At 70.2% G+C, this 57671-nt stretch carries 46 protein-coding genes and 1 pseudogene (1 of these 47 only partly in view); 21 read left to right on the top strand and 26 right to left on the bottom strand.

Annotation, left to right across the window (positions count from 1 at the left end; translation table 11 throughout):
• Nucleotides 1-233 precede the first annotated feature (233 nt).
• The 5 genes from ABGB10_RS25065 to ABGB10_RS25045 all read left to right on the top strand — a co-directional run bounded on the left by ABGB10_RS25065 (nucleotide 234) and on the right by ABGB10_RS25045 (nucleotide 5978).
• Entirely contained in the window at nucleotides 234-1835 is a 1602-nt protein-coding gene (locus ABGB10_RS25065) for an ABC transporter substrate-binding protein (protein WP_347663395.1), read from the top strand.
• Between the two features lie 197 nt (nucleotides 1836-2032).
• Nucleotides 2033-2971 (top strand): ABC transporter permease, encoded by a 939-nt coding sequence (locus ABGB10_RS25060; RefSeq protein WP_347663394.1) that lies wholly within the window; start codon nucleotides 2033-2035, stop codon nucleotides 2969-2971.
• Nucleotides 2964-3920, top strand: coding sequence for an ABC transporter permease (locus tag ABGB10_RS25055; RefSeq protein ID WP_347663393.1), 957 nt, complete (start codon nucleotides 2964-2966; stop codon nucleotides 3918-3920). Before ABGB10_RS25060 ends, ABGB10_RS25055 begins: the two co-directional genes overlap by 8 nt.
• Before the next feature lie 5 nt (nucleotides 3921-3925).
• Nucleotides 3926-4966 carry an ABC transporter ATP-binding protein gene (locus tag ABGB10_RS25050; protein WP_347663392.1) on the top strand — a complete coding sequence of 347 codons (1041 nt, stop codon included), beginning with the start codon at nucleotides 3926-3928 and terminating at the stop codon, nucleotides 4964-4966.
• A complete protein-coding gene (locus tag ABGB10_RS25045) occupies nucleotides 4947-5978 on the top strand; it encodes a dipeptide ABC transporter ATP-binding protein (protein WP_347663391.1) in 1032 nt (343 codons plus the stop codon). Before ABGB10_RS25050 ends, ABGB10_RS25045 begins: the two co-directional genes overlap by 20 nt.
• Nucleotides 5979-6134: 156 nt before the next feature.
• Here the strand turns inward: ABGB10_RS25045 and purH are convergent, their stop codons facing one another.
• Both purH and purN read right to left on the bottom strand, forming a co-directional pair.
• Nucleotides 6135-7706 carry a bifunctional phosphoribosylaminoimidazolecarboxamide formyltransferase/IMP cyclohydrolase gene (purH, locus tag ABGB10_RS25040; RefSeq protein WP_347663389.1) on the bottom strand — a complete coding sequence of 524 codons (1572 nt, stop codon included), beginning with the start codon at nucleotides 7704-7706 and terminating at the stop codon, nucleotides 6135-6137.
• Complete coding sequence (purN, locus tag ABGB10_RS25035; RefSeq protein WP_347663388.1) at nucleotides 7703-8323, bottom strand: phosphoribosylglycinamide formyltransferase; 621 nt, start codon at nucleotides 8321-8323, stop codon at nucleotides 7703-7705. The genes purH and purN overlap by 4 nt, the downstream gene beginning before the upstream one ends.
• 272 nt (nucleotides 8324-8595) lie before the next feature.
• Here purN and ABGB10_RS25030 point away from each other — a divergent pair, with 272 nt between their 5' ends.
• The gene (locus tag ABGB10_RS25030; protein ID WP_347663387.1) at nucleotides 8596-9096 is read left to right on the top strand and encodes a DUF4190 domain-containing protein; all 501 of its coding nucleotides are present in this window, start codon (nucleotides 8596-8598) and stop codon (nucleotides 9094-9096) included.
• Between the two features lie 12 nt (nucleotides 9097-9108).
• Here the strand turns inward: ABGB10_RS25030 and ABGB10_RS25025 are convergent, their stop codons facing one another.
• Nucleotides 9109-10431: a DUF6350 family protein gene (locus ABGB10_RS25025; RefSeq protein WP_347663386.1), complete on the bottom strand. Its 1323-nt coding sequence runs from the start codon at nucleotides 10429-10431 to the stop codon at nucleotides 9109-9111.
• A gap of 457 nt (nucleotides 10432-10888) precedes the next feature.
• On the opposite strand from ABGB10_RS25025, the gene ABGB10_RS25020 reads away from it, so the two are divergent.
• Nucleotides 10889-11155 carry a DUF4190 domain-containing protein gene (locus ABGB10_RS25020; protein ID WP_347663385.1) on the top strand — a complete coding sequence of 89 codons (267 nt, stop codon included), beginning with the start codon at nucleotides 10889-10891 and terminating at the stop codon, nucleotides 11153-11155.
• Between the two features lie 74 nt (nucleotides 11156-11229).
• Here ABGB10_RS25020 and sucD read toward each other — a convergent pair whose 3' ends face one another.
• The 3 genes from sucD to ABGB10_RS25005 all read right to left on the bottom strand — a co-directional run bounded on the left by sucD (nucleotide 11230) and on the right by ABGB10_RS25005 (nucleotide 14133).
• Entirely contained in the window at nucleotides 11230-12117 is an 888-nt protein-coding gene (gene sucD / locus ABGB10_RS25015; protein ID WP_278141625.1) for a succinate--CoA ligase subunit alpha, read from the bottom strand.
• A gap of 2 nt (nucleotides 12118-12119) precedes the next feature.
• Complete coding sequence (gene sucC / locus ABGB10_RS25010) at nucleotides 12120-13298, bottom strand: ADP-forming succinate--CoA ligase subunit beta (protein WP_145778988.1); 1179 nt, start codon at nucleotides 13296-13298, stop codon at nucleotides 12120-12122.
• 430 nt (nucleotides 13299-13728) lie between these two features.
• On the bottom strand, nucleotides 13729-14133 hold the full coding sequence (locus ABGB10_RS25005) for a cobalamin B12-binding domain-containing protein (protein ID WP_088987674.1): 405 nt from the start codon (nucleotides 14131-14133) through the stop codon (nucleotides 13729-13731).
• 477 nt (nucleotides 14134-14610) lie between these two features.
• On the opposite strand from ABGB10_RS25005, the gene ABGB10_RS25000 reads away from it, so the two are divergent.
• The gene (locus ABGB10_RS25000) at nucleotides 14611-15318 is read left to right on the top strand and encodes a M23 family metallopeptidase (RefSeq protein WP_347663384.1); all 708 of its coding nucleotides are present in this window, start codon (nucleotides 14611-14613) and stop codon (nucleotides 15316-15318) included.
• Between the two features lie 273 nt (nucleotides 15319-15591).
• Nucleotides 15592-16362, top strand: a complete 771-nt coding sequence (locus ABGB10_RS24995) for a M23 family metallopeptidase (RefSeq protein ID WP_347663383.1) — start codon at nucleotides 15592-15594, stop codon at nucleotides 16360-16362.
• A gap of 53 nt (nucleotides 16363-16415) precedes the next feature.
• Here ABGB10_RS24995 and ABGB10_RS24990 read toward each other — a convergent pair whose 3' ends face one another.
• Nucleotides 16416-16877 (bottom strand): tetratricopeptide repeat protein, encoded by a 462-nt coding sequence (locus ABGB10_RS24990; RefSeq protein ID WP_347663382.1) that lies wholly within the window; start codon nucleotides 16875-16877, stop codon nucleotides 16416-16418.
• Between the two features lie 197 nt (nucleotides 16878-17074).
• Nucleotides 17075-19480 (bottom strand): DNA helicase PcrA, encoded by a 2406-nt coding sequence (gene pcrA / locus ABGB10_RS24985; RefSeq protein WP_347663381.1) that lies wholly within the window; start codon nucleotides 19478-19480, stop codon nucleotides 17075-17077.
• Between the two features lie 326 nt (nucleotides 19481-19806).
• Between pcrA and ABGB10_RS24980 the strand changes: the two genes are divergently transcribed.
• The gene (locus ABGB10_RS24980; RefSeq protein ID WP_347663380.1) at nucleotides 19807-20202 is read left to right on the top strand and encodes a chorismate mutase; all 396 of its coding nucleotides are present in this window, start codon (nucleotides 19807-19809) and stop codon (nucleotides 20200-20202) included.
• A 175-nt stretch (nucleotides 20203-20377) separates the two neighbouring features.
• On the opposite strand, the gene ABGB10_RS24975 is transcribed toward ABGB10_RS24980, so the two are convergent.
• The 7 genes from ABGB10_RS24975 to ABGB10_RS24945 all read right to left on the bottom strand — a co-directional run bounded on the left by ABGB10_RS24975 (nucleotide 20378) and on the right by ABGB10_RS24945 (nucleotide 28661).
• Nucleotides 20378-21391, bottom strand: a complete 1014-nt coding sequence (locus ABGB10_RS24975) for a dipeptide ABC transporter ATP-binding protein (RefSeq protein ID WP_347663379.1) — start codon at nucleotides 21389-21391, stop codon at nucleotides 20378-20380.
• On the bottom strand, nucleotides 21384-22412 hold the full coding sequence (locus tag ABGB10_RS24970; protein WP_347663441.1) for an ABC transporter ATP-binding protein: 1029 nt from the start codon (nucleotides 22410-22412) through the stop codon (nucleotides 21384-21386). Before ABGB10_RS24970 ends, ABGB10_RS24975 begins: the two co-directional genes overlap by 8 nt.
• Nucleotides 22413-22438: 26 nt before the next feature.
• Complete coding sequence (locus tag ABGB10_RS24965) at nucleotides 22439-23407, bottom strand: ABC transporter permease (RefSeq protein ID WP_347663378.1); 969 nt, start codon at nucleotides 23405-23407, stop codon at nucleotides 22439-22441.
• Nucleotides 23400-24326: an ABC transporter permease gene (locus ABGB10_RS24960; protein ID WP_347663377.1), complete on the bottom strand. Its 927-nt coding sequence runs from the start codon at nucleotides 24324-24326 to the stop codon at nucleotides 23400-23402. The genes ABGB10_RS24965 and ABGB10_RS24960 overlap by 8 nt, the downstream gene beginning before the upstream one ends.
• Nucleotides 24327-24474: 148 nt before the next feature.
• Nucleotides 24475-26115 (bottom strand): ABC transporter substrate-binding protein, encoded by a 1641-nt coding sequence (locus ABGB10_RS24955; protein WP_347663376.1) that lies wholly within the window; start codon nucleotides 26113-26115, stop codon nucleotides 24475-24477.
• 582 nt (nucleotides 26116-26697) lie between these two features.
• Complete coding sequence (locus tag ABGB10_RS24950) at nucleotides 26698-27384, bottom strand: response regulator transcription factor (protein WP_204946004.1); 687 nt, start codon at nucleotides 27382-27384, stop codon at nucleotides 26698-26700.
• Nucleotides 27385-27386: 2 nt separating this feature from the next.
• Nucleotides 27387-28661, bottom strand: coding sequence for a PspC domain-containing protein (locus ABGB10_RS24945; RefSeq protein ID WP_347663440.1), 1275 nt, complete (start codon nucleotides 28659-28661; stop codon nucleotides 27387-27389).
• 156 nt (nucleotides 28662-28817) lie between these two features.
• Between ABGB10_RS24945 and ABGB10_RS24940 the strand changes: the two genes are divergently transcribed.
• From ABGB10_RS24940 to ABGB10_RS24930, 3 genes and pseudogenes are all read left to right on the top strand, one after another.
• Nucleotides 28818-30626, top strand: coding sequence for a PspC domain-containing protein (locus ABGB10_RS24940; protein ID WP_347663374.1), 1809 nt, complete (start codon nucleotides 28818-28820; stop codon nucleotides 30624-30626).
• Nucleotides 30623-30805: pseudogene (locus tag ABGB10_RS24935) on the top strand (hypothetical protein); the annotation flags it as partial. The gene ABGB10_RS24940 and the pseudogene ABGB10_RS24935, both read left to right, overlap by 4 nt.
• A 625-nt stretch (nucleotides 30806-31430) precedes the next feature.
• Nucleotides 31431-32684 carry a phosphatidylserine decarboxylase gene (locus tag ABGB10_RS24930; RefSeq protein WP_347663373.1) on the top strand — a complete coding sequence of 418 codons (1254 nt, stop codon included), beginning with the start codon at nucleotides 31431-31433 and terminating at the stop codon, nucleotides 32682-32684.
• 61 nt (nucleotides 32685-32745) lie between these two features.
• Here ABGB10_RS24930 and ABGB10_RS24925 read toward each other — a convergent pair whose 3' ends face one another.
• The 3 genes from ABGB10_RS24925 to ABGB10_RS24915 all read right to left on the bottom strand — a co-directional run bounded on the left by ABGB10_RS24925 (nucleotide 32746) and on the right by ABGB10_RS24915 (nucleotide 36120).
• Nucleotides 32746-33684: a CDP-alcohol phosphatidyltransferase family protein gene (locus ABGB10_RS24925; protein ID WP_347663372.1), complete on the bottom strand. Its 939-nt coding sequence runs from the start codon at nucleotides 33682-33684 to the stop codon at nucleotides 32746-32748.
• 348 nt (nucleotides 33685-34032) lie between these two features.
• On the bottom strand, nucleotides 34033-34932 hold the full coding sequence (locus ABGB10_RS24920) for an NUDIX domain-containing protein (RefSeq protein ID WP_347663371.1): 900 nt from the start codon (nucleotides 34930-34932) through the stop codon (nucleotides 34033-34035).
• Between the two features lie 237 nt (nucleotides 34933-35169).
• Nucleotides 35170-36120, bottom strand: coding sequence for an NUDIX domain-containing protein (locus ABGB10_RS24915; protein ID WP_347663370.1), 951 nt, complete (start codon nucleotides 36118-36120; stop codon nucleotides 35170-35172).
• A gap of 143 nt (nucleotides 36121-36263) precedes the next feature.
• Between ABGB10_RS24915 and ABGB10_RS24910 the strand changes: the two genes are divergently transcribed.
• Nucleotides 36264-36632, top strand: coding sequence for a PspC domain-containing protein (locus ABGB10_RS24910; RefSeq protein ID WP_347663369.1), 369 nt, complete (start codon nucleotides 36264-36266; stop codon nucleotides 36630-36632).
• A 7-nt stretch (nucleotides 36633-36639) separates the two neighbouring features.
• On the opposite strand, the gene guaA is transcribed toward ABGB10_RS24910, so the two are convergent.
• Nucleotides 36640-38196 carry a glutamine-hydrolyzing GMP synthase gene (guaA, locus tag ABGB10_RS24905; RefSeq protein ID WP_347663368.1) on the bottom strand — a complete coding sequence of 519 codons (1557 nt, stop codon included), beginning with the start codon at nucleotides 38194-38196 and terminating at the stop codon, nucleotides 36640-36642.
• A 126-nt stretch (nucleotides 38197-38322) separates the two neighbouring features.
• On the opposite strand from guaA, the gene ABGB10_RS24900 reads away from it, so the two are divergent.
• Both ABGB10_RS24900 and ABGB10_RS24895 read left to right on the top strand, forming a co-directional pair.
• On the top strand, nucleotides 38323-38601 hold the full coding sequence (locus tag ABGB10_RS24900) for a hypothetical protein (RefSeq protein WP_347663367.1): 279 nt from the start codon (nucleotides 38323-38325) through the stop codon (nucleotides 38599-38601).
• Between the two features lie 4 nt (nucleotides 38602-38605).
• Nucleotides 38606-43189 carry a caspase family protein gene (locus tag ABGB10_RS24895; RefSeq protein WP_347663366.1) on the top strand — a complete coding sequence of 1528 codons (4584 nt, stop codon included), beginning with the start codon at nucleotides 38606-38608 and terminating at the stop codon, nucleotides 43187-43189.
• Between the two features lie 7 nt (nucleotides 43190-43196).
• Here the strand turns inward: ABGB10_RS24895 and ABGB10_RS24890 are convergent, their stop codons facing one another.
• Nucleotides 43197-44894, bottom strand: a complete 1698-nt coding sequence (locus ABGB10_RS24890; RefSeq protein ID WP_347663365.1) for a GMC family oxidoreductase — start codon at nucleotides 44892-44894, stop codon at nucleotides 43197-43199.
• Nucleotides 44895-45039: 145 nt separating this feature from the next.
• On the opposite strand from ABGB10_RS24890, the gene ABGB10_RS24885 reads away from it, so the two are divergent.
• Nucleotides 45040-46158, top strand: a complete 1119-nt coding sequence (locus ABGB10_RS24885) for an LCP family protein (protein ID WP_347663364.1) — start codon at nucleotides 45040-45042, stop codon at nucleotides 46156-46158.
• 8 nt (nucleotides 46159-46166) lie between these two features.
• Here the strand turns inward: ABGB10_RS24885 and ABGB10_RS24880 are convergent, their stop codons facing one another.
• Both ABGB10_RS24880 and ABGB10_RS24875 read right to left on the bottom strand, forming a co-directional pair.
• Nucleotides 46167-47624, bottom strand: coding sequence for a M1 family metallopeptidase (locus ABGB10_RS24880; RefSeq protein ID WP_347663363.1), 1458 nt, complete (start codon nucleotides 47622-47624; stop codon nucleotides 46167-46169).
• 104 nt (nucleotides 47625-47728) lie between these two features.
• The gene (locus tag ABGB10_RS24875) at nucleotides 47729-49108 is read right to left on the bottom strand and encodes a M1 family metallopeptidase (protein WP_347663439.1); all 1380 of its coding nucleotides are present in this window, start codon (nucleotides 49106-49108) and stop codon (nucleotides 47729-47731) included.
• Between the two features lie 230 nt (nucleotides 49109-49338).
• Between ABGB10_RS24875 and ABGB10_RS24870 the strand changes: the two genes are divergently transcribed.
• Nucleotides 49339-50454 carry a sugar phosphate isomerase/epimerase gene (locus ABGB10_RS24870; RefSeq protein WP_347663362.1) on the top strand — a complete coding sequence of 372 codons (1116 nt, stop codon included), beginning with the start codon at nucleotides 49339-49341 and terminating at the stop codon, nucleotides 50452-50454.
• Between the two features lie 63 nt (nucleotides 50455-50517).
• On the opposite strand, the gene ABGB10_RS24865 is transcribed toward ABGB10_RS24870, so the two are convergent.
• Together ABGB10_RS24865 and guaB are read right to left on the bottom strand one after the other, a co-directional pair.
• On the bottom strand, nucleotides 50518-51636 hold the full coding sequence (locus tag ABGB10_RS24865) for a GuaB3 family IMP dehydrogenase-related protein (protein ID WP_269682365.1): 1119 nt from the start codon (nucleotides 51634-51636) through the stop codon (nucleotides 50518-50520).
• A gap of 30 nt (nucleotides 51637-51666) precedes the next feature.
• Nucleotides 51667-53229 carry an IMP dehydrogenase gene (gene guaB / locus ABGB10_RS24860; protein ID WP_347663361.1) on the bottom strand — a complete coding sequence of 521 codons (1563 nt, stop codon included), beginning with the start codon at nucleotides 53227-53229 and terminating at the stop codon, nucleotides 51667-51669.
• 186 nt (nucleotides 53230-53415) lie between these two features.
• Here guaB and ABGB10_RS24855 point away from each other — a divergent pair, with 186 nt between their 5' ends.
• Nucleotides 53416-53835, top strand: coding sequence for a DUF5319 domain-containing protein (locus tag ABGB10_RS24855; RefSeq protein ID WP_347663360.1), 420 nt, complete (start codon nucleotides 53416-53418; stop codon nucleotides 53833-53835).
• Between the two features lie 13 nt (nucleotides 53836-53848).
• Here ABGB10_RS24855 and ABGB10_RS24850 read toward each other — a convergent pair whose 3' ends face one another.
• Nucleotides 53849-54667 carry a response regulator transcription factor gene (locus tag ABGB10_RS24850; RefSeq protein ID WP_347663359.1) on the bottom strand — a complete coding sequence of 273 codons (819 nt, stop codon included), beginning with the start codon at nucleotides 54665-54667 and terminating at the stop codon, nucleotides 53849-53851.
• Between the two features lie 253 nt (nucleotides 54668-54920).
• Between ABGB10_RS24850 and ABGB10_RS24845 the strand changes: the two genes are divergently transcribed.
• Both ABGB10_RS24845 and ABGB10_RS24840 read left to right on the top strand, forming a co-directional pair.
• Entirely contained in the window at nucleotides 54921-55304 is a 384-nt protein-coding gene (locus tag ABGB10_RS24845; protein WP_347663358.1) for a WhiB family transcriptional regulator, read from the top strand.
• 780 nt (nucleotides 55305-56084) lie between these two features.
• Entirely contained in the window at nucleotides 56085-56669 is a 585-nt protein-coding gene (locus ABGB10_RS24840) for a hypothetical protein (protein ID WP_347663357.1), read from the top strand.
• 360 nt (nucleotides 56670-57029) lie between these two features.
• Here the strand turns inward: ABGB10_RS24840 and ABGB10_RS24835 are convergent, their stop codons facing one another.
• A protein-coding gene (locus ABGB10_RS24835; RefSeq protein ID WP_347663356.1) for a molybdopterin-dependent oxidoreductase crosses the window boundary here: on the bottom strand, nucleotides 57030-57671 show its end. It continues 1062 nt past the right edge of the window; only the last 642 of its 1704 coding nucleotides appear in the window; the start codon falls outside the window, past its right edge — the gene reads right to left on this strand; it ends in the stop codon at nucleotides 57030-57032.

The following is a 57671-nucleotide window of genomic DNA, read 5'->3' as shown; positions in this document are numbered from 1 at the left end:
AACGGCCGTAACAGAGCCCGAAAACAACAACGTATTCGCAGGCAGATGACGTTTCGCACGATTTGGGGTAGCAGACCGACAGCCGGTCGACAAGGAGCTCGACTCCAGACCGTTACCCACCCGCAACCGCGTCGTTGTCGAAGCCTCGCCGCCGACCTACCGTTACCGCTTGTTGCGCAGCGTAAACCCAGCGTCGGGCCTGACTGCGCAGCGTGAGGAGATGAGGAGGCTCAATGCGAGTTCGTAGACTCGCCGCCTGGACCGCCCTCCCGCTCGCGGTGACGCTGGGCCTCGCGGCCTGCGGCAGCGGCGGAGACGGTGGATCCGGCGGCAGCGACAGTTCGGCGGTCAGCATCCAGATCGGCGAACCGAAGCACCTGGTTCCCACCAACACCACCGAGACGTCGGGCGCGCAGGTGCTCACCGGCCTGTTCAGCCCGCTCGTCGACTACGACGCCCAGAACAAGCCGTACGAGGTCGCCGCACAGTCGATCACCTCGTCCGACAACAAGGTCTGGACGATCAAGCTCAAGGACGGCTTCACCTTCCACAACGGTGAGAAGGTCACGTCCGAGGACTACATCAACGCGTGGAACTACGGCGCGTACGCCCCCAACGGTCAGGACAGCAACTACTTCTTCGAGAAGATCGCTGGCTACGCCGACCTGCAGGGCAAGGCGCCGAAGGCCAAGGAGATGTCCGGCCTGAAGAAGGTCGACGACCTCACCTTCACCGCGACGCTGTCCGAGCCGTACATCGACTTCCGGACGACGCTGGGTTACACCGCGTTCTACCCGATGCCGGACGCCGCGTTCTCGGCTCCGGGCGTGCTCAAGGACTCCTACGAGCAGGCCCCGATCGGGCAGGGCCCCTTCAAGATGAAGGGCACCTGGCAGCACGACAGCAAGATCGAGGTCGAGCGTTACGACGCCTTCCCGGGCGAGAAGCCCAAGGTGAAGAACGTCGAGTTCCGGATCTACCAGCAGCTCACCGCAGCCTACGCGGACGTCCTGGCGGACAACCTGGACGTGCTGCCCACGATCCCGACCGAGAGCCTGAGCACCGCGCCGAGCGACCTGGGCGACCGGTACCAGACCAGCCCGATGTCGTCGTTCCAGTTCCTGGCGTTCCCGACGTTCGACAAGGACTACAGCAACCCGGACGTCCGTAAGGCCATCTCGATGGCGATCGACCGTGACGAGATCACCAAGTCGGTCTTCAAGGGCTCGCAGACGTCGGCGCGTTCGTTCGTCTCGCCGGTCCTGCCGGGCTACCGGGAGAACACCGCTGGCAAGGCCGGCGAGTTCAACCCGACCGAGGCCAAGAAGCTCTACCAGGCCGCCGGTGGCCCGTCGAAGATCGTCATCTCGTACAACGGCGATGGCGGGCACAAGGACTGGGTCGATGCCACTGTCAACCAGCTCAAGGCCAACCTGGGCGTGGACGCGGTCGGCTCGGCCGAGCCGAAGTTCGCCGACCTGCTGACCAAGGTCGAGAAGAAGACGCCGGTGGGTGCGTTCCGGATGGGTTGGGTCATGGACTACCCGACCATGGAGGACTACCTCGGCCCGCTGTACACCACGAACGGCTCGTCGAACTACTACGGCTACAGCAACCCGGAGTTCGACAAGCTGGTCAAGGAGGGTTCCGCCGCCAAGACGCAGGACGAGGCGATCGCCAAGTACCAGCAGGCGGAGGACATCCTGGCCAAGGACATGCCGGTGATCCCGCTCCGCTTCGGCGAGAACGTGTTCGGTCACTCGTCCAAGGTCAAGAACGTGGAGATGGACCTGTTCCAGCGGGTCAACCTCGTCAAGATCGAAGCAGCCAGCTGAGCTGAGCATGGTGTGGGCCACCCGGGCGACGAAGCCCGGGTGGCCCGGACCGCATCACCGGGGCCGGGCCGCAGCAGCGGACCCGGCGTCGGTGGTGCCGGCTCCCCCGGGCCGGACGGCACGTCTCGGATATTTCGGGTACGACCAGAGATGCCGTCCTGCGACCCTTTCGCACATTTCCGGAGAGACTGCTAAGCATGTTCCGCTACATCCTGCGGCGCCTACTGCAGATGGTCCTGGCCTTCTTCGGGACCACCCTGATCGTCTACGCGCTGACATTCGCCGGACAGGGCGACCCGATCCAGGCGCTCGCCGGCGAACGGCCGGTGACGCCAGCCCAACGGGCCTACCTGACCGAGAAGTACAACCTGGATCAGACGGGCGTCGGCGGCTTCTTCTACCGCTACTTCGACTACGTGAAGGACCTGCTCCAGGGCAACCTCGGCGAGTCGCTCACCGGTCGGAGCATCGGCGACATCCTCCAGCAGGCCTGGCCGGTCACCGTACGGCTCGCGCTCATCGCGCTCGCCGTGGCGATCATCTTCGGAGTCAGCGCCGGAGTGATCGCCGGTATCCGCCGAGCCAGCATCTTCGACAACTCGACCCTGGTGCTGACCCTGCTGGTGCTGGGCATCCCGACCATCGTGCTGGCGCCGCTGGCCCAGTACTTCCTGGGCGTCAAGTGGCAGCTCTTCCCGCCCACCGCCGGCGCCGACCCGACGTTCTACGCGCTCCTGCTGCCGGGCATCGTGCTCGGCTCGCTGTCGCTGGCCACCGCGTTGCGGCTCACCCGCGCCTCGGTGGCGGAGAACCTGCGTGCGGACTACGTCCGGACCGCCCGGTCGAAGGGCCTGGTCAAGCGCCGAATCGTCATCGTCCACGTACTGCGCAACTCGCTCATCCCGGTCATCACCTTCCTCGGTGTGGAGCTGGGCAACCTGATGAGCGGCGCGATCATCACCGAGGGCGTCTTCAACATCCCCGGCGTGGGCTTCAACCTCTTCCGCGGCATCCGCACCGAGGACGGCCCGCTGGTGGTGGGCATCGTCAGTGTGCTCGTCGTGGTCTACCTGGTCTCGAACCTGGTGGTGGACGTCCTGTACGCCGTACTCGACCCGAGGATCCGCTATGAGTGACTTCGAAACGGTGGCGGCCAGCGAGAACCAGGCCGCACGACGTGGCCCCTCAGGCGAGCCGGGCACACCCAACCAGGTCGGTGCCACGAACAAGCCCCGCAGCCTGGCCGGAGACGCCTGGCGCGACCTGCGCCGCAACCCGATCTTCTGGATCTCGCTGGCGCTGGTGGTCACCTTCACCCTGATGGCGCTGCTCCCCGGTGTGTTCACCGCCAACAACCCGAACGACTGCCTGCTGTCCCGGCAGCACGCCGGGCCGTCCGGCGGGGCCATCTTCGGGTACGACTTCCAGGGGTGCGACACGTACTCCCGGGCGGTCTACGGCACCCGGGCCTCGCTGCTGGTCGGCGCGCTCGCCGCGCTCGGCACCGGGATCATCGCCCTGGTGATCGGCATGCTGGCCGGGTACTTCGGCCGGTGGGTCGACGCGGTGCTCTCCCGGGTGATCGACGTGGTGCTCGGCATTCCGCTGCTGCTGGCCGCGATCGTGCTGCTCAAGCGGGTGTCCAGCGACAGCCAGTGGGCGCGGATCGGTGCGGTCGTCTTCGTGCTGGCCCTCCTCGGCTGGACCACCGCCGCCCGGGTGGTCCGCTCCTCGGTGATCACCGCCAAGGAGCAGGACTACGTCGCGGCGGCGCGGATGCTCGGCGCTGGCAACAGCCGGATCATGTGGCGGCACATCCTGCCGAACTCGCTGGCCCCGGTCATCGTCGTGCTGACCATCGCGCTCGGCTCGTTCATCGCGGCCGAGGCGACGCTCTCCTTCCTGGGCATCGGCCTGAAGGCGCCGACCATCTCGTGGGGTCAGGACATCGACACCGGCCGCATCCACATGCGCGAGGCGGCCACGCCGCTGATCGTCCCGTCGGCGTTCCTCGCGCTGACCGTGCTGGCGTTCATCATGCTCGGCGACGCGATCCGTGACGCCTTCGACCCGAAGCTGCGGTGAATCTGATGACCCACTCCACCGTTCAACCCACACCCGCCTCCGCCACGCCCGAGGGCGGCCACCTGCTGGAGTTGCGGGACCTGCACGTCGAGTTCCGCACCAACGAGGGTGTGGCCCGGGTGATCAACGGCGTGTCGTACCACCTGGACGCCGGCGAGACACTTGCCGTGCTCGGCGAGTCCGGCTCGGGCAAGTCGGTCACCGCCCAGGCGATCATGGGCATCCTGGACACCCCGCCCGCGTTCGTCCGCTCCGGCCAGATCCTCTACCAGGGTCAGGACCTGCTCACCCGCTCCGAGGAGCAGCGTCGGCAGGTACGCGGCAAGGAGATCGCGATGATCTTCCAGGACGCGCTCTCCGCCCTGAACCCGGTGTTCCCGGTCGGCTGGCAGATCGGTGAGACGCTGCGCCAGCGCGCCGGCATGTCCCGGGCCGACGCCCGGCGGCGCGCCATCGAGTTGATGGACCTGGTCAAGATCCCAGGTGCCGCGAAGCGCATCGGCGACTACCCGCACCAGTTCTCCGGTGGCATGCGGCAGCGCGTCATGATCGCCATGGCGCTGGCGCTGGACCCGAAGGTGTTGATCGCCGACGAGCCCACCACGGCCCTCGACGTGACCGTCCAGGCCCAGATCATGGACCTGCTGGCCGACCTGCGCCGCGACCTCAACATGGCGATGATCCTGATCACCCACGACCTGGGAGTGGTCGCCGGTGTCGCGGACCGGATCGCCGTCATGTACGCCGGTCGGATCGTCGAGCACGCCGACGTCCGCTCGCTCTACAAGGCGCCCGCCCACCCGTACACCAAGGGTTTGTTGGAGTCGATCCCGCGCCTGGACGTGCGTGGCGAGGAGCTGTCCACGATCAAGGGGTTGCCGCCGAACCTGATGCGCATCCCGTCCGGCTGCCCGTTCCACCCCCGGTGCCCGTACGTCCAGCAGGTCTGCGTGGACGTCGTACCGCACGACCTGGTCCTCGGCGACGGCCGGACCAGCGCTTGCCACTTCGCGCAGGAGGTCCGTGATGACAGCGTCGCCCGCTAACCCCACCAAGGTCCGCGGCGAGGCCATCCTCTCCGTCGACAACCTGGTGAAGCACTTCCCGATCACCCAGGGCGTTCTGTTCCAGCGGCAGGTCGGCGCGGTCAAGGCCGTCGACGGGGTGAGCTTCGAGTTGCGTCGGGGCGAGACGCTCGGTGTCGTCGGCGAGTCCGGCTGCGGCAAGTCCACCCTCGCCCGGCTGCTGATGCGGCTGGAGACCCCCACCTCGGGCAGCGCCACCCTGGAGGGCCGGGACCTGTTCAAAGCATCCGGTGGCGAGCTGCGCCGGGTGCGCCGCAACATGCAGATGGTGATGCAGGACCCGTACACCTCGCTCAACCCGCGGATGACCGTCGGCGACATCATCGGCGAGCCATTCGAGATCCACCCGGATGCCGCGCCCAAGGGCAGCAAGCAGCGGCGTGTTCAGGAACTGTTGGACCTGGTCGGGCTCAACCCGGAACACATCAACCGGTACCCGCACCAGTTCTCCGGCGGTCAGCGTCAGCGCATCGGCATCGCCCGGGCGCTCGCGCTCCGGCCCGACGTGATCGTCTGCGACGAGCCGGTGTCGGCGCTGGACGTCTCCATCCAGGCCCAGGTGATCAACCTGCTCAAGCAGTTGCAGGACGAGCTGGGGCTGTCGTACATCTTCATCGCCCACGACCTGTCCGTGGTGCGGCACATCGCCGACCGGGTCGCGGTGATGTACCTCGGTCGGATCGTGGAGATCGGCACCGAGGACGAGATCTACGAGCGGGCCACCCACCCGTACACCCAGGCTCTGCTCTCCGCGGTGCCGGTGCCCGACCCGGAGGCCCGCGACCAGCGCACCATGATCCGGCTGGTCGGCGACGTGCCCAGCCCGGCCGACCCGCCGAGCGGGTGCCACTTCCGGACCCGCTGCTGGAAGGCCCAGGACATCTGCGCCGTCGAGGATCCCGCAACGGTGCCGAGGGCTGCGGACCCCCACCCGTCCGCCTGCCACTTCGCCGAACTCCGCCCAACCCCCTAACCGCCGTCCCGCCTCACGCGTCGATCATGGAGTTGTGGTGGCCGATTTATTGGCCGGCACCCCTTTTGAGGGGCACCACAACTCCATGATCGACGCGGACGTTGGGGCTGCGGGCTGCGGGCTGCGGGCTGCGGGCTGCGGGCTGCGGGCTGCGGGTCAGTGGAAGAAGTGGCGGGTTCCCGTTAGGTACATCGTCACGTTGGCCTTCTTCGCCGCTTCGATGACCTCTTCGTCACGGATCGAGCCACCGGGCTGCACGATGGCGCGGACGCCTGCGTCGATGAGGATCTGCGGGCCGTCGGCGAACGGGAAGAACGCGTCCGAGGCAGCGACCGAGCCCCGGGCCCGGTCGGCACCGGCCCGGCTCACCGCGAGCTGCGCCGAGTCCACCCGGTTGACCTGACCCATGCCCACCCCGACGGTGGCGCCGTCCTTGGCGAGCAGGATCGCGTTGCTCTTCACCGCGCGGACCGCCCGCCACGCGAACGCGAGGTCCCGCAGCAGCTCCTCGTCGGCAGCCTCGCCGGTCGCCAACTGCCAGTTGGCCGGGTCGTCGCCGGGAGCGTTCACCCGGTCGGCGACCTGGGCCAGCACGCCGCCGGTCACCGGCCGCAACTCCACCAGCGCCGGCGTCCAGGCCGGTGCCCGCAGCAGCCGGATGTTCTTCTTGCCCTGCAACACCTCGACCGCGCCCTCGTCGAAGCCGGGGGCGACCACCACCTCGGTGAAGATGTCCGCGACCTGCCGGGCCAGCTCGACCGAGACCGACCGGTTGACCGCGATGACGCCGCCGTACGCCGACACCGGGTCGCAGGCGTGCGCCCGGCGGTGCGCCTCGGCGACGTCCACGCCCACCGCGATGCCGCACGGGTTGGCGTGCTTGATGATCGCCACCGCCGGCTGGTCGGCGAAGTCGTTCGCGGCCCGCCAGGCGGCGTCCGCGTCGACGTAGTTGTTGTACGACATCTCCTTGCCGTGCAACTGCTCGGCCTGGGCCAACCCCGCCGGGGCGTCCGGGTCGGTGTAGAGCGCCGCCGGCTGGTGCGGGTTCTCCCCGTACCGCAGCGCCGTCGACTTGCGCAGCGCCAGCCCGGCGAACGCCGGCCAGGAGTCGTCGGCCGGGGCCAGCTCCTGGGCGCACCACTGGGCCACCGCGACGTCGTACTCGGCGATGTCGGCGAACGCCCGGGCAGCCAGCGCGCGGCGCTGGGCCAGGGTGAAGCCTCCCTCGGCGAGCGCGCCGATCAGCGCCGGGTAACCGGCCGGATCGGTGAGCACGGCGACCGAGGCGTGGTTCTTGGCGGCGGCGCGCACCATGGCCGGGCCGCCGATGTCGATCTGCTCCACACACTCCTCGACTCCGGCGCCGGAGGCGACGGTCGCCTGGAACGGGTAGAGGTTGGAGACCAGCAGGTCGAACGCCGCCACCCCCAGCTCGTCGAGCTGGGTGACGTGCGTGTCCTTACGCAGGTCGGCCAGGAGACCGGCGTGCACCTTCGGGTGCAGGGTCTTCACCCGGCCGTCGAGCACCTCGGGGAACCCGGTCACCGTCTCCACCGCCGTCACCGGCACACCGGCGGCGGCGATGGTGCCCGCCGTGCTGCCGGTGGACACGATCTCCACACCGGCGGCGTGCAGGGCCCGGGCCAGCTCGGCCAGCCCGGTCTTGTCGTAGACGCTGACCAGCGCCCGCCTGATCGGGCGGCGCCCGTCCTGAGTGGGACTCACGGAACCGTGACCTTCCTTCCGGTGATGGTCCAACCTTCGCGGACCAGACGGCCGACCTGCTCGACGAGCTGGCGCCGCTCGGCTTCCTTGATGCGCTCGGTGAGCGTGTCCACGTCGTCGTCGTCGAGCACCGGCACCGCGACCTGCGCGACGATCGGCCCGGTGTCCATGCCGGCGTCGACGAAGAAGAGGGTGGCCCCGGTGAGCTTCACGCCGTAGGCGAGCGCGTCCCGCGGGCCGTGGATGCCGGGAAACGCCGGCAGCAGGGTGTTGTGGGTGTTCAGGTAGCGGTCGCCGAAGGCAGCGAGGAAGTGCGGCCCGACCAGCTTGAGGAAACCGGCGGAGATGACCAGGTCGGGTTGGTGCTTCGCGACGTGCGCGGTGAGCGCCCGGTCCCAGTCCTCCCGCGTGTCGTGGTCACGGACCCGCTCGACGAAGGTCGGCACCCCCGCCGCCTCGGCCCGGTCCAGGCCCACGATGCCGTCGCGGTCCGCGCCGACCGCGACGACCTGTGCGCCGTACGCGGGGTCGACCGCGGCATCCAGCAGCGACTGGAGGTTGCTCCCGGAGCCGGAGACGAGGACGACGATGCGGGCGACAGGCGCGGGCTCGGTCACCGGGCCACCCTATCGGGCAGGTCAGCACGCCCTTCGGCTGGGCGGCACGCCGATCTTCGACAGCGACGACGTGCATCGACCCGGTACGCTGCCGCTCGCTCGGGCCGAACGTCGCGGGCCCACGCCCCGCACTGATCGGTCAACGGCAACCGTCGATCAACAGCACCGTGGCGATGTCGTCGTGATCCTGCGCTGTGCATTCCGAGGACTGACAGCGATCATGGGTGGAAACAACAGCAGTAACTGACGGAACCAGTTCAAGGAGCTTGTGAATGCAACCCGGTAACCCCGGCCAGGACCCGTACGGCCAGCAGCCCAACGACCCGACCGCGCCCCAGCCGCCGCAGAACCCGTACGGCCAGCCGCCGGCCGCCCCGTACGGTCAGCAGCCGACCTCCGGTCAGCCGTACGGCCAGCAGCAGCCGTACCAGGACCCGTACGGCCAGCAGCAGCCGCAGTACGGCGGCGGTCCGACGTACCCGAACGCCGGCTACCCGCAGGGTCAGGGGCAGAACAACACCCTCGGCCTGGTGGCGCTGATCCTCGGTATCGCGTCGATCCCGCTGGCCTGCTGCCCCCTCCTGGGCATCCCGGTCGGCATCGGAGGCGCGGTGACCGGCTACCTGGGCCGGCAGAAGGCGGCACAGGGGCAGGCGAGCAACGCCGGTCAGGCCAAGGCCGGCCTGATCTGTGGTGCGGTCGGCGTCGCGCTCGGCATCATCTCGGTCATCCTGAGCGTCGCGCTGAACATCGGCCTGCCGAACCAGTCCTGACGAAACCAGCAGCTACGGGGCGTTCCGGATTCCGTCCGGGGCGCCCCGAGCTCGTCCAGAGCCGGAGAGCGCTCGGGTGGCTGCGGCGCCGAGCAGTGCGCCGACCCCGATGACGACGGCCGCCACCGCACCTACCTGCCAGCCCACCGGCCCGACCTGCGCCAGCCGACCGGCGCCCAACGGCCCGCCGGAAACAGCGGCGACCAGCCCGAGCAGCACACCGGCCACCGGCCCGGCCAGCGCCGCCGGCGCCAGCACCTCGGCCCAGCGCTGCGGGGCCCGCTCCGGCCCGGCCAGTCGGGCCACCCGGCGGGCGAGCAGACAGCCGCCGACCATCCCGGCCAGCACCGGCACCGCGAGCAACAGGGCGCCGAAGCCGTCCACCGGGCCGCGCGGCAGGCCGGCGAGCAAGGGTACGGCTGGCAACGCGCCGACCGACACCTCGCTGGTGCGAACCGCGGTGTCGGTGCCGACCGCGAAGCCTGGCCCGAGCAGATAGCTGGCGGACCAGATCGCCGCGTTCGGCGCGTACGCGACGCTGACCAGGGTGATCCCGGCCTGACCGGCGACCCCCGTCCGGTACGCCCCGATCATGTCCGCCGCGTCGCCGCCTCCGGTGGCCACCGCCAGGCCCGCCGCACCGGCACCCGCGCCGAGCAGGACCAGCCCCGCCACCAGGCCGGTGCGAACGCCGTCCCGGACCGGGCCCGGCATCCTTGCGACGAGCACCCGGGTCACGGCGGTGATCCGGATGGCGCCGACCAGCGCGGCGAGTGTGCCGACCACCGCGAACGTGGCACCCGCCCGGATCGGGGACGCATTCGGTCCACCCGCGCCGACCAGCACTGCCGCGAGCGCGCCGAACAGCGCGTACGCGATGCCGACAGCGCCCGCGGCGAGCAGTGCGCGGCGCGGCGAGCGGGTGTCCCGTGCGCCGATCGCGCGGCTGACGTGCACGCCGGCCCGGCTGAGCCGCCAGAGGGCGAGCACGGTCAACGCCAGCGGGGCGAGCCCGAGCGGACCGGAGTCGGTGTGCAGTGGCACCCCGTGGCCGAGCAACCAACCGGCCAGCGCCGTGCGCAGGGTGCTGGCCAGGGTGGCCGAGTCGGTGCCGAGCTGGACCAGACCGAGCACGACGGCGACCGGCAGGTAGGAGGTGAGGGCGGCCCAGCCGGCCGCCACCCCGGCGGCGACGGGCAACGGCGCACGTCCGCGTGGCGACCTGCCCGCGCGGGGGGCGGGCACCCGCCGGGCCGGCGTGGCACGGTCGACCGACCGGTCGCCGGCGCGCACACCGCCGGGACGGCTGGGACGGTCAGGGGTGACGGGGGACATCCGCTCTACTCTGGCACGTCGCGCGGGCGGCGGCAGTCCGTTAACCCCTCCTGGGGCGCGTTTCATAAGGGCGGTCGGGTGGAGGCGGAGTCCGGGCGGCGATCCGGCAAGACGCCCCACGCCCACGCCCACGCCCACGCCCACGCCCACGCCCACGCCCACGCCCAAGATCCGAACAACTTCCCCGATGTTGCTGCCTCCGGCACGCGGGAGACACCAACATCCCCGATGTTGCGCGGATCTTGGCGACGAGCACTCGGCGCGGACGGCCGGGCCGGTGTCCCGCGCCCACTGCCGAAGCGCGCCCTGAGGGCGGCGAGTTCACCGAACCGACGTCCAGGTCACCCGGTCCGGTCTAGCCTCGGCCCAGAGGGGGCTCCAGTCGCCGCCACCCGGGTCGGGCCGGTCGGTCGCGGGTCCGGGTCGGCACGCCGCCCACGACCGCCCGGAGGAAGCCGTGACGACCGCATACCCGCCACCCCCTCCCCCACCGGCCCGGGGACGGGACCGGACGACGCTGTGGGGCGTGCTGGGCATCGTCCTGGGCCTGATCTGCTGCGGCATCCTCGGCATCATCTTCGGCTATCTGTCCATCCGCGACGCCCGGCGTTACGGGCAGTCGTCGGTGCTCGGATACCTCGCCATCGTGTTCGGCGTGATCAACATCATCGGTGGCTCGATCCTGCGACTCACCGGCAACTACCCGTTCTGGAACAACGACTGACAAGCGGAGCGCGCACGCACGCCGAAGGGGGTCGACCGGTTCCGGTCGACCCCCTTCGGTGTTGCCCTTCCGGCTCAGCTGCCGGACATGATCTCCCGCATCAGCTTCGCGGTCTCGGTCGGCGTCTTGCCGACCTTGACGCCGACAGCCTCCAGGGCCGCCTGCTTCGCCTCGGCGGTGCCGGCCGAACCGGAGATGATCGCCCCGGCGTGACCCATGGTCTTGCCGGGCGGAGCGGTGAAGCCGGCGATGTAGCCGACCACCGGCTTGGTGACGTTGGCCTTGATGAACTCGGCTGCCCGCTCCTCGGCGTCGCCACCGATCTCACCGATCATCACGATGGCGTCGGTCTCCGGGTCGGCCTCGAACGCCGCCAGGGCGTCGATGTGGGTGGTCCCGATGATCGGGTCACCACCAATGCCGACGCAGGTGGAGAAGCCGATGTCACGCAGCTCGTACATCATCTGGTAGGTCAGCGTGCCGCTCTTGCTGACCAGGCCGATCCGGCCGGAGCCGGTGATGTCGGCCGGGATGATGCCGGCGTTGGACGCGCCGGGCGAGGCGATGCCCGGGCAGTTCGGCCCGATGATCCGGGTCCGCTCGCCCTGCGACACGTTGTACGCCCAGAACGCCGCGGTGTCGTGCACCGGCACGCCCTCGGTGATCACCACAGCCAGCGGGATCGCGGCGTCGATCGCCTCGACCACGGCGGCCTTGGTGAACTGCGGCGGCACGAAGATGACCGTGACGTCGGCCCCGGTCTCGGCCATCGCGTCCGCGACGGAGGCGAAGACCGGCAGCTCGGTGCCGTCGAAGTCGACCTTCTGACCCGCCTTGCGCGGGTTGACACCGCCGACCACGTTGGTGCCGGCGGCGAGCATCCGACGGGTGTGCTTGGAACCCTCGGAACCGGTCATCCCCTGGACGATGACCTTCGAGTCCTTGGTCAGCCAGATAGCCATGATCAGACCCCCGCAGCTGCCAGCTCGGCGGCCCGCTCGGCCGCACCGTCCATGGTGTCCACCCGCTGCACGAGCGGGTTGTTCGCGCTGTCCAGGATCGCCCGGCCAGCCTCCGCGTTGTTGCCGTCCAGACGGACGACGAGCGGCTTGCTGACCTGCTCGCCGCGCTGCTCCAGCAGGGCCAGCGCCTGGATGATGCCGTTCGCCACCTCGTCGCAGGCGGTGATGCCGCCGAAGACGTTGACGAAGACGCTCTTCACGGCCGGGTCGGAGAGCACGATCTCCAGCCCGTTCGCCATCACCGCGGCGCTCGCGCCGCCGCCGATGTCGAGGAAGTTGGCCGGCTTGACGTTGCCGTGCCGCTCACCGGCGTACGCGACCACGTCGAGGGTCGACATGACCAGACCCGCACCGTTGCCGATGATGCCCACCTCGCCGTCGAGCTTGACGTAGTTGAGGTCCTTGGCCTTGGCGGCCTGCTCCAGCGGGTCCACCGCGGCCTGGTCGACGAGCGCCTCGTGGTCCGGGTGCCGGAACGCGGCGTTCTCGTCAAGGCTGATCTTGGCGTCGAGGAGCAGCATCCGGCCGTCGCCGTTCTTGGCGAGCGGGTTGACCTCGACCAGGGTGGCGTCCTCGGCGACGAACGCCTGCCACAGGCCGACGGCGATCTCGACCACCTGGTCGGCGACCTCGGCCGGGAAGCCGGCGGCGGTCACGATCTCGCGGGCCTTGGCCTCGTCCACGCCCTTCACGGCGTCGATCGGGGCCTTCACGACCTTGTCGGGAGTCTCGGCGGCGACCTGCTCGATGTCCATGCCGCCGGCGACGCTGGCGATGCAGAGGAAGGTGCGGTTCGCCCGGTCGAGCAGGTACGAGAAGTAGTACTCCTCGGCCACGTCCGCGGTCACCGTGATCATGACCTTGTGGACGGTGTGACCCTTGATGTCCATGCCGAGGATGTCGGTGGCGCGGGCCACCGTCTCCTCGGCGCCCTCGGCCAGCTTGACGCCGCCGGCCTTACCTCGGCCGCCGACCTTCACCTGCGCCTTGACGACCACGCGACCGCCGAGGCGTTCGGCGATCGCACGGGCCTCTTCCGGGGTAGTGGCGACGCCGCCGGCCAGCACGGGCAAGCCGTGCCGCTCGAACAGGTCCCGCCCCTGGTACTCGTACAGGTCCACGTTTGCGCGTCCCGTCCCGTCTCCGCGGCGCGCCGTCGCGCCGCCACCAGCGTTCAGAAAACAGTTTGACGCCTGTCATCACTTGAAACAGGCCATTGGCCGCAGCCTAGCGAGGTCGGCACCACCGGCAACCGAGCGGGTGTGCGGTGTGCGGTAATGCACAACCGGGCATCCGGCGGGGCTGCTTTCCGCTCACGGCGCGGGCGTCATCCACCGTCCGGGCGATGTTGTCCGGCTTGCGTAACCCCGCCGTGGGGGCGTCGTTGAGTCAGGTGTCGGAGCGCTGAACAGCGCGATGACGGGAGACGGCCGATGCCCTGTCGGTCGAGGGGTGGCGGCGGGGCATCGTGCATAGAGGGGCCGGACGTGTGAGGGGTGCGTCCGGCCCCTCCCCCGTGCCCGAATCCGTTCGGCAGCAGATCGGTGCGCCTCAGGAAACCGGCTGCGCGACGTTCTCTCGGACCCACTCGACAATCGCCTGAGTGGTGGCGCCCGGCGTGAAGATCTTTGCGACGCCCAACTTCTCCAACTCGGGAATGTCGCCGTTCGGAATGATGCCGCCGCCGAACACGACGATGTCGCGGGCGTCCCGCTCACCGAGCAGTTCCAGCACCCGCCGGAAGAGCGTCATGTGCGCGCCGGAGAGGACGGACAGGCCGACCGCGTCGGCGTCCTCCTGGATCGCGGTCTCCACGATCTGCTCGGGGGTCTGGTGCAGGCCGGTGTAGACGACCTCCATCCCGGCATCCCGCAGGGCTCGCGCGACGACCTTCGCGCCCCGGTCGTGGCCGTCCAGACCGGGCTTGGCGACGACGACCCGAATACGAGAGCTCATCAGCGCACACCTTTCACCGGCTTCACGGGCCTTCACCTGAACGAACGGTAACCCGGCGGACCCGGCCCGGGAAATCCGGGCCGGAAAGCCGGCTCGGCCGTCGGCCAGCCTGCGCAGCCACCGCCGTACAGGCCCACAGCCCGGAGCGGATCACCGAGGCGGTCCGGCACTGCGGCAGCGGCGGTCCGGCACCGCCGCAGTCAAGTCGGACGAGTCCGCCGGATCGGTCACGCTCGGCGACGAACGGGCAGCATCAAGGGCACCGTTTGGCGTCGCGATGCGTGACAATAATGGACGCAAACGGACAGAACGACACGCCAATTTGGCGCTCTAGCTTGTGACTCGCCTGGTGGTTGGCTAACGTGTCCACGGTTGTCATCAGGTCCATGGACGGGTGACGACGCGGTCAGCGGACGTTCACTGGAGCTTCACGAACGCCCACGGGCCGCCTCGGAACCCCGACAACGGAGGGTGTGCGTGCGCCAGCGCCTGTCGTCTGAGCCCGATCGATATCGCGGTCGTCGCCGTGTGCCCACCCCACCGCGCAGCCGTTACGCCGCTGTCGTCACCACCGCGTTCGTGGGGGCCGGCATCGTCGCCCTCGGCGCGAGCGCCCTGCCGGACGCCAAGGACGTCAGCCCGACGGTGCTCGACGAGCTCAAGCAGGCGTCGGTCACCAGCCAGGACGCCGCGGCCCGTGCGGACAACGCCGACCGGGCCTCCCGGGACAGCCGCACCAAGGACAGCGCCGAGCCCGAGGTCTGGCTACTGCCGCTGCAGGGCTACGACTTCAACTCCCCCTACGGGGTGCGCTGGGGCAAGCTGCACACCGGCGTGGACCTGGTCGCGGCCGAGGGCACTCCGTACGTGGCGATCCACGACGGGTTGGTCACCAAGGCCGGCTGGTTCGGCGGGTACGGCAACGCCGTCATCGTGCAGCACGCCGACGGCAGTGAGGCCATCTACGGTCACTCCTCCGCGGTGAGCGTGAAGGAAGGCCAGCAGATCAAGGCCGGCGACCAGCTCGGCCTGGTGGGCCAGACCGGTCACGCCTACGGCACCCACCTGCACCTGGAGATCCATGTCAAGGGCGCGCCGGTCGACCCGGTCCCCTACCTCCAGGAGCGCGGAGTGGACATCAAGCTGCAAGTCGAGGCAATTTACAGCGAGGTAGCCGCGTCCTGACGCTGCGTACCGACCGATGACCGCCCTGATCTTTTGATCTGGGCGGTTTTTCGTTGCACGTGTCCGGTGAATGTGTGCCGAGTCACCACCGCGACTGTGACCGGCGACACTCCGCCACATGATCACTTTTCCGGATGCAGCACCCCAGACCGGGTCATACGTGGGCAGTCATCACGTTGTCCATCGCCGGTGATCCGGTCCCCGCGCCTGCCCCAACTCGGCCCGACACCAGTATTTCGAGGTCAAGTGCCCCCTCGACTGTGAAGGTCCGCCGTGCAGGAAGACAGCCCCGTCCAGAACGAGACCACCCCGGACACCGCCCAGACCGAGCGACCGCAGCGCGCCCGCCGGCGGAACCGCCTCATCGTGCTCGGCGCCGCCGCCCTGGTGGCCCTCGGCCTCGGTGGCATCGCCGTCGCCACCACCGGCAGCGACCGCCCGGCACCTGCCGCCGTCTCCCTCGACGCCCAGGCCCGGGACGAGGCCGCGAGCCGGGCCGACCGCTCGGTCCGCGAGTCGAGCACCCCGGTCGCCCCCTCGGTCAGCCCGACGGCCAGCCCGTCGGCGGTCAGCGCCAGCCCGACACCCGCGAAGGCGGCCGCCGCGAAGGCCAAGCCGAAGCCGAAGAAGACCACCAAGCCCACCCCTGCCTGGGTCGACCCGATGCCGGGCGCTGCCGTCACCTCCTGCTTCGGGCAGCGCTGGGGCACCCTGCACGCCGGCATCGACCTGGCGCTGCCCTCCGGCACGCCGATCCACGCCGCAGCCGCCGGCACCGTGACGCAGGCTGGTGACGCCTCCGACGGGTACGGCAACTCCGTCTTCATCGACCACGGCAACGGCTACCTGACCCACTACGCCCACCAGAGCCGGATCGCGGTCACCGTCGGGCAGGCGGTCAAGGCCGGCCAGGTCATCGGCTACGAGGGTGCCACCGGCGACGCCACCGGCCCGCACCTGCACTTCGAGGTGCACCAGGGCATGTGGAACCAGATCGACCCGGCCCCGTTCATGCGGACACGCGGCGTGGACCTGGGCTGCTGAGGCAACGTGCAGCAACGCCGCGCGCTGCCGTGGTGACCGCCTCGACAGCGCGCCTACTCGGCGGTCAACTGCTGTTTCAGCCGATCCAGGCCGCTCTTGATCAGCTGCGCGTACTCGTCATCGCCAAGCGCGCTGATCCCCGCCTCCGCACGCTGGAGGCATTCGCGAGCACGGCCGAGGTCGCCCAGCTTTCGGTAGCACTCAGCCAGGTTGAGGTGCAATGACGGATACAGACCGGATACCGACATCGGCACCCCAGCCTGGGCAACCCGGTCGTCGGTGAGCAGGTCGGCCGCTGCCAACGCTCGCTGATCCCAGATCAACTCCTGCTGGACGTCGTCCTGTACGTCGGCCATCGAGTGCGCGAGGACGCAAACATGCAACGGATCGCCTCGCTCCCCACCGATCTCATCCCAGATCCGCGCAAACAAGTCACGGGCTGCCTGACGCTGGCCTTGATGGTGATGCAACTGCACGCCGTCGTTGATGCGGGCGAGCGTTGTATCGACAATCATCGGCGCTCCTGAAGGTTGATCTCCCAACGGTGGCTTGGATCGTACTTACCTCAGCATCTCCGTGTGTCGAGGAGAAGATCGAGCCGATCTTGCAGTTTCTGTCGCCAACATGGGCGGGATGCCCCTTATGTCGGGATAAAAAATGCAAGATCGCGGAGCAGGGCAGTCCGGGCCCGCGCGGCTTCGACGCGACGGGGTCAGAGCTTGTCGACCGGGGCGTGCCGGAGCACCAGCCACATGGTCTGGTCGCCGAAGTCGATCTGCGCACGGGCACCCGGGCCGTGCCCCTCGACGGCGAGCACCCGCCCCAGCCCGTACCGCTGGTGGTTGACCCGGTCTCCGGCCGCCACCTTCGGCCCCTGCGGCAACTCGCTGGCCGTGGTCAGCCGGCTGGCGTCCACGCCGAGCCGCTGGGCCAGTTGGGCCGCCTTCGGCGTGCCGCCGGTGAAGGTGCCACGGCCGCCGGGCGCGCGGTCGGCACGACCGCCAACGCCGCCGCCCCCGCCAGCCCACGAGGTGTACGACCCCTCGGTGCGCTCCCAGTGCACCAACTCCGTCGGCAGCTCCTCCAGGAACCGCGACGGCGGGTTGTAGGACGGCTGCCCCCAGGCCGAGCGGGTCACCGCCCGGGAGAGGTAGAGCCGCTGTCGGGCACGGGTGATGCCGACGTACGCCAGCCGGCGCTCCTCCTCCAACTCGCGGGTGTCGCCCAGCGAGCGCAGGTGCGGGAAGACGCCGTCCTCCAGGCCGGTCAGGAAGACCACCGGGAATTCCAGCCCCTTGGCGGTGTGCAACGTCATCAGGGTGACCACGCCCTGGTGGTCGGGGTCGTCGGAGGGGATCTGGTCGGCGTCGGCAACCAGCGCCACCTGCTCCAGGAAACCGGCCAGGGTGGCCCGTTCCCCCTCCTCACCCAGCGCCTCGATCCGCTCGGTGTACTCCCGGGCGACGCTGACCAGTTCCTGGAGGTTGTCCACCCGACCGGCGTCCTGCGGGTCCAGGCTCTCCTCCAGCTCGGTGAGGTAGCCCGAGCGGGTCAACAGAGCCTCCAGCACCTCCTCCGGGGTGCCGGTCTCGGCCAACTCGCGTGCGCCGTCGAGCAACGCGACGAAGTCGCCGATGCCGTTGGCCGCCCGGGTGGAGATGCCCGGCGCCTCCCGGGCCCGCCGCAGCGCCGCGCCGAACGAGATCCGGTCGCGGCTGGAGAGCGCCTCGACGCACGCCTCGGCGCGGTCGCCGATCCCCCGGCGGGGGGTGTTGAGCACCCGCCGCAGGCTCACCGTGTCGTCGTCGTTGACCACCGAACGCAGGTACGCCAGCGCGTCGCGGACCTCCTTGCGCTCGTAGAAGCGCACCCCACCGACGACCTTGTAGGGAAGGCCGACGCGGATGAACACCTCTTCGAAGACGCGGGACTGGGCGTTGGTGCGGTAGAAGACCGCGACGTCGCCGGGGCGGGTCTCGTCGGCGTCGACCAGCCGGTCGATCTCCCGGGCCACCCAGTCGGCCTCGGCGTGCTCGGTGTCGGCCACGTAACCGACGATCTGCTCGCCGGCGCCGGACTCGCTCCACAGCCGCTTGGGTTTGCGGGAGGTGTTGCGGTCGATCACCGCGTTGGCCGCGTTGAGGATGGTCTGGGTGGAGCGGTAGTTCTGCTCCAACAGGATCGTCCGCGCGTCGGTGAAGTCCCTTTCGAACTCCAGGATGTTGCGGATCGTCGCACCCCGGAACGCGTAGATCGACTGGTCGGCGTCGCCGACCACGCACAGCTCGGCCGGCGCCAGCCCGTCGGTGCCGGAGACCAACTCCTTGATCAGGACGTACTGGGCGTGGTTGGTGTCCTGGTATTCGTCCACCAGCACGTGCCGGAACCGCCGGCGGTAGCTCTCCGCGACGTGCGGGTGGGACTGGAGCAGGTGCACGGTGGTCATGATCAGGTCGTCGAAGTCCAGTGCGTGCGCCTCGCGCAGCCGACGCTGGTAGAGCGTGTACGCCTCCGCGAGGGCCCGCTCGTTGGGCCCGGTGGCCCGTGCGGCGAACTGCTCCGGGTCGACGAGCTCGTTCTTGAGGTTGGAGACCTGAGCGGCCAGCCCTCGGGCCGGGTAACGCTTCGGGTCGAGATCAAGCTCGCGGGTTACCAACTGCATCAGACGGCGGGAGTCGTCCGCGTCGTAGATCGAGAACGTCGACTTGAGGCCGGCGTGCTCGTGCTCGGCGCGCAGGATCCGGACGCACGCGGAGTGGAACGTCGACACCCACATCAGGCGGGCCCGGGGGCCCACCAACGCGGCGACCCGCTCCTTCATCTCGCCGGCCGCCTTGTTGGTGAAGGTGATCGCGATGATCTCGCCGGGGTGGACGTCCCGTGCGGCGAGCAGGTAGGCGATCCGGTGCGTGAGCACCCGGGTCTTGCCGGACCCGGCGCCGGCCACGATCAGCAGCGGCGAGCCGGCGTGACTGACCGCGTCGCGCTGTGGCCCGTTCAGGCCGTCGAGCAGCTGCTGCGGATCGAGGCGGACGGCGGCGTGCCGGGGCCGGTCCGGGCGGGCCGGCGCGGACTCCGGCGCAGGCGGGGACGCGGGGATGTCGAAGAGAGGATGCATCGCCGGACAAGTCTATGCCGCCCCCCGGACACTGCGCCTCCGGCGCTCAGCAGCTCGTGCCCGACCGCGTGCTGCCAGCACACAGCGCGCCCAGGTCGAAGAAAGATCCCCGGTGCACCGCCGAATGCTTGCGCGCCCACCGCCGACGTGGGCATACTCGACGGCGTGATCGCTGCGCGCTACTACTTTTACTACGGCACCGGGAGTCCGGCTGCCGTAGGTCGCGCCTGATCGAATCAGACCTACGAAAGCCCCGGGCTCCTGGAGTCCGGGGCTTTTCCGTCCCGGGTTCCGGGCACCGGGCACCACCGTGCGAGAGGTACCCGATGATGACAGACGTGATGGAGCAGAGCGGCGGCCCGATTCGGCCGGAGGCTGGGCAGCCTGCGGTCAACGGGCGCGAGTCGGCGGCACCCGTGTCGCCGACGGCGGAGAACGCTGAGCAGGCCGAGGCACAGACCGGCACCGAAGAGCCGTCCGCCGCCGCGCGAATCGTGCAGATCAGGGAACGGATCGACGAGATCGACCACGCGCTGATCGCACTCTGGCAGGAGCGTGCAGCGTTGTCCCAGGAGGTCGGGGTCACCCGGATGGCATCTGGCGGGACCCGCCTGGTGCTGTCCCGGGAACGGGAGATCCTGGAGCGGTTCCGGATCGCCCTTGGCGCGGACGGCACCCAGTTGGCCCTGCTGCTGCTCCGCGCGGGCCGCGGGCCGCTGTAGCCCGCTCCGACCCGCGGTGGGTCACCCGGCCCGCTGACACCTCGCGCTGCGCCATGCGGTGCCCACCCGAGGCGTAGGCCCATCCGGCCCGCCCGGTCGCTGACACCTCCGGGTCACCGGACAGACGAAACCGCCTGCCGTCGTCCTGGAGACGTCGGCAGGCGGTTTCGGTGACTCACACCTCGTGGGTGGCGACGATCTCGCGCTTCTCCGCGAAGTGGCAGGCGCTCGGGTGGTCCGAGTCCCGTCGGATCTCCAGCAGCGGGACCTGCTCGGCGCAGACGTCCTGTGCCTTCCAGCAGCGGGTCCGGAACCGGCAGCCCGAGGGCGGGCTGATCGGCGACGGCACGTCACCCGTGAGCCGGATGATCGTCTTGTTGTGCCGCTGGGTCGGGTCCGGCACCGGCACCGCGGAGAGCAGAGCCTGGGTGTACGGGTGGGTCGGCCGCTCGTAGATCTCGTCCTCGGTGCCGATCTCCACGATCTTGCCGAGGTACATCACCGCAACCCGGTCCGAGAGGTGGCGGACCACCGACAGGTCGTGCGCGATGAAGACGTACGACAGCCCGAACTCGCCCTGGAGCTGCTCCAGCAGGTTCATCACCTGAGCCTGGATGGAGACGTCCAGCGCCGACACCGGCTCGTCGCAGACGATGATCTCGGGCCGGAGCGCGAGCGCCCGGGCGATGCCGATGCGCTGACGCTGACCGCCGGAGAACTGGTGCGGGTACCGGTTGATGTGCTCCGGGTTGAGCCCGACCAGATCGAGCAGTTCGCGGACCTTGGCCCGGCGGCTGCCCTTCGGCGCCACCTCCGGGTGGATCTCGAACGGCTCACCCAGCAGGTCACCGACGGTCATCCGCGGGTTCAGCGAGGTGTACGGGTCCTGCATGACCAGCTGGATCTGCCGGCGGAGGCGACGCAGCGCCCCACCGGACAGCTTCGAGATGTCCTGGCCCTTGTAGACCACGCTGCCGGCGGTCGGCTTCTCCAGGTTCATCAGGACCCGGGCGAGGGTCGACTTGCCACAGCCGGACTCGCCGACCACACCGAGCGTCTCACCGGCGCGCAGACCGAACGAGACCCCGTCGACCGCCTTGACCTGACCGACGGTCTTCTTGAACACCACGCCCTGGGTGACGGGGTAGTGCTTGACCAGGTCATGGACCTCGAGGATGTTCTCAGACACGGTTCACCAGCTCCTCGGCGAAGTGGCAGGCGCTGGCCCGGGCGGGGCCGACCTGCAGCAGCGGCGGGACCTTCTCCCGGCACACCGGCTGAGCCATCGGGCACCGCGGGTTGAACGGGCAGCCCGGCGGAATGTTCATCAGGTTCGGCGGGAGGCCCTTGATCGTCCGGAGCTGCTGCCCCTTCTCGTCCAGGCGCGGGATCGAGTCGATCAGACCCATGGTGTACGGGTGCGCCGGCTTGGCGTACAGCTCGTACACGTCCGCTTCCTCGACGATCCGGCCCGCGTACATAACCGCGATCCGGTCCGCGACGTCGGCGACCACGCCAAGGTCGTGGGTGATCAGGATCATGCCCATCTGCCGCTCACGCTGAAGCTCGGCCAGCAGGTCCATGATCTGGGCCTGCACGGTCACGTCGAGGGCGGTGGTCGGCTCGTCCGCGATCAGCACCTCCGGGTCGAGCGCCAGCGACATCGCGATCATCGCGCGCTGCCGCATACCGCCGGAGAACTGGTGCGGGTAGTTGTTGAACCGACCCTTGGCGTTCGGGATCTTGACCTGGTCGAGCATGTCGATCGCGCGCTTCTTGGCCTCCGCGCGACTCATGCCGCGCCGGACCCGGAACTGCTCGGCGATCTGGAACCCGACGGTGAAGACGGGGTTCAGCGCGGAGAGCGCATCCTGGAAGATCATCGCGATGCCCTCACCGCGGATGCGGCGGCGCTCCTCGTCGGACATGCGGAGCATGTCCTTGCCGTGGAAGCGGACCTGCCCACCGGTGACGAAGCCGGGCGGCGTGTCCAGGATGCCCATGATGGTCTGCGCGGTGACGCTCTTACCGGAGCCGGACTCGCCGAGCACGGCGAGGGTCTCCCCCGCGTCGACGTGGTACGTGACCCCGTTGATGACCTTTGCGACGCCGTCCCGGGTGCGGAACTCCACCCGCAGGTCGTCGACCTCGAGCAGGCGGCCGGAGGGACGCCCGGACCCGCCGGGTCCCGGCGCTGACTGCTCGGACACGAGAATGTCGGACAACTGGATCTCCCCTAGCGGAGTTTCGGATCGAGGGCCTCGCGGACCGACTCACCGAGCATCACGAAGCTCAGCACTGCGGTGACGAGGAACGCGGCGGGGAAGAACACCAGCCCCGGCGCGACCCGGATGAACTGCTGCCCGTCGCTGATCATGATGCCCCAGGACACCACTGGCGACTTGAGACCGACGCCCAGGAACGACAGGGTGGCCTCGGCGCCGATGAACGAGCCGACCATGATCGTGCCGTAGACCAGCAGCGGGGCCAGGCAGTTCGGCAGCAGGTGCTTGAGGATGATCCGGCCGGTGCCGGCACCCAGCGCGCGGGCCGCCACGATGTAGTCGGCCTCCTTGGTGGCGAGCACCGAGGAACGCATCAGTCGCATCACGACCGGCCAGCTCAGCACGATCAGCGACGCGGTCACCAGGCCCATGATCTTGTTCTTGCTGTTGCCGGCGCCCGAGCCGTTGAAGGTGGTCAGGATGACGATCGCGCCGAGCACGAAGGGCAGACCGAAGAAGACGTCGGCGATCCGGCTGAGCAGTGCGTCCACCCAGCCGCCGCGGTAACCGGCGATGATGCCCATGGTTCCGCCGATGAGCAGGGTGCCCAGCACGGAGAGCACGGCGACCTGGATGGACGCGCGCGCGCCGTAGATGACCCGGGCGTAGACGTCGCGGCCCTGCACGTCGTAGCCGAACCAGCCATTGGCGGACGGCTTGTCGAGGCTGCGGGACAGCGAGCCGTTGACGGCGTCGCCCGGGGCGAACAGCGCCGGGAAGGCCGCCATCAGCAGGAAGATCACGATCAGCGTGGCCGAGATCCAGAACAGCGGCTTGCGTCGCAGGTCCCGCCAGGCATCGCCGAGCAGGCCGCGCGGCTTCTCGTTGCTCTGCGGCTGGCCCGCGGTGGCGGGGGCGGCAGAGTCGGTGGGGTGTCCGCCAGGGGTACTGACGATCGATGCGGTACTCGGGTCACTCATAACGGATCCTCGGGTCCAGGGCGGCGTAGAGCAGGTCAACCAGCAGGTTCATCACGAGATAGACCAGCACCAGGACGACCACGATTCCTACCACCGTGGCGCTTTCCTTGGTGATGATCGCCCGGAAGACCTGGCGGCCGATTCCGTTGATGCCGAAGATTCCCTCGGTGACGATCGCGCCACCCATCAGGGCGCCGAGGTCGGTGCCGAGCAGGGTCACCACCGGGATGAGCGAGTTGCGCAGCAGGTGCACCCCGACCACCCGACGCATCGGCAGGCCCTTGGCGATGGCGGTGCGCACGTAGTCCGCGCGACGGTTCTCCGCGATGCTCGTTCGTGCCACCCGGGCGATGTACGCCACCGACGCGCTGCCGAGCACGAAGCCGGGCACGATCAGCTCGGACCACCGCATCTCGGAGGAGACGGTCGGCTTGATGATGCCCCACTGCACACCCAGCAGCCACTGCAGCACGAAGCCGACCACGAAGACCGGCAGTGCGATCAGGAAGAGGGTGGAGACCAGGACCAGGTTGTCCAGGAAGCCGTTGCGCCGCAGACCGCTCAGCACGCCGGCGCCGAGACCGATCACGGCCTCGATGGCGAGCGCCACCACGGCCAGCTTCAGGGTGTTCGGGTACGAAGTCATGATGATGTCGCTGATCTCGCGCTGCGAGAACGTCTGACCGAAGTCGCCCTGGAGCAGGTTCTTCATGTAGTTGGCGTACTGCACGAAGACGTTCTGGTCGAGGTGGTACTTCTCGGTCATGAAGGCGATGTACTGGTCCGGGCAGCGACGCTCACCGCACTTGCCGGCGAACGGATCGCCCGGAACGGCCCAGACGAGGGCGTAGATCAGGAACGTCGTACCGATGAAGACCGGCACGAGTTGGAGCAGCCGTCTCAACAGATAACGGCCCATGGGGTGGTCCTCCAGACAGGGGGCGCGTCGGACGGCCGACACGGTGGTGACAACGTGCGAGTGGAGTGTTGTAACACCCACTCGCGGAACGGCCCCGGGTCGGGCTCACCGGATGTGGCGAGCCCGACCCGGGGTCAGACCGTTCGGATCAGAGCTCGACCGAGGTGATGTCGATCTCGCCGACGTTGTTCAGCTCGAGCTTCTTGATCTTCTCCGAGTGGCCGGACTGCTGGCCGTAGAAGTAGACCGGGATGCTCGGGACGTCCTGGTCGATCTTCTCGACGGCCTTGGCGAACGCCTCGTGCGAGGCCTCCAGGCTCGGCGCGGCACTGGCCTGCTTGGCCAGCGCGTCGACCTCGGGGTTGCTGTACAGACCGTCGTTGGAGGAACCGCCGGTGACGAAGAGCGGGTTGACCCAGTTCTCCACGTCCGGGTAGTCCTGCTGCCAGGCAGCACGGTACGGGCCGGCCATCTTGTAGGCGTTGATGTTCTGGCGGAAGACCGCGAAGGTCGGCACGCCCTCGGCCCGCGCGTTGATGTTGAGGTTGGTCTTGATCTGCTGCGCGACGGCGTCCATCCAGTCCTTGTGGGCGGAGTCCGCGTTGTAGTAGAAGACCATCTCACCACTGAAGCCACCGGCCTCGGCGAGCAGCGTCTTGGCCGTCTCCGGGTCGAACTTGCAGGCGGTGCAGTTGCCCGGCTTGGCGCCCGGGGTCAGCGGGTTCGCCCAGCTGTCGGCCGGCTTGCGGGTGCCGAAGAAGATCTTGTCCGAGATCTCCTGCCGGTTGACGGCGAGCGACACGGCACGACGGAGCTTCACGTTCTGGAAGCGCTTGTCGTACATCGGGAACGCGATGAACGCGGTCGACGGCGTGACGGTGTTGCGGCCCCGGTCACCGAGGTCGGTCTTCCACTTGTCACCGGCGAGCGCCGAGGTGGGGACAACCTCCATGAAGTCGAGGTTGTTCGCCAGCAGGTCGGCGTAGGCGGCGTTGTCGTCCTGGTACAGCTTGACGTCGACGTCCTTGACCTTCATCTTGTCGCGAAGGTTGTAGTCGTCGAAGCGCGTCAGCTTGATGAGGGAGTTGTCCTCCCACGACACGAACTTCACCGGGCCGTTGGCGATCGGCTTGCGGCCGAACTCTTCCGGCTTCATGGTGAAGAAGACGTCCGGCAGCGGCATGAAGGCGCTGTAGCCGAGCTTGGTCGGGAAGACCGCGGTCGGGGCGGCCAGCGTGACCTCGAAGGTCTGCTCGTCGATGACCTTCAGGCCGGACATCTTGTCCGCCGTCGGCGCCGGGGCCTTCTTCGGGCCGTCCGGGCCGTCCGGGTCGGACGTGTAGGTCTTGTCGAAGCCCTCGATGTCCGCGAAGAAGCTGCCGTTCTGCGCGCCGTTCGGCGAGTAGGCGGCCCAGTTCCAGGCGTCGACGAAGTTCTTCGCCTTCACCTCGGTACCGTCGTGGAACTTGGTACCGGCCTTGATCTTGATCGTGAAGACCTTGGAGTCCGTGGTGTTGATGGACTCCGCCAGCGCGTTACGCGGGGCCCCACCGTCGTTCGGGTACTCGACCAGGCCGGTCCACAGCCAGTCGACGATCTTGCCGCCGCCGGTCTCCGTGGTGTTCGACGGGACCAGCGGGTTCTCCGGCTGGACGCCGTGGACAACGATCGAGCCGTCCTTGCTGGCGGCAGCGTCGCCGTCGCCGTCACCGCTCGAGCAACCGCTCGCGACAAGCGCGGCAGCCGCGCTGAGCGCGATCGCGCTCGTCGCCCGCTTCGAGACTCTCATTCCGAGGGGCCTCCTCTTTCTAACCAGGTTCCGTCGTGGGTTTCACGCACGTTTGGGGGTGACACCGCCCGACCACCCCGGGGCGCGGGTCGCCGGGACCACAGGGAAGTTGGGGACACCCCTGATGTTCCGATCCGCCGGGCTCCCCCACCAACGAGGCTTGACACGACGCAGTCGACACAGCCACGGGCCGCCGAGATCGGCGGAATCGTGGTAGTGGGGCGTACGGAGTGCCACACACCGATGGTGAGGTGCTGCCACTGTGACACCCACTGGCCTCTTCCGTGAAGGTGCCGTTATCAAGCCGTTAGTTGCCCGCCACGTTGCCGATACTTGAAAAATGATCATAAAACGGTCGGCTCAGGCAGCATTGACCAGGAAATACGTTGCGCCACCCGCGCACGGGCTCTCGGCCCGCGCGTACGCCTCGGGCCCACCCGTGTCCGATCGGACGTCGTTCACCACCCACATTTCGACCCGTCCGGACTAGGTCGACTTCGGCTGCACGGGCACGATCACCGACTGGGTGGATGAGTGCGCCGAGATCGTTTGTCTGATCCTCGGCCCTCGGGCGAGGCCCGGTCAGACGAGGCGGCGATCCGCCGCCCAACGGGACAGCTCGTAGCGGTTGGACATCTGCAGCTTGCGGAGCACGTTCGACACGTGCGTCTCCACCGTCTTGATGGAGATGAACAGCTCCTTGGCGATCTCCTTGTACGCGTACCCCCGGGCCAGCAGCCGCAGCACCTCGCGCTCACGGTTGGTCAGCTGGTCCAGCTCGGGGTCGGCCACCGGGGCATCCGGTCGGGCCGCGAAGGCATCCAGCACGAAGCCGGCCAGCCGTGGACTGAACACCGCGTCCCCGTCGGCCACCCGGCGGATCGCCGCGGCCAGCTCGTCCGGGGAGATGGTCTTGGTCACGTAACCCCGGGCGCCGGCACGGATCAACCCGATCACGTCCTCCGCCGCGTCGGAGACGCTCAACGCGAGGAACTTGACCTGCGGGTGGGTACGCCGCATCGCCTCCAGCACCGCGCGCCCGCCACCGTCGGGCATGTGCACGTCGAGCAGCACCACGTCCGGTCCGACGGCGGCGATCCGGGTGACCGCCTCGGCCACCGTGCTCGCCTCGCCCACCACCTCGACGTGGGCGCCCAACTCGGCGCGCACCCCGGCTCGGAACATGGCGTGGTCGTCCACCAGGAACACCCGCAGCCGCTCGGGGCGGGCATCCGCCTGGTCGAGGTGCTCGGTCGACTGCTCGGCCATGGTCATCTGTTCCTCTCCGCTGCGGACGAGTCCCGGGAGATCGGCAGGATCAACCGAACCTCGGTCCCCTCCCCCGGACCGGACCGGATTTCGGCCCGTCCGCCGTGCCGCTTCATCCGCCCGATGATCGAGCCGCGTACGCCGTGCCGGTGGTCCTCCACGGTATCCGGATCGAAGCCCTTCCCCCGGTCCCGGACGAACACGCTGACCTGATCGGGCTCCACCTCCGCGTAGAGGGACACCGTCTGCACGCCAGCGTGGCGGGCCGCGTTCACCAGCGCCTCCCGCGCGGCCGCGACCAGCGCGCCGACCTTCTCGTCGGTCTCCCGGTCGCCGACCACCACCGCCTCCACCGTGATCGCGAAGGTGTCCTCGACCTCGGCGGCGGCCTGCTCCAGCGCGGCGGCGAAGCGCTCGCTCGGCGACGCGGTGGGTTTGTAGAGCCAGTTGCGCAGGGAACGCTCCTGGTACGCGTACCCCCGGGCCAGCCGCTGCACCATCTTGACGTCGCTGGCGTTGCGCTGGATCAGCGCCAGCGTGTGCAACACCTGGTCGTGCACCATCGCGGCCAACTCGGCTCGCTCCTGCTCACGGATGCGGCCCTCGCGCTCCGAGCGGAGCTGACTGTACGTCCGCCAGAGCACCGGCGCGGCGACCACGCCTACCCCGGCCAACCCGACCAGCGCGAAGATCACGCCATTGATCACCGCGTCGAAGTTCTGCGCCGGCGAGTAGACCGCCGCGACGCCGATGATGCCGACCGCGACCAGCACTCCCCCGCCGATGAACCGGAGCACGAAGGCCCGCCGGTCGCTCTCCTCGACGACCGCGCCGAGCCAGGGCACCGGCATCGTCTCGCCCCACTGCCGCCGCCGCTCTGGCGCGGACTGGTGCCAGATGACCCCGGCGCCGACCGCGATGATGGCCACCAGCCAGCCGGCGGTGCCCGCCGCGCCGACCGAGTCGAAGACCATCACCTGGATCAGCAGGACACCGAGCCCGATCCCCACGAACGGCAGGAGCTGCGCCACGTCGCGCCGGGGCGGCACCGCGGTGTCCCCGGGCCGCAGCGGCACCACGGCCCAGAAGGCCGCGTAGAGCAGCAGGCCGAGCCCGCTCAGCCCGAGCAGCACCATGAACGCGACGCGCACCCGCAGCACCGAGATGCCGAGATGGTCGGCGATACCGGCGGCGACACCGGCGGCCATCCGGTGCTCCGGGGCGCGGTAGAGGCGCGGGGGCGTGGTCACGGTGCTGATCGGAGGCTCCCTGGTCACGGTGGCGGGGCTGGTCGAGGTCGGTGACTCGATCGTCACACGCTGCGGCCTCCACGACCACGGGGACGCCCCCGACATTCCGGCCGCCGGATCTCAGGGTGGGGTCAGGGTCGGGTCCTGAGGTCGTTCGGGTGCACCGGGCAGCAGGATCGAAGCATGACCGAGGAAGCTGCCCCGCCACCCCGCCCGGGGTCGGCACAGCCGGAGGGCTCGTCACCGCCCTCGCCGGCCGCGACGCCTGGTGCCTGGACCGGCCCCAGCACGCCCGGTGCGCACCCGGGCGCCGCGCCTACCGATCCGTACGGCGGCTTCGGGCCGCCCGCCGGCGCGAGCTACGGCCCGGGGTTCGCGGCCGGCACCGGTTACGGGGCCGCCGGCGTACCACCCGGACCAGGCGGTGGTCCCGGTCCGTCCGCCCCGCCACCGCCTCTGGGTGGCACCGGTTTCACCTCGCGGTACGGGTTGGTCCGGCCGCGCGAGGGGCGGTATCTGGCCGGTGTCTGCGCGGCGATCGGACGAGCCACCAACACCGACCCGGTGCTGTGGCGGGTGCTGCTCGCGGTGCTCGGGTTCTTCGGGGGCATCGGCATCCTGGTGTACGTCGCCGCCTGGCTGATCATCCCGAACGAGGGTGACACCGCGTCCCCGATCGAGTCGATGCTCGGGCGCGGCCGTTCCAGCATGTCGCCGGTGACCGTGATCATCCTGGGCATCCTGGTCGCGGCCAGCTTCGGCTACATCGTCACCGACGCCTTCCGCGCGGTGCTGCTCGGCGCGGCCATCCTGGTCGCCGGCGCGCTGCTGCTCAACCGGGACAGCCGCAACCCACCGGCCGGCACCCCGGGCGGGCCGGTGCCGCCCGCGCCGACCGGCACCCCACCCGGTCCGGTACCACCGGTGGCCTGGCCGGCGCCGCCGTCGGACGCGGCCCCGCCGACCGGCCCACTCACCACGACCGCAGCACCGGGGGCAGGTGGCCATCCCGCCTACGCCACCGCGACGACGGGAGGGACGCCCACCGTGGCGTACGACGTACCGCCGACCGGTGGTCCGCAGCCGGCCACCACCGGGCAGCCGGTGTCCGGCATGGGCCCGGTGTCCGGGCAGCCGGCCGGCACGACGGCTGTCCAGCCCGGCTGGCCGGCACCGACCACGGCTTGGCCGAGCACGGCCGCACCCAGCGTCGGCTGGCCGTCGGCGCCGGTGACCGGGGCACCCGCGGCTCCGTCCGGCTATCCGACCGCCACGCCACCGTCCGCATACCGTCAGCCCTTCGCGCCGCACGGCCCGTACGCCTCAACGAGCCCGGTGCCGTCCCCGCCGCCCAAGCCACCGAAGCCGCCGAAGCGCCCGAAGGAGCGGTCGCCACTCGGTGCGGTGACCTTCTCCCTGATCTTCCTGGTCCTCGGTATGGTCGCCCTGCTCGACCTGCTCGACGTCTTCGCCATCAGCGCCTCGGCGTACTTCGCGGCGGCGTTGGCCACCATCGCGCTGGGGCTGCTGGTCGGCACCTGGTTCGGCCGGGCCCGCTGGCTCATCGCGCTCGGCCTGGTGACCGCTGCGGCACTGGGCACGGCGACGGTAGCCGAGTCGTACGACCGGATCCGAGGGGTCGACGGTGCGGTGACCTGGGCACCAACCGACTATCGCGACCTTGCCGACCGGTACGAGAACAGCTTCGGTGACGCCGTGCTCGACCTGCGCGGCATCGACTTCGCGAAGCGGGACAGCCAGATCACCGTCGCCATCAACTTCGGTCAGGCGACAGTCGTCGTACCGCCGAACGTCGACGTCACCACGGTGGCCGACGTCAACGCGGGCGATGCCAACATCTTCGGCAACCGGTCCGGCGGGTTGGACGGTCGCCTGCGGGAGTTCACCGATGTCGGCGCGGACGGGCCCGGCGGCGGGACCCTGCGCCTTTACATCCACGTCAATGCCGGCAATCTGGAGGTGACCCGGTGAAGGCTCACCGTACGGATCTGGTGTCGTTCGCCTTCGGGCTCGTGTTCCTGGCGCTGTCCGGCTGGTGGCTGCTCGCCCAGCTGCTCGGGCTCGCCCTGCCGGCGGTGGGCTGGTTCCTGGCCAGCGCGCTCATTCTGATCGGCGTCTTCGGGCTGGTCGGCGCGCTGCGCTCGGGTCGGTCGCCGCAGCCGGAGGCCACCGCCGAGGCCGTTGCCGCCGAGGCCGTTGCCGCCGAGGCCGTTGCCGCCGAGGCCGCCGCTCCGGTCTCCGGCGCGACCGCGCCCGTCTCCGGAGCCTCCGCACCGGTCTCCGGTGCCGCGGTGCCGACCTCCGGCGCGGCTCTGCCGGTCTGGGAAGCCGAACGGTCCACCTGGGACGCTCCCCCTTCGGCAGCGACACCGCAGGCACCGACCGCCGAGGTGATCCACCCGGCCTGGCTGGCTCATCCGCCGGCAGAGCCGCAGACGTCCCCGATCCCCGATCAGCCCGACGACCGACACGAGGAGCCGACCATCGGCCTCGGCACCGGGCCGGCCCCGGTCGAGGGGGACGAACCGACCCGGTCGGATCACCCGATCGAGGCCGTCCGCGACCAGGCGGACGACGAACGGGAGGGCCGGCGCGGGCAGGTCTGACCTCGGGCGCCGACCGGTGGTGGCCTACTCCACCGCTACGGCGGTGCGGCTGGCGCGAACGGGCGCATATGCTGGCCGGTGGAGATCTCGCCCTCCGCCGGCCGGCCCGTCCCGCCATGGCGGTCCCGCCGCGATTCCCGTCTCTACCCCCGTCAGGAGCCCGCCCGACATGACCCAGTCCCCCGCCGTGCGTATCACCGGTCGGTCCGGTCCGGTCCGCATCGGCGAGCGAGCCGCCCGTACGCTCGTCACCGAGCTGGCCCGGATCAACGATCCCAAGGCCGCCCTCCTGGTCGGGGCGGGCCCGGAGTCCGCAGTGCTGGCCGCGGCGATCGAGGCGCTGCTCCCCGGTGACCGGCTCACCGTGGTGCCCGTCGAACCGCTCGGCGCCACCGCGCTCCGCGAGCATGTCACCGCCCAGGGCCGTTGGGTCGCCGACCGGGTGAGCGTCGTCGACTCGCTGGCCGAGGCTGAGCCCGCCGGGGTCGTCATCGCCGGAGAGGCGTTCGTCGGCACCGCCGAGGAAACCCGCAGCGGCATCGAGGGCCTGGCGAAATACCTCTCCGACGGTGCGGTACTCAGCGTGGCGACCATCGCCACACCCGGCCGGACCACCGGGGCGGCGGCCGAGTTGGCTCGACAGGACGCCCTCTACGGCGTCGGCGCCGATCTGGTGCTGCGTAACTCGCCGCCGGTGCGGGTCTACCGGCTGCGGTTCACCCCGGCCAGCCCGGCCTCGGCCGACCGGTTGGCCCCCGCGCACCGCCCGTCGAGTGTGCCGCTGACCCGCGGCATGCACATCGACTCCAACGGCGTGGCCGCGGCGGGCATCGCGCTGGGCCTCGCGGCGCTGGCCCGGGTGGCGCGTCCGTCGTCCAAGCTCTGGCTGTTGCCGGCGCTGGCCGCCGGGCCGGTCGCCGCGTTCTTCCGCGACCCCGAGCGGGACGTGCCGGAGGACCCGACCGCGGTGGTCGCCAGCGCGGACGGCAAGGTCCTGTCGGTGCAGCGACTGCACGACGAGCGTTTCGGCGACGGCGAGTGGCTCCGGGTCGCGGTCTTCCTGTCGGTGCTGGACGTGCACGTCAACCGTGCCCCGGTGGCCGGCAAGGTGGTGGACTACTTCGTCGCCGACGGCGGGTTCGTCAACGCGATGAAGCCGGACGCCGAGCACAACGTGGCGGCGTACACCGTGCTGGACACCGCTCGTGGCACGGTGGTGGTCGCGCAGCGGACCGGGCTGATCGCTCGCCGGATCGTGCAGCGCGCGCCGATCGGCGCACTGCTGGCCAGGGGCGAGCGCTTCGGTCTGATCCGGTTCGGCTCGCGGACCGACGTCTACCTCCCGGCCGAGGCTGCGGACCCGTTGGTCGGGCCGGGCGACAAGGTGGTCGGCGGGTCCACTGTCATCGCCCGCTGGCGCTGACTACGAACGTGCAACGGGGCGCCGCTGTCCGCGGCGCCCCGTTCTGTCTGCTGTGCTGTGGTCAGGCGGTGCGGCGCTGCCGCAGCCAGAGCACCGGCCCGCTGACCAGGTAGCCCACCACGATCAGGGCGAACGTGATCCGGATGTCGACCAGAGCGCCGATCACCGGGGCCAGCCAGAGCCACGGGGGCAGCTTCACCAGGCGGGCGAGCTTGGCGTACGGGAAGCTCGACACCATCGCGAAGGCCAGCAGCGCCACCCCGGCGACCAGCACGGCACCGGGCACCGGCAGGCCGATCGCCACGGTCACGGCAAGCACCGCCGCCGCCATGGTGGTGGGCACCCCGCAGAAGAACCGGCCGTCCTTCGGCGAGACGTTGAAGCGGGCCAGTCGAATCGCGGCACACGCCGCGACCAGTGCGCACGCCACCGCCGCCGCGGCGGTGGAGACGGAGCCGGCGAGCGAGGCGTAGACCACGACCGGCGCGGCGAGACCGAACGAGCACATGTCGGCCAGGGAGTCCATCTGCGCGCCGAACGGGCTGGCCACGCCGAGCCGGCGGGCCAGCGCGCCGTCCAGACCATCGAAGGCGACGCAGGCGATCAGGCAGAGCGCGGCGATGCGCACCTCACCCTGCATGGCCAGGAAGATGGCCAGCATGCCGAGCATCAGGCTGGCCAGGGTGCAGGCGTTGACCAGGCCGAACTTCATCCGCCGGGCGATGGTGCGCTCGCCCGGGAGCAGCGGGATCGACCGGGCCGAGGCCTCGTCGGTGCGCAGCATCGGCGGCATCGCCGGGCTGACCGGCATGACCGCTTCGATCTCCGCCCGACCGACGCTCCCCGCCGGCCGGCTGAGCCGGTCCAGGCCGTAGCGACGGCGCTGCCGGTCGGCGTACCGGTGCTCGGGCGACGCCACGTCGGTCGGGAGCAGGTCGCCGTCCCGGCGTCCGACCCGGACCAACAGCACCTGGCGGGCGAACGTGCTGCTGCGGCGCAACGGGCCCGCCCAGCGACGCCCTGCGGGGCGCGGACTGTCAGTAGTACGACGCCGGCGCCATGGGGCTCTCGGCACGTTTCCTCCATCACCGGATCGGCAGACCGCCGTGTAGCGGGTGTCCGGCTGTCTCGTGCCGGACCTTGCGTGGCCCGGCAGCCGTTTTGCGGAGTACACCATCGCATAGGGGAACATGGCTTGGCGATAGCTGCCGGCGGTACTTATATCTGGCTTAAACCGCTCGAACCGCTCGATTGTTCCCATCCCGGGCCTCATTGCCCGTTTCCTCCACCATTCCCGCCTTTGACTGTACCGGAGGGTCACCATCTCGGCTCACCGAGCGGCGTGCTATCAGCCACTCTGTCCGATTGCCGAGGCAGCGATGTCGCTCAACGGCAGGTCAGCAGCTTGGCCACGGGTGAACCAGCCGGCCCGCGCCGTCGAACCTCCGGCGGACTCGGTGACCACCGCATCGGTAGGTACGTCCACCAGCACCCGATAGATCACCCGTACGCCGTGCCAGTCCAACGGACGACCCTCCGGGCCGAAAGCGGCAGGGTTGTGCAGGTTGTCCACGCCCAGGAGCTCCACCACCCGGCCCAGTTGGCCACCCTCCTCGACCAGTTCCCGAAGCAGCCCGGTCGTCGGCTGCTCGCCGTGATCGGTGCCCCCACCGGGCAGGTGCCACAGGCCGGCCCCCGGATAGCCATCCGAGATCTGGGTGAGCAGGATCCGTCCGGCCGGGTCGGTGACCAGCCCGTACGCCCCGAAGCGCAGCCGACGATCGGGGTGCGGTGGCGGCAGGGGCGGCTGCGGCCGGTGCGTTCCGGGCGGCAGTGGCGTGACCGGCAGGCCGAGCATCTCGGCGGTGAACGGTGTCAGCGTCAACCGTGACAGTTCGTCCAGGGTGAGCCAGCGAACCTGGTCGACCAGGTCGTCCCCGGCGTCGCCCGACGCGCGGTCGCGTGTCGTGAGGTCGAACATCAGCCGGTCGGTGTGCAGTGCGACACCATCCCGACGGTCGGTCACATCGGCGATCACCGTGCGCAACCGACCCACCGCGACGGTGAGCCCGGTCTGCTCGGCGACGGTGCGAACCGCAGCGCGTCCGGGGTGTTCGGCATGCGCGACAGAACCGCCGGGCAGCCGCCACATCCCGGGAAACTCGCCCTCGGCCCCGTCCCGAACCACCAGGACCCGATCCGAGTCCCGCAGAAGCCCGTAAACCCCGACTCGCCGCGCAAACCGCACTCGCCCACTCCCCCGCTTCGACCCGACCCATCGATCATGAAGTTAGCCCGTCCGCGTCGCAGCAGTCGGGCCACACCATGATCCACTCGGAAACACTGAAGGCGCGGCATCCCCGTGCTCGGGATACCGCGCCTTCAAGAGAGCCGAGTTGATCAGGGGCTACGCGAGCGAGCGCGGCAGACCAGCCCCGGCGATCACCGCGAGCCTGGCGCGACGGACGACCTCGCGCGGGCGGGGTCAGGTGAGTTGAGCTGCCTGGACCGCCTCGGCGGTCACCTCGGTGAGGTGGTGGGTGGGGAGCGCGCCCAACTCCTCGCGGCCGAACCAGCGGGCCTCGCAGGTGGAACCGCCGACGTCGGCCACGGTCAGCGGGTTGGGCTTGTCGACCACGACGCGGTAGAAGGCGCGCACCCCGTGCCAGTCGATCGGGTAGCCCTCGGGGCCGAGCGAGGCGGCGTCGCGGTGGCTGGCCACCCCGAGCAACTCGACCAGGCGGCCGGTCTGCCCGGTCTCCTCGACCAACTCCCGGATGAGGGCGGCGCCGGGCTGCTCGCCGTAGTCGGTGCCGCCGCCGGGCAGGTGCCAGCAGCCGGCGCCGGGGTAGCCGTCGGAGACCCGGGTGAGCAGCACCCGCCCGGCCGGGTCGGTGCAGACCGCGTACGCGGCGAAGCGTTGCGCCCGGTGCAGCCCGTCCGGGCCGGGCACCGCGTAGAACGAGGGGAACTCGGGCGGCTCGTCGGGCACCACGTCGGCCGAGGAGGCCGGCAGACCGAGGGCACGTGCGGTGAACGAGCGCAACGGCAGTTTGCGCGCCTCGTCGAGGGTGTACCAGCGGGCCAGGTCGGTGGGGCGCTCGCCGACCCGGTCGGCGAGGGTGCCGCCGCGTACCGCCACCCGGTAGATCAACCGGTCGGTGTGGATGGTGATGCCCCGGTCCGGGAGTGCGCGCATGTCGGCGAGCACGTCGGCGAGACCGGAGACGGCGACGGAGAGGCCGGTTTCGGCGGCGGTTTCGCGAACGACCGTGTGGTTCGGGTCCTCGCCGTGGTCGACCGCCCCGCCGGGCAGCGACCACGTGCCGGGGGTGCCGGAGCGCTCCGATGCGCGGACCAGCAAGACTCGGCCTCTTGAATCAGCACAAACTGCGTATGCCGCGATCCTGCGGAGCGGCTCGAGCAAGGTGGTCACGGAAGCAAATTCTCCCCGGGCCGGGTTACCGGAACGGAAAAGAGTCAGATTCCTGACTGTCGGGCCCCGATCAGGGATTGGTCAGGGTAAGGATCCGGGCGGTCACCGAGGGCGGGCCGGGCGGCAGCGCGGACCGTGGGGGTATGACATCCACCGCCGCTCCCCACGCCCCGTACAAGCAGCTCCGGCGCCCCACCACCGACCGCATGGTCGCCGGGGTCGCCAGCGGCGTCGGCCGCTACTTCGCCGTCGACCCCACACTTGTCCGGGTGGCCTTCGCGGTCACCGGCCTGCTCACCGGCGGGCTCGCGCTGTTCGCGTACCCGATCATGTGGTTCCTGATGCCGGAGGAGCCCACCGGCGCGCCGGCCTGGCCGCACACGGCGGGCGTCGCGCCGCAGGCAGGCCCGCCGCCCACCGCCGGGCCCCCGCCCGGCGGACCACAGCCGGGGTACGCCCCGACGCCGCCCTACCCGCCGACGACCCCGTCGGACCCGCCGTCGGCCGCCTGACCGGCGCTCACTCCCACTCGATGGTGCCCGGCGGCTTGCTGGTCACGTCCAGGACCACCCGGTTCACCTCGGCCACCTCGTTGGTGATCCGGGTGGAGATCCGGGCGACCACCTCGTAGGGCAGTCGTGACCAGTCGGCCGTCATCGCGTCCTCGCTGGAGACGGGGCGCAGCACCACGGGGTGACCGTAGCTGCGCCCGTCTCCCTGCACACCGACGCTGCGTACGTCGGCGAGCAGCACCACCGGGAACTGCCACACGCCCCGGTCCAGGCCGGCGGCGGTCAGCTCCTCGCGGGCGATAAGGTCGGCCTCGCGGAGCAGGTCGAGGCGCTGCTGGTCGACCGCGCCGATGATCCGGATGGCCAGGCCGGGGCCCGGGAACGGGTGCCGCCAGACCATGGCCTCGGGCAGGCCCAGTTGCAGACCGAGCGCCCGGACCTCGTCCTTGAAGAGTGTGCGCAGCGGCTCGACCAGGGCGAACTTCAGGTCCTCCGGCAGACCGCCGACGTTGTGGTGGCTCTTGATGTTGGCGGTGCCGGTGCCGCCGCCGGACTCCACCACGTCTGGGTAGAGCGTGCCCTGGACGAGGAACTCCACGTCGCCGTGCGAGGCGATCTCGCGGGCGGCGGCCTCGAAGACCCGGATGAACTCCCGGCCAATGATCTTGCGCTTCTGCTCCGGGTCGGTCACGCCGGCCAGCGCGCCGAGGAACCGGTCGGCGGCGTCGACCACCTTCAGCTTGATGCCGGTGGCGGCCACGTAGTCCTTCTCCACCTGCTCGGCCTCGCCGGCGCGCAGCAGACCGTGGTCGACGAAGACGCAGGTGAGCTGGTCACCGACCGCCTTGTGCACAAGTGCCGCGGCGACCGCCGAGTCCACCCCGCCGGACAGGCCGCAGATGACCTCCTTGTCGCCGACCTGGGCGCGGATCCGGGCAACCTGCTCGTCGATGATGTTCTCGGGCGTCCAGGTCGGCTCGATGCCGGCGATGTCGTAGAGGAAGCGGGTCAGCATCTCCTGGCCGTGCGCGGTGTGCCCGACCTCCGGGTGGAACTGCACACCGGCACGCCGCCCGGCCAGATCCTCGAACGCGGCGACCGGCGCGCCCGCCGACTCGGCGGTGACCGTGAAGCCCGCCGGGGCCTCGGTGACGCAGTCGCCGTGGCTCATCCACACCGGCAGGTCGGCGGGCAGGTCGCGCAGCAGCACACCGGGGTCGAGGAGGCGGGGGCGCAGCGGCGTACCGCCGTACTCACGGTTACCGGTCTTCGCCACGGTGCCGCCGAGCGCCTGGGCCATCGCCTGGAAGCCGTAGCAGATGCCGAAGACCGGCACGTCGGCGGTGAACACGCCCGCGTCGATCTGCGGCGCGTCAGGTGCGTAGACGCTGGCCGGGCCACCGGAGAGGATGATCGCGGCGGGGTTCTTCGCCAGCATCTCGGCGATCGGCATCGAGTGCGGCACGATCTCGGAGTAGACCTTCGCCTCACGGACCCGGCGGGCGATGAGCTGGGCGTACTGGGCTCCGAAGTCCACCACGAGGACGGGGCGAGGCAGGCTCATGTGCACAAAGCCTACCGGCCGTCAAGGTTGATCCGCCGTCGGGTGGGAGCGGCGAGAAAGGTACGCATCGGTCAACGCTGACGACGGCGCCATCGGGGGTTGAAAGCGACCACTACCCTCGCCACCGTGGATGCCTGGGTGATAGACGAGCACAGCAAGGGCCTGGTCGATCGGCAGTTGAAGACGATCACCGTCAACGCCGAGCGGGTACGGGCGGCACTCGAGGAGTTGCAGGTGCTGCTGCCGGACGACCCCGACCCCACCGACGGCAGTCGACGTCGCTGGCGGATGGACGAGGTCGAACTGACCATCGAGTTGACCGGCGAAGGCGGTGTGAAGCTGCTCGGCAGCGCCACCGTTGGCGTCACCGGGGGCATCCGGGTGCTCTACAAGCGAGCCGAGTGACGGAATGCGTCGGGCACTCCTCGTCGGCATCGCGCACTACACGGGCGGTTACAGCGCTGCCATCAGGCCAGCCGTCATGGCGGACGTCCAGAGGCTCAGACACGGTCTCGGCGACAGCGGGGTAACCGTGTCGAAGGCGATCCTGGCCGAGGACGCCGAGGTCGGCTCGGACACCATCCGCACGGCGATCGCCGAGTTTCTCATCGACTGCGACGTCGACGATGACCTGATCGTCTACTTCAGCGGGCACGGCCGCTACTTCGACGGGGTCAGCTACCTGGTGCCCTCGTCTGCCAACCCGCGCCTACCCGATCAACGCAGCTATCTGGTGCCGGTCTGGTTCGACGAGGAGATCAAGATCAGTCCGGCCCGCTCGGTCACCTTCCTGATCGACGCCTGCCGGGACGGCGAGCCGGACGACGGCCCGCACCGGCCGCCGATGCCGTCGAACACCGCGACCACCTTCGTCTTCGCGACCCAGGCTCCGGCTGTCGCGCACAGCGTCGCGGGGGCCGACGCGTGCAGTGTGTTCACTCGGGCGCTCGTGGAGCTGCTGCCCAGCCTCCCACCGGAGGTACGCCTCGCCCGGGCCGCCGGGCTGGTGCAGGACCGGATGACGCTGATCTGCGGCCAGGAGGGCCTACCCAGCCAACACCTGGACGTGGTCAGCAATGTCAACCCGGACACTGCCGCGTTCCCCCTCTTCGCGTTCAGCCCCGCCATGCTCGCCGAGGACCGGTGGAGCCGACTGCTTCGCAACGAGCTTCCCGACATCCTGGGCGAGACGTCGCCCGGCCGACCGGAGCCGTCACCCGAGCAGGTCGAGCGGCTCCTGAAGATCGCGGACGGGCTGGAGGCGGAGGCGTCGGCCGAGTCCGTCCTGGCCGGCCGGGCGACGAGCCCTTGGCTGCAACCCGGCCTCGTCGATCGACTCGCCCGTACCCTGCGGGAACTCGCCCCCGCGATCCTCGCCACCCCGTTCGAACGGTTGGTGCTGGTCGGGATGGCCGCGGTCGTCGACGCGGCAGTTCGCCACGCCGAGCTGAGCCTGCTGGCCCGGTCGGACTCGTGTTGGTCGGTGGAGTGCGTACTCTCCGCCGAGCCTGGGTTGCGCAGGGCCATCGATCAGGGCGACGACCCCGCGTCGCCACTCCGGCAGTGGGCCGCCCACCTCGCCGCAGTACGGGAGTGCGCCCTCGACACCACCGGCAGGCTCCGCAACGGCACCGCGGACATCGTCCGGGGAATCAAGCCCGACCTGCCTGCGGCCAGTGTTGGTCGGACGGTGGACTACCTCGTCGACGCGGTGCGCTACGCCCTCGACCCGTCCCGCAGCCTGACGGATCTGGACCCGACCGAGCTGGAGATCGACCTGGAACCTGTCCGGTCCAGCGTCAACGGCCGGCGGCTGGCCGCCGCGCTGCAACTGCTCTGGCGTCTGAGCCTTGACACCCGGTTCTTCGAGCCGGCCAGCGGCATCCATCTGACGCACGACGGTCTGCCCATCGCCGATGCCCTGGCAGGTCTTCAGGAGGCACGCTGGCACCGGGTGCAGAACCTTCTGGATCTGAGCCTCTGGACCCGCAGCGCACCGATCGACCAGGCGATCCGGCAGCTCGTGGTGGAAACGAACGAGATCCTGCTGACGCACCGCCAGCCGGGTGGCCCGCTGCACCAGACCAAGACGCCGCACCTGATCGCCACGAGCCGGCTGCAACCCGAGCGAGCCTCGTTCCGGCTGCCGCACGTGACCTTCCGGGTCTCCACCTCGGAGACTCGGCACCTCCTGATGGGTACCAACCTCTACCAGGACCCGTCGCTCGCCGTCCGCGAGCTGTACCAGAACGCCGTCGACGCCTGCCGCTACCGGGAACGTCGGCTCCAGCACCTCCAGGGCGACGACCACGACTGGAGTCCGGTGATCAAATTCCGGATGGGTGTCGACGGTGGACGCCGGTATCTCGAATGCCGTGACAACGGCATCGGCATGTCGCACCACGAGATCCGGGAGGCGTTCGCGAAGGCGGGGCGTCGGTTCCGGGACCTCCCGGAGTTCATCCAGGAGTCCGCCGAGTGGGCCACCGACGGCGGCGCGGATTTCCAACCGATCTCGCAGTTCGGCATCGGAGTGCTCAGCTACTTCATGATCGCCGACGAGTTGGAGGTCCGGACCACCCGGGTCGATCGCCGCTTGGGCCTTCAGGCGCCGATCCGGGTCCGAATCCGTGGTGGGTCGGACCTGTTCCAGATCAGCGACGGCGGCCAGGTCGAGCCCACCGGGGGTGGATCTGTCGTCCGTCTCTTCCTCAACCCCGAGTTCCAGGAGTTCGATCTGGCCGAGGCGCTGAACCGGACCGTCCGGGCGCCCACCATCCCGGTGCTCTTCGAGGATCGGACGTGGCACGCGGATCGGCTGTACGACCGCAACGGCAACGAGGTGACGCCCTGTTTCCGGTCACCGGACCTCGCCGTCTTCTTTCATGAGGGGCCGGGCGAGATCCTCGTCAACGGCATCCCGATCGACGATCCCCAACGCTCACGATCGAACGGCTGCACCGTCTCGCTCGGGGCGTGGGCCCAGCCGAACCTCAGCGTGGACCGTCGGACGCTGCTGGGGTACGACGAACAGGTGGTTAGCGAACGCATTCAGCAGGCCGCCACCAGGGTGGGCGACTGGGCCGATGCGTCCGGCAACTGGCTGTTGGGTCTCTTCAGCACGGACATCCCGGGGGCGCGCCTGGCCTGGCAGAGGCTGCGCGACCGGCCGTTGACCGTCGGCCCGCCGATGCACCACGTCGAGATTCCCGACTCCGCGGCATACCGGACCAAACCGCTGTCACTGGTGCCGGCGCGGGACGGGCTGTATCTGCGGGATCCGAATCTGCTGCACCGCCGAGGAGACCCACACAACGCCCTCGATGCCGCCCGCATCGCCGCCATAATGGATGGCGAACGACCCAGCCCGCCACCGGGAATACCGCCCTTCGACGACCGGCTGGCCGCTGTCCTCAACGGGTACCGTCATCTCCCTGCCGACTTCGATCCCTTGTCGCGTCGAAGGAGCGGCGGCGACGATGTGGTCGGCCGGACGTTCGGGCGGGAGCGAGTCCTTGGCGAACTGCAGACGCTGGCAGAACATCTGCAGGTCACCCTTGGTGCGGTAGCAGTCTATGCGTGGGCGTTGGCGCTGCTCGAGCAGCCGGCGTCGCTCAGCCTGACACCTGCGGCAGCCGGTTTGTCGGCCAGGCGTAATGCGGAGACCTGGCGGTCACTGGCGGCCTCTCCACTTCGTAACCTGCCGATCCTCCTCCGCGATCTGACCTTCGCTGTGATCAGCACGCGAGCGATGGAGGAGGACGTGCCGGAGTGGCCAGCCACTCGCATCGTGCCCGCAGTGGCATGGCTTCCCGTTCCGACACTCGACCGCGACACCGCGATGAAGCGACTCGCCAAACGCGCTGCCACAGGGCTCACAGACCTCAGGGCCGAAGCACAGAGTGTTCTGTTCGGAGATCCGCCGCCGGCCGCACAGGGCAGGTACACAGACGTGACGCCGCATTTAAGTCGACATGCGATGCTGGCGGCGTCCCGCGACTGTGACCGTGTGGCTCCGTTTCATCGCGCCATCATTCCCGCCCTCAATGTCGCCTTCGCCGCCTACGAAGCGTCCTGGGAGCACGGACCAGACCACGATCAGATCATGGCCGAGCTTTCCGCGGCGGGCTTCCGAACCGAGCCGCACGTCGAGGATTGGTCCCTGGTCATGGCGGCCGTCGAAGCCTGCCCCGCCCTGGCCCAGAGCAACGGACGCTTGCTCGACGACGCGGTCGTCGATCTGCAGGTGCTGACCGCGATCTTGGACGAGTCCGAATGGGATGACCTTTCCCGCGCCATCGATCTCCTCGTTCAAGCGGGTATCGGGAGCGAGGGACTGACCGAGGCAGTTCGCCTCAGGCCAGAGTCGAGAGGTCAGCTCAGACGACATGCCGGCATCCTCGAGGGGCAACTCTCCCATGCCCTCGTCACGATCGACACGGTGGTGACACTCGCCACCGTCGAGGGTGGCACTTTCGGGCAGGCACTCACCGACCTGGAGCGGTATCGCGGCCTGACGCGCCGCTTCGACCTGCCCGCACGCCTTCCCGCCAGCCTCGCCGACCGGACGCCGAGCAGGCTCGTTCAGCAATTCTTCACCGAGTTTCCCTGGGACCGATTCGCCCGCAGTGGCTCGAACTGGGCGCTGCGAGCGGTCCGTATCTCCGCCCTGACCGGCACCTCTCTGCGGGACATCACGGCCGAGGTCCGCCCCCTGCTCGCTGCCGGTGGCGAGGACGTCGCGCAGCTCGACCAACTGACGTCGGTCGTGGACCGTCCAATCGTCTTCGACGACCTGCTCGTGCTCGGCACGCAACAACTGCAGCCACCGCTTGCCGACCAGGCGGAGATCGCCGCCCTGTGCCGCCCGTTCGCAGTCGACCCAGGCAGTCTGGCCGACCGCGCGACGCAGTGGCTCGCCGTACCCCGCCTCAGGATCGACGAGCGCGACTGGCCGACGGTGCGGTGGCTCCTCCGCGCCGACGTCGAATAGCCCGGAATTAGGTGCGAAGGGCGCCCGGGGCGTCCGCCGGCACCGCCGGCTGGTGCGGAGGTACGGCTGCCACCCGGCGGTACGGGGACCCGAGCGGCGGGCGGGGGTCCTCCTCGCCCTTGTTGGGCCAGAAGGACATCGCCCGTTCCGCCTGGGCGGTGATCGTCAGTGACGGGTTCACACCGAGGTTGGCCGAGACCGCCGCGCCGTCGACGACGTGCAGCCCGGGGTGCCCGTACACCCGGTGCCAGGGATCGATCACCCCGTCGGCCGGGGTCGCTCCGATGACCGCCCCGCCCAGGATGTGCGCGGTGATCGGGATGTCGAACGGTTCGGTGAGCGAGCCGCCCGGGGTGCCACCGATCTCCTCGGCGAGCAGCCGGGTCGCGGTGTTGCCGGCCGGGATCCAGGTGGGGCTGGGGGCGCCGTGGCCCGGGCCGGTGGCGAGTCGACGGCCGAACACGCCGCGCCGCCACCGGGTGGTCAGCGAGTTGTCCACCGACTGCATCACCAGGGCGATCACCGTCCGCTCCGACCAGCCGCGGACCGACAGCATCCGGGCGGCCAACCCCGGCTGCCGCACGATGCTGCCCAGCCACCGCCGCACCCGGTGTGGACCACCGTCGACCAGCAGCGACTGGAGCAGACCCATCGCGTTGGAGCCTCGCCCGTAACGGACCGGCTCGACGTGGGTCTGCGGGTCCGGGTGGAACGAGCTGGTGATGGCCACCCCTTCGGTGTAGTCCAGCCGCTCGGACCGGGCCCGTCGGCGGGGCACCGAGGCGCCCAGGATCGCCTCCGAGTTGGTCCGGGTCAGCTCGCCGAGGCGCGGTGAGAGCCGAGGCAGCACGTCGTCGGCCCGCATGGCGTGCAGCAGCCGTTGGGTGCCGAGCGCACCGGCCGCGAACACCACCTGGTCGGCGTGGATGACCTGCCGCCGCTTGCGCAGCCACGCGCCGGTGCGTTCGGCGTGCACCTCGTAGCCGCCCTCGGCGGCCGGACGGACGGCGGTCACCGTGGTCAGCGGGAGCACCGTGACCCCGAGCCGCTCGGCGAGCCACAGGTAGTTCTTGACAAGCGTGTTCTTCGCCCCGTGCCGGCACCCGGTCATGCACGAGCCGCAGTGCAGACAACCGGTGCGCTCCGGGCCGGCCCCACCGAAGTACGGGTCGGCGACCCGCTCGCCGGGGCGGCCGATGTGCACGCCGACCGGGGTGGCGTGGAAGGTGTGCCCCACCCCCATCCGCTCGGCCACCGCCCGCATGGCGCGGTCCGCGCCGGTGTCCAGCGGGTACGTGGTGACGCCGAGCATCCGTTTGGCCTGTTCGTAGTGGCGGGCCAACTCGTCTCGCCAGTCGGTGATGTCGCGCCACTGCGGGTCGACGTAGAAGGCGGGCAGCGGTTCGTAGAGCGTGTTCGCGTAGACCAGCGAGCCGCCGCCCACACCGGCGCCGGAGAGCACCAGCACCCCGCTGCCGGAACCTCGGCGGGCCGGGCGGAGCAGGGTGAGCCGCTGGATGCCGTAGCAGCCCAGTCTCGGCGCCCAGAGGAACCGGCGGGCCCGCCAGGACGTCTGCGGGAACTCGTCGTCGGTGAAGCGCCGGCCAGCTTCCAGCACGGCGACCGAGTAACCCTTCTCGGCCAGCCGGAGGGCGGTGACGGCGCCGCCGAAGCCGGACCCGATGACGAGCACGTCGTACCGCATGGACGCATCATTACTCGCGAGTAGCGCTCGCGCCAGCGGCACTTTTCGCGCGATCATGCTCCGGCCGACCGACCCGGCGCCTCCCGGCCGCAACCCGGAGCACCCGTCGGAGCGTTGTTCACCAGACGGGTGGAAGGAATCCAAGATGATCCTCGGGTCGATGGCGCCGCGCCGACGATGGCTGCTGCTGGGGTTGGCGGCCCTCGCCGCGGTCGCGCTTGTCGCGGCCGGTGCGGTGGTGGTCACCCGGCTGACCGGTGACAGCAAGCCGGGCGGCGGCCCGGTGGCCGGCTCGCCGACCCCGTCGCCGGTCGGCACGCCCACCCCGAGCCCCAGCGGCCCACCGCCGGGTGCGGACATCACCGGCCCGCTCAACCTGCTGCTGGTCGGTGTGGACACCCGGGTCAGCGTGCCCGGGTGGGAACCGCACTCGGACGCCGTGCTGGTGCTGCACGTGCCGAAGGGGTTGGGCCAGGCGTACCTCTTCTCGCTCCCCCGCGACCTGCTGGTCGACATCCCGGCGTTCCCGAAGGCCGGCTACAAGGGCGGCAAGACGAAGCTCACCCACGCGATGAGCTTCGGCAGCCGGGTGCCGGGCAAACCCAAGGAGCCGAGCACGGCCCAGGGGTACGAGCTGCTGCGCAGCACGGTCAGCGGGTACACGGGGCTACGCATCGACGCCGGCGCGGTGCTCACCTTCAACGGGTTCGACCGGCTGGTCAACGCTCTCGGCGGGGTGGACATCTACGTCGACCAGCGGGTCGAATCGCTGCACCGTCGACCGGACGGCAAGTACCGGGAGAGCGTGCCGGGCGGCTACACCGGGCCGCAGCAGGTCTACGAGAAGGGCGAGCAGCACCTCAACGGCTGGCAGGCACTCGACTACGCGCGGCAGCGCTACATCACCGGCGGCGACTACGCCCGGCAGCGTCACCAGCAGCAACTGATCAAGGCGCTCACCCGCAAGATCCTGGACGAGAACCTGGCCCGGCAACCCGAGCGGGTCGACCAGGTGGTCGCCGCACTCGGAGACACGCTGATCTACGTGGGTGGGCGGCGGATCGTCGACATCGCGTACGCCCTCAGCGGGGTGCCGGAGAACAAGTTCGTGCTGGTGGGCCTGCCCGGTTCCGGTGTCGGTAAGGGCAGCGCCTACCGCGGCGAACAGCTCACCACCGTCGGCCGGAAATTCATCACCGAACTCCGCGCCGGCCGCGCCGACGCGTATCTCGCCGCCAACCCCACCCTGGTCGTCAGGAACTGACTCAGGCGCTAGAGGCGCTTGGGCAGGGCCGGCTTCTTCGTGCCGTAGAGCCAGGCATCGAAGACCGCGTCGAGCTGCTTGCCGGAGATGCGTTCGGCGAGGGCGACGAACTCGGCCGTGGTGGCGGTGCCGTCGCGCTTCTCCGCGGCCCAGGTCTTGACGATCTCGAAGAACGCCTTGTCGCCCACGGCCACCCGCAGGGCGTGCAGGGTCATGCCCCCACGTTGGTAGACCGACTGGCTGAACAGCTGCTTCACACCCGGCTTGCCCGGCGGCGTCCTCCACACCTGCGCGGGCACCTGGGCGTACCGGATGTCGAACGCCTGCTTGGCCGTGTACGCCTTGGTGTGCTCGGCCCAGAGCCACTCCGCGTACGTCGCGAAGCCCTCGTTGAGCCAGATGTCCTCCCACGTGGCCAGCGCGACACTGTCACCGAACCACTGGTGCGCCAGCTCGTGGGCGACCACCTCGGTGTTCTCGCCCTGCCGGAAGAACCCGGCTGAGTAGACCGGCCGGCTCTGCGTCTCCAGGGCGTACGAGATCCGGCTGTCCGAGACCACCACCCCGCCGTACGCGTCGAACGGGTACGGCCCGAAGACGCTCTCCAGGTAGTCGGCCACCTTGACGGTCTGGGCGATCGACGTGTCAGCGGCGCCCTTGGCCACGTTGGTGGCGACCGCGTTGTACACCGGACGACCCTTGTGCTCGCCGGTGGTGATCCGGAACTTGCCGATCACCAGCGTGCTGAGGTAGCTCGCCATCGGTGACTTCTCCGACCACTTCCAGGTGGTCCACCCGTTCGCGCTGGTCTTGCCGCCGGGAACGCCGTTGCTGACGGCGGTCAGGCCATCGGGGACGGTGACCTCGAAGTCGTACGCCGCCTTGTCCGACGGGTGGTCGTTGACCGGGAACCAGGTGCTGGCCGACTCGGGCTGACCCAGCGCGATGGCACCCTCGGCGGTGTGCAGGAAGCCACCCTCACCGAGGGTCTCGTTCTTCAGCGGCTTCGGCACACCCTCGTAGGTGACCTCGGCGACGAACCCGTTGCCGTTGATCAGGCCGGACGCTGGTGTGACGACCAGCTCGTTCCGCTTCCGCTCGTGGGTCGCCGGTGCGCCGTCCACGGTGACCGCGGTGACGGTCAGGCCGGCCAGGTCGAGGTTGAACGTCGACAGGTCGGCCGTGGCGGTGCCCTGCACGGTGGTCGTACCGGTCAGCTGGTCCTTCGCCGGGTCGTAGCGCACCTTGACCGTGTACCGCCCGACGTCGTACCCACCGTTGCCGTAGCTCGGGAAGTAGGCGTCGCCGACCCCCTCCGCGCCCGGGGCGAACGTCCGCGACGGGGTGGGGGACGCGACCGACGACGGCGCAGCCTTCGGTGCCGTCGAATCGCACCCGGACAGCGCGAGTGCCCCGGCCACCAGCAGACCGGCGCCCATTCGCATTCTGTGCCGCGTCACCCGCATCCCATCCTCCCCGTGTGGCGGTGGCGGCCTACGCCGCTCCGCACGAAACAGCGGTTTGCCGCTGATCGCAGGCGGGAGCATATCGACCGGTCATCACGGCTCCGTCACGGCAGTGTGGGGGCTGACCCGCCCACCAGCCAGGCGTCGAAGAGCGGCCGCAACTGCCGGCCCGCCACCCGCTCGGCCAGCGCGACCAGATCCGCGGTGGTCGCGTTGCCCCCCGCCCGCTCGGCGGTCCAGGTCCGCAGGATGCGGAAGAACGTGTCGTCACCGACCGTCCGGCGCAACGCGTGCACGGCGAGCGCCCCGCGCTTGTAGACGGCCGTGCCGAACATCAGATCCGGGCCGGGCTCGACCGACGGCTGTGACCAGTCGGTCTTCGCGTACTGGAGTTCGAAGTTGCGCTGGGCGGTCCGGCCACCGTCGTGCTCCTCCCACAGCCACTCGGCGTAGCTGGCGAAGCCCTCGTTCAGCCAGATGTCGCCCCACCTGGCCAGCGACACACTGTCGCCGAACCACTGGTGGGCCAACTCGTGCGCGACGACGCTCGCGTTCGGCCGGTCGTCGGCGAAGAAGGCCGGCCCGTAGACCGGGCGCGACTGGGTCTCCAGCGCGTACCCGACCCGGTCGTCGGCGATCACGATCCCGCCGTACGAGTCGAACGGGTACGGGCCGAAGCGGCTGGCCAGGAAGTCGACGATCTCCCCGGTACGGGCCAGGGAGCTGGCCGCGCCACCGTTCGCCGGCAGGCTCGCCGCCACCGCCGTGACCATCGGCCGGCCGGCGTGGGTGTCGGTCACCACCCGGTAGTCGCCGATCACCAGCGTGCTCAGGTAGCTGGCCATCGGGGCGCGCTCCGACCAGCGCCAGGTGGTCCAGCCGTCGGCGCTGCTCTTCGGGCCGGGCACCCCGTTGCTCAGTGCGGCCAGGCCGTCCGGGACGGTCACCGCCAGGTCGTAGCTGGCCTTGTCCGACGGGTGGTCGTTGACCGGGAACCAGGTGGCGGCCGAGTCGGGTTGCCCGAGCGCGACCGCGCCGTCGGCGGTGTGCAGGAAGCCGCCGCTGCCCAACGACCCGCCCTCGACGGCGGTGGGCACGCCCGTGTAGCCGACGGTCACGGTGAACTGCCGACCGCGAGAAAGCCCGTCGCGCGGGGTCACCACGAGTTCGGCGTCGCTGCGGCGGTGGTCGGCCGGTGCGTCGCCCACCCGCACCGTGCCGACGTCCAGGCCGACCAGGTCCAGATTGAACCGGGACAGGTCCTGGGTGGCCGTGGCGGTGATGACGGCCTGCCCGGTCAGCCGGTCGGTCGACGGGTCGTAGCGGACGTCCAGGCCGTAGTGCGTGACGTCGTAGCCACCGTTGCCGCGCCCCGGCACGTACGGATCGCCGGCGTCGGCTGCACCGGGCCGGAAGCCGTCGCGGTCGTCACCCGTACAGCCGGCGGCGACCAGCGCGACGAAGCAGGTCAGCGCGGTGGCCATGGCGACCAGCCGACTGCCGGCGGGCGTCCGTCGGGTCCGGACCATGCACACTCCTCCTGCGGCATCGCGGTGAGGACGAGCGTAGTCAGCGCCAGCGGTCGCGCGGTCGATATCGACGATCGTCAGTCACTTTCGCTGGAACAAACAAAAGTAGCGATCGATTGACGCTTTCTTTCGACTTAGACCGACGTTAGTGTCTGGTCCCGACCACCGTCGCGAAAGGTGGAACCATGCCCGACCACACCGCACCCGACGCCACCCCCACCAGCCGGCTGAGCCGCCGGTCCCTGCTCGCCGCCTCCGCCGGCGCTGCCGCCGCGATCGGCGCGGCCGGCCTGCCGGTCCTCGCCACCGGCACCCCCGCACTCGCCAACCCCGGCAACGCGAGCAAGCTGCGGGTCGAGCCGCTGATCCCGGCCCGCAACCGCGGCATCATCCTCTACAGCGTCCGCGACCGGATCACGGCCGCGCCCGACGACAGCGGGGTGCCGTACGGCTTCGAGCGCGTCCTCGCCCGGCTCGCCGAGATCGGCTACAAGGAGATCGAGTTCGCCGGCTACACGCAGAGCACCGAGATCCTCGGCCGGCAGATCACCCCGACCGAGATCCGCAAGATCCTCGACGACAACGGCCTGGTCGCCAACGGCACCCACGCCACGATCCAGCCGGCCACCTTCCAGCAGCAGCTGGACATCGCCGAGGAACTCGGCATGAAGAACATCGGCACCGGCAGCGACCCGACCAACAGCGCCTACAAGGCCGAGTGGGACGCCGCCGCGGACATCTGGAACGAGCTGGGCCGGCAGGCCAAAGCCCGGGGCATGCGCCTCTACACGCACAACCACGACGCCGCGTACAGCTTCCTGATCGACCGTGGCCCGCGCGACGCGCAGGGCCGGCAGACCAGGTCGTCCGGCATCCGCCGGCTCGAATACTTCTTCGAGATCACCGACCCGCGGTACGTCTTCTTCGAGCTCGACATCTACTGGGCCTACGTGGCCCGCTACAAGCACCAGAAGTACGTCAACGCGGCCGGCCAGGAGGTCACCGACCTGTTCGACCCGATCCTCACCGTGGCCGACCGGACCACCCGGTTCCCGCTCTTCCACGCCAAGGACGGCGACCGGGACACCAGCGTCCCCAACGGCCACCAGATGGTTCCGCTCGGCGACGGCGACATCAACTTCCAGCAGTTCTTCCAGACCATCGGCGAGCGCAACTTCCACCACGCCAACTGGGAGATGGACACCGCCCCCGGCGGCGTCGACAACAGGGGACAGTCGCTCGACTTCGCGGCGACCAGCTACCGCAACATGTCCGACCTGACCATCTACGTCGAGAAGTGACACCCGCCTGAACGCGACGAAGGCCGGCCCGTGCGGGCCGGCCTTCGTGGTGTGACGGAAGGATCAGCGGTCCAGGACCAGGCCGACCTTCTGGAACTCCTTCAGGTCGCGGTAGCCGCACTTGGCCATCGCCCGACGCAGCCCACCGAACAGGTTGAGCTGACCGTCGGCCTCGTCCGCCGGCCCGAAGAGCAGCTCCTCCATCGACCCGAGCGGCTCACCGGCGACCTCGAACGCGCCACGCGGCAGCGACGGGTGGCTCGCCGCAGAGTGCCACCAGGCGCCGCCGGCGGGCGCCTCGTCGCAGAGCGACAGCGGCTCACCGAGCATCACCGCGTCCGCGCCGCAACCGAGCGCCTTGGCGATGTCGCCCGAGGTCTGCATGTCACCGTCGGCGATCAGGTGCACGTACCGGCCGCCGGTCTCGTCGAGGTAGTCGCGACGGGCCGCCGCCGCGTCGGCGATCGCGGTGGCCATCGGCACCCGGATGCCCAGCACCGACTCGGTGGTCGACCACTCGTCGCCACCGATGCCCACGATCACGCCGGCCGCGCCGGTACGCATCAGGTGCAGCGCCGTCTTGTAGTCCGTGCAACCGCCGACGATCACCGGCAGATCCAGGTCGGCGATGAACTCCTTGAGGTTCAACGGCTCGTCGGTGGTCGACACGTGCTCGGCCGAGACGATGGTGCCCTGGATGACCAGGATGTCCACCCCGGCGTCCAGGATCACCGGTGCCAGCGCCAGCGTGTGCTGCGGGGAGACCCGCACCGCCACAGTGCCACCGCCAGCGCGCAGCTCACGCACCCGCTCGGCGATCAGGTCCGGACGGATCGGCTCGGCGTACACCTCCTGGAGCCGCTTGGTGGCGCGGGCGTCCTCGTCGAGGCCGGCCAGCTCCTCCAGCACCTTCGTCGGGTTCTCGTAGCGGGTCCACAGCCCCTCGACGTTGAGCACGCCGAGGCCGCCGAGCTGACCGAGCCGCACCGCCGAGGCCGGGCTCATGGTGGCGTCGGAGGGGTGGCCGACGCACGGGATGCCGAACGGGTACGCGTCGAGCTGCCAGGAGGTCGAGACGTCGTCGACGTCCCGGGTGCGGCGGCTCGGCACGATGGCGATGTCGTCCAGGTGGTAGCCGCGCTGCGCGGTCTTGCCCAGCCCGATCTCGACCACGTCACGCATGGGGGACTCCAGGTGGTTGGGGGTGGTGGGTCAGCGGGTGTGGTAGTTGGGCGCCTCGACGGTCATCTGGATGTCGTGCGGGTGGCTCTCCTTCAGACCAGCCGCGGTGATCCGGATGAGCTGACCCCGGCGGTGCAGGTCGGGGATGTTCTCCGCACCGGCGTACCCCATGGCCAGCCGCAGCCCGCCGACCAGCTGGTGTGCCACCCGGGACAGCGGCCCCCGGTAGGGCACCTGACCCTCGACGCCCTCCGGGACGAGCTTGTCGTCGCTGAGCACGTCCTGCTGGAAGTAGCGGTCCTTGCTGTACGACTTGGCCTGGCCCCGGGACTGCATCGCGCCGAGCGACCCCATCCCGCGGTACGTCTTGAACTGCTTGCCGTTCACGAAGATCAGCTCGCCGGGGCTCTCCTCGCAGCCGGCCAGCAGGCTGCCGAGCATCACCGTGTCGGCGCCGGCCACCAGCGCCTTGGCGATGTCGCCGGAGTATTGGATGCCGCCGTCGCCGATCACCGGCACACCGGCCGGACGGGCGGCCCGGGCCGCCTCCATGATCGCGGTCACCTGCGGCACGCCGACCCCGGCGACGATCCGGGTGGTGCAGATCGCGCCCGGCCCCACGCCCACCTTGACGCCGTCGGCGCCAGCGTCGACAAGCGCCTTCGCGCCGGCGTACGTGGCCACGTTGCCGCCCATGATGTCGACCGTGACATCGGCCTTGAGCCGACGGACCATGTCCAGCACGGCCCGCTGGTGGCCGTGCGCGGTGTCCACGATCAGCACGTCGACGCCCGCGTCGACCAGGGCACGGGCCCGCTTGTACGCGTCCTCGCCGACGCCGATGGCGGCGGCGACCCGAAGGCGGCCGGCGTCGTCCTTGCTGGCGTCCGGGTACTGCTCGCTCTTGGTGAAGTCCTTGACGGTGATCAGGCCACGCAACCGACCCGAGTCGTCGACGATCGGCAGCTTCTCGACCTTGTGCTGACGCAGCAGCGCCAGCGCGTCGTCCTTGCTGACGCCCACCCGGGCGGTGATCAGCGGGGTGTGGGTCATGATCTCGCGGACCGGGGTGTCCGGCTCCGACACGAAACGCATGTCCCGGTTGGTGACGATGCCGACCAACTGGCCGTCGCCGTCCACCACCGGAACCCCGGAGATGCGGTAACGCCCGCACAGCTCGTCGACCTCGCGCAGCGTGTCGTCCGGGCTGGCGGTCACCGGGTTGGTGATCATGCCGGACTCGGAGCGCTTGACCAGGTCGACCTGGAGCGCCTGGTCCTCCAGGGACAGGTTGCGGTGCAACACGCCGATGCCACCCTGGCGGGCCATGGCGATCGCCATCCGGGCCTCGGTCACCGTGTCCATCGCGCTGGAGAGCAGCGGAATCGACAACTCGACGTTACGGGTGAGCTTCGTACGGGTGTTGACCCGGCTGGGCACCACGTCCGACTCGCCCGGCTGCAACAGCACGTCGTCGAAGGTGAGCCCGAGCGGAACCACCCGAGCGGAGCCGGCCGGCAGCTCGGGCAGGTGGCCGCCCAGGTCGGCGTGCTCGACGCCGGCCGGAAGATCGGTGCTGGGCGAATTTTCCACGATTGCTCCCCTGAGCTGCTCGGATGGGCTTCAGCGAGGTGGCGCGGGCGGGCACCGGAGCGCGCCACGGTGCCGGCACGTCGTCTCATCGTACCCACTGAGCTGGGCGACCCGTCCGTGGCGGCCCGGGCCCGGCGCGCGGCCGGGGGGCGGACGTCCGTGCCGCGTTGGGTCTACGGTGAAGGGGTGCACGACGAGCCCATCGACCCGTTCAATGGCGACCCGGCCGATCCCACCGCGGGTCTGGATGACCCGGGCGATGACCCGACGCCGGATCCGCTGACCGACGTCGAGCGGCAGGACGTGCTGGAAGACCTCGCCGATCTGGAGATCTACCAGGCACTGCTGGCCCCGATCGGGGTTCGCGGGCTGGTGATCGAATGCGAGGACTGCCGAGAACCGCACTACTTCGACTGGGACCTGCTCCGGGGCAACCTGCGGCACCTGCTCAACTCGGGTCGCCCCCGCGTGCACGAGCCCGCGTACGACCCCGACCCGGACCACTACGTGACCTGGGACTACGCCCGGGGTTACGCCGACGGCGTGCACGACACCCTGTCCGAAGGCACCGAGGACGAGCCGGGCACCCCGACCGCCACCCAGTGACGCCGCCGTTCGGTCAGGCGACCAGGCCGGCGCGGAAGCCCGCCGCCACCGCGTGCGCCCGGTCCCGGGCGCCAAGCTTGCGGAACAACCGCCGGGCGTGTGTCTTGACGGTGTCCTCCGAGACGAAGAGCTCCCGGCCGATCTCCGCGTTGCTCTTGCCCTCGGCCATGCCCAGCAGCACCTGAAGCTCACGCTCGGTCAGCCCGATCGACGCACGGGTGGGCCGGGCGTTCGGGGTGGGCCGGGCCGTATCGGTCTGCTCCGCCGGCGGCTCGCCGGTCGCCGACTCGGCCTCGTCGTCCCCCCGCTGCACCGGCACCGAGGGCACACCCGCCGCTCCCTCGCCAGGCGTGGCCGTCCAGCCGGGCTCGCCGGAACCACGCGGCGACGGCCCGGAGCGGCCGGAACCGCCCACCGCCGCGGCATTCCGAACCGGGTCGGTGATCCGCTGGCGGGAGGCCCGGCCGGGCGCGGCGAGCAGCAGCAGCGCCTTGGCCACCGCGCTGGTCAAATCGTGGTCGACGTTCTGGATGAGGCCCCGGGCACCGGCGCTGATGGTGGCCGCCGCAGCATCGGGCTCCTCGGTGCCGAGCAACAGCACCGCGGCCTGCGGGGCGCGGGCCAACACCCGACGGACGAAGCCGGCGCTGTCCGGCCGGGTGAGGGCCGTGTCGGCCAGCACCACGTCGGCCGGTCGCTCGGCCAACCGCAGCATCACCTCAGGATCGGAGACGGCGGTACGAACGATTGCTGACAACCCCAGCCGCGCGGCAGCAGAAGTAAGGTGCTGGGCCGCGAGTGGTGTCCGAACGCACACAAGGACGCTACGCACTGTGGTCTCCTCTCCGCCAACGAGCAGACCATGACGGGGTCGGCTCGGGAGGGGGTTCCCGGCAATCCTTCGAACTTTTCCGACAGATGGGGCAAAAGCCACAATTTGCGGGACGTTTTCGATCACACACGTGTGAGGTGATGACAGCCCGGGTACCGGGGGGTCCAGGCCGGGAACGGTGCGCCTGCGCGGCCCGCCGCCCGGACACCGGCCACAAGGATTCTCGCGGAGCCGCGCGGGAGGAGGGGTGCTGATGTCGAACGTACGTAGACTGCCCGGACCCATCGTCGATCTCTGGGACTGGCAGCGGCTCGGTGCCTGCCGGGGGCGGGACAGCGCCCAGTTCTTCCACCCCGACGGCGAGCGCGGCTCCTCCCGACTGCGTCGCGAGTCCGCCGCCAAGTCGGTCTGTCGCGCCTGCCCAGTCCGCGCCGAATGCGCCGCGCACGCCCTGTCGGTTCGCGAACCGTACGGCGTGTGGGGCGGCTTCAGCGAGTCGGAGCGACTGCGACTGCTCGCCGTCGGCTGGGAGGACCTGGCAGACCGCCGACAGGCCCGGGTCGACATCACGCGCCTGGAGGCCCGACTGGGCCACCCGCACAAGTCGACCATTCCGATCCAACGCAACGTGGCCTGACCCGGCACGTACCTGACATCGCGGAACGCGCCCCCGGTTCGGGGGCGCGTTCCGGCGTCTCTGGGCTCGGGTATGGCCCGACGTCTCCGGCTGCGGGGTGCGTTCCGGCAGATCCGGGCTCGGGGCGACTTCCGGCATCTCCGGGCTCGGGGCGACTTCCGGCGCCTTCGGGTTCGGGGTGCGTTCCGGTCTCTCCGGTTCGGTGGGCCGTTGTGGCGCCTCCGGACCGGGACGCTTCGGGCCATCGCTGCGACGCCTCGACACTCGCGCCCCGCTGGGCGTTATGTCGGGTCTGGTGTCTTCCAGACGTAGCCCATCGCAGCCGTTTGGGCGGTTTCAAGCGTATCGTCCTGTGATCGGCCGCACCCGTCGGCCGGAATCATGGCCGGCCCGGAGTCGTTACATCCCCTGACGATCGCAGGACCTAGGCCCGCCAGCCGAGCGTCACGGGTTGGAATGCCGGCCACCGGGCGGTCGTTACAACCCCCACGAGCGACCGACCGAGCGGCGCCGGCCCCCGAGGGTGCCAACGAATGGCCCCGGGAATGGGCCCCGGCCCCCGGTCGTTACACCCTGACCCGGCACCACGAGCCATCCGGCTGGTAGGTCGCCGATCCCGGCACCACGGGCCCCCGCTCGAAGGTGGCCGGACCCGCGCCGCGAGCAACCCCCGGCCCGCAGGCGCCGCCCCCAAGACTTTCCCCTTTTCTGCAGCGCCGGACGAGGTGCTCACACCCGCAGCATGTGTGCGGGTGTCCTTACCCCGAAGGAGCTACCCCCATGAACACGATCATGCGTAAGAGCGTGCTGTCCGTTGCTGGTCTCGCGTTCGCCGGTGGTGTGTTCGCCGGCCCGATCGCCGCCCACAACAACTCGGTAGACGCAAAGCCGGTCGCGGTAGCGGTGCAGGCCGACAAGCCGGACACCGCCAAGCTGATCCCGCACGGCACCCAGGGCGAGCAGTCGCACATCACCCTCAACGACGAGCAGACCGCCAACGTCAAGGCGATCATCGCCGCCACGAAGAAGGCCGGCCTGCCCGAGCGCGCCGCGGTGATCTCGATCGCGACGAGCCTGCAGGAGTCCAAGCTGGAGAACCTCGGCCACCTCGGCGATATGAACGACCACGACTCGCTGGGCCTGTTCCAGCAGCGCCCGAGCTCGGGTTGGGGCACGCCGGAGCAGATCACCGACCCTGAGTACTCCACGACCGCGTTCCTCAAGGGCCTCAAGCAGGTCGACGGGTGGCAGGACATGCCCCTGACCGAGGCCGCGCAGACCGTGCAGGTCTCCGCCTACCCGGACGCGTACGCCCAGTGGGAGCAGCAGGCTGCCGACCTGGTCGGCCAGTACTGGAACAGCTGACCCCCACCGAACGACCCGACCGCTGGCCGGCACCCCCACACGGGGTGCCGGCCAGCGGCGTATCCACCCCGAGATCTTGGACAGTTTCCGTTACGCGAGAACGGAACTGTCCAAGATCTCCACGATCAGGTTCGCACCGGTCGGGCGGATGGGCCTGCGCTGGGCCCACCGGGGCCGGCCGCCCGGCTGGCGGAGGCGGACCACCCGACGCTGGACCACGCGGCGCTGGCCGCTCAGCCCTCTGGACGGAGGCGGACCACCCGGCGCTGGACCACGCGGCGCTGGCCGCTCGGCCCCCTTGGACGAAGGCGGACCACCCGGCGCTGGCCCGGGTGGGCTGGGTGACCACCGGTGCGGTGGTCAGCGGACGGTGACGGTGACCGTGTGCCAGCCGGTGGCGCCGTCCGGGGCGACGCCCTGCGTACGCTCGGTCTGGGTCTCGCCGGTCGCGTCCGTTGCCCGAACCTGGAGACGGTGCTCGCCCGGCGTGGCGTCCCAGCGCCACGACCACTGCACCCAGGTGTCCACCGACACCGTCGGAGCCAGTGTCGCCTCCTGCCAGGGCCCGCCGTCGACGCGTACCTCGACGCGGCGGATGCCCCGGTGCTGCGCCCACGCCACCCCTGCCACGGTTATCGGGCCGGCGGTCAGCCGGTTGCGTCGCCGGGGCGCGTCGATCCGGGACTGGGTCTTGATCGGCCCCTGGGCGGACCAGCCGCGCTGCACCCAGTACGCGTCGAAGTCGGCGAACCGGGTCAGCTCCAGCTCGGTCACCCACTTGCACGCCGACACGTAGCCGTAGAGGCCGGGCACCACCATCCGGGCCGGGAAGCCGTGCTCGACCGGCAGCGGCTCGCCGTTCATGCCGACCGCCAGCAGAGCGTCCCGCCCGTCGCGCAGCGCGGCGGTGGGGGTGCCGCAGGTCCAGCCGTCGACCGAGCGGCCGACGACCTGGTCAGCGTCCTCGTCCGGATCCACCTCGTCCAGCAGTTCCCGAAGGGG

This window comes from Micromonospora sp. B9E7, from assembly GCF_039871815.1.
Taxonomy (GTDB): Bacteria; Actinomycetota; Actinomycetes; order Mycobacteriales; family Micromonosporaceae; genus Micromonospora.
Note: the sequence above shows the minus strand (reverse complement) of the source record. Positions and strands in the feature narration are given on the sequence as shown.

Excerpts from the sequence above, each read along its gene's own strand:
- ABGB10_RS25065 (WP_347663395.1), top strand. The coding sequence starts at position 234 with ATGCGAGTTCGTAGACTCGCCGCCTGGACCGCCCTCCCGCTCGCGGTG.
- ABGB10_RS25060 (WP_347663394.1), top strand. The coding sequence starts at position 2,033 with ATGTTCCGCTACATCCTGCGGCGCCTACTGCAGATGGTCCTGGCCTTC.
- ABGB10_RS25055 (WP_347663393.1), top strand. The coding sequence starts at position 2,964 with ATGAGTGACTTCGAAACGGTGGCGGCCAGCGAGAACCAGGCCGCACGA.
- ABGB10_RS25050 (WP_347663392.1), top strand. The coding sequence starts at position 3,926 with ATGACCCACTCCACCGTTCAACCCACACCCGCCTCCGCCACGCCCGAG.
- ABGB10_RS25045 (WP_347663391.1), top strand. The coding sequence starts at position 4,947 with ATGACAGCGTCGCCCGCTAACCCCACCAAGGTCCGCGGCGAGGCCATC.
- ABGB10_RS25030 (WP_347663387.1), top strand. The coding sequence starts at position 8,596 with ATGCAACCCGGTAACCCCGGCCAGGACCCGTACGGCCAGCAGCCCAAC.
- ABGB10_RS25025 (WP_347663386.1), bottom strand. The coding sequence starts at position 10,431 with ATGTCCCCCGTCACCCCTGACCGTCCCAGCCGTCCCGGCGGTGTGCGC.
- sucD (WP_278141625.1), bottom strand. The coding sequence starts at position 12,117 with ATGGCTATCTGGCTGACCAAGGACTCGAAGGTCATCGTCCAGGGGATG.
- ABGB10_RS25005 (WP_088987674.1), bottom strand. The coding sequence starts at position 14,133 with ATGAGCTCTCGTATTCGGGTCGTCGTCGCCAAGCCCGGTCTGGACGGC.
- ABGB10_RS24990 (WP_347663382.1), bottom strand. The coding sequence starts at position 16,877 with ATGATTGTCGATACAACGCTCGCCCGCATCAACGACGGCGTGCAGTTG.
- pcrA (WP_347663381.1), bottom strand. The coding sequence starts at position 19,480 with ATGCATCCTCTCTTCGACATCCCCGCGTCCCCGCCTGCGCCGGAGTCC.
- ABGB10_RS24980 (WP_347663380.1), top strand. The coding sequence starts at position 19,807 with ATGATGACAGACGTGATGGAGCAGAGCGGCGGCCCGATTCGGCCGGAG.
- ABGB10_RS24965 (WP_347663378.1), bottom strand. The coding sequence starts at position 23,407 with ATGAGTGACCCGAGTACCGCATCGATCGTCAGTACCCCTGGCGGACAC.
- ABGB10_RS24960 (WP_347663377.1), bottom strand. The coding sequence starts at position 24,326 with ATGGGCCGTTATCTGTTGAGACGGCTGCTCCAACTCGTGCCGGTCTTC.
- ABGB10_RS24955 (WP_347663376.1), bottom strand. The coding sequence starts at position 26,115 with ATGAGAGTCTCGAAGCGGGCGACGAGCGCGATCGCGCTCAGCGCGGCT.
- ABGB10_RS24950 (WP_204946004.1), bottom strand. The coding sequence starts at position 27,384 with ATGGCCGAGCAGTCGACCGAGCACCTCGACCAGGCGGATGCCCGCCCC.
- ABGB10_RS24940 (WP_347663374.1), top strand. The coding sequence starts at position 28,818 with ATGACCGAGGAAGCTGCCCCGCCACCCCGCCCGGGGTCGGCACAGCCG.
- ABGB10_RS24930 (WP_347663373.1), top strand. The coding sequence starts at position 31,431 with ATGACCCAGTCCCCCGCCGTGCGTATCACCGGTCGGTCCGGTCCGGTC.
- ABGB10_RS24910 (WP_347663369.1), top strand. The coding sequence starts at position 36,264 with ATGACATCCACCGCCGCTCCCCACGCCCCGTACAAGCAGCTCCGGCGC.
- guaA (WP_347663368.1), bottom strand. The coding sequence starts at position 38,196 with ATGAGCCTGCCTCGCCCCGTCCTCGTGGTGGACTTCGGAGCCCAGTAC.
- ABGB10_RS24895 (WP_347663366.1), top strand. The coding sequence starts at position 38,606 with ATGCGTCGGGCACTCCTCGTCGGCATCGCGCACTACACGGGCGGTTAC.
- ABGB10_RS24890 (WP_347663365.1), bottom strand. The coding sequence starts at position 44,894 with ATGCGGTACGACGTGCTCGTCATCGGGTCCGGCTTCGGCGGCGCCGTC.
- ABGB10_RS24885 (WP_347663364.1), top strand. The coding sequence starts at position 45,040 with ATGATCCTCGGGTCGATGGCGCCGCGCCGACGATGGCTGCTGCTGGGG.
- ABGB10_RS24880 (WP_347663363.1), bottom strand. The coding sequence starts at position 47,624 with ATGCGGGTGACGCGGCACAGAATGCGAATGGGCGCCGGTCTGCTGGTG.
- ABGB10_RS24875 (WP_347663439.1), bottom strand. The coding sequence starts at position 49,108 with ATGGCCACCGCGCTGACCTGCTTCGTCGCGCTGGTCGCCGCCGGCTGT.
- ABGB10_RS24870 (WP_347663362.1), top strand. The coding sequence starts at position 49,339 with ATGCCCGACCACACCGCACCCGACGCCACCCCCACCAGCCGGCTGAGC.
- ABGB10_RS24865 (WP_269682365.1), bottom strand. The coding sequence starts at position 51,636 with ATGCGTGACGTGGTCGAGATCGGGCTGGGCAAGACCGCGCAGCGCGGC.
- ABGB10_RS24845 (WP_347663358.1), top strand. The coding sequence starts at position 54,921 with ATGTCGAACGTACGTAGACTGCCCGGACCCATCGTCGATCTCTGGGAC.
- ABGB10_RS24840 (WP_347663357.1), top strand. The coding sequence starts at position 56,085 with ATGAACACGATCATGCGTAAGAGCGTGCTGTCCGTTGCTGGTCTCGCG.